Below are 56,660 nucleotides of genomic sequence, written 5' to 3'. Positions count from 1 at the left end.
CAGATAAGGGCGTTGACGTGTAGCCCCCCTTGCAGTTTATCAATGGCCTCTTGACCATCTTTGGCCTGCTCAACCCGATAGCCGGCTTTTTCGAGGGTATTGGCAAGGAAACGGCGCACGTTAACTGAATCGTCAACCACAAGGACGGTGTCTTGGCTGGGGGTAACAGGGGGAGCTGCAGGAGCGCGGGAAGGTTCCTGTGCTAACCAATCAAAGAGGGCAAAGGGGTCTAATAGAGGGACAATGCGACCATTCCCCAAAATTGTGCAGCCACTAAAGCCCTTGGGGAGGGCTAATTCTCCTTCGACCTGGCGAATGGTGACTTCCTGCTCGCTCCAATAGCGATCAACTCGCAGGGCGAGGGCACTGTCCCCTTGACTGACAATCATCAACGTTGGTTGGTTAATCGCCGGTGCTCCCTCCATTTCCACAGGACAATAGGGACGCTGAAAGTGAAAAATTTGGGTCAGGTCAACTAAAGGAACGAGATAGCTTTCCCAGTCAATTAGAGTGGAGCCAAGGGTTTCAATGGGGGGGTAGCGATCGGCCAACACCATTTCTTCAATGTCTTCGGTGGGCACGGCCAAGAGCATACCAGCCGCTTCCACTAGGAGTGCTCGTATCATTGAGAGGGTATAAGGGATGGCAATCGTAAATTCTGTCCCTTGACCGGGGGTACTGTGGATTTGAATGTTGCCGCGAATTTGCCGTAGATTGGTGCGCACAATATCCATTCCCACGCCACGCCCAGAGAGACTAGTCACCTGTGAAGCGGTTGAGAAGCCCGGCTCAAAAATCAGTTGCCAGAGGTCGCGATCGCTGGCTGTTTCCAACCAGTCCCGTGCTAAGCCCAATCGCCGTGCCGTTTGGCGAATTTTCTCTGGATTGAGACCTCGACCATCATCCGCCACAGTGATGACGGTTTGATTGCCGCGATAGGCCGCCTTCAGGGTAATGGTTCCCACTGCGGGTTTACCAAGGGCTTGACGTTCTTCGGTTGGTTCAATCCCATGATCAAAAGCATTGCGGACAAGGTGCAACAGGGGATCCGCCAGCACACTCAACACAGTACGGTCAATGAGAATATGACTGCCCTCGATGACTAAGTTGACCTTTTTGCCATGCTCGCGGCTTAACTCCCTAATCAGTCGAGGATAGCGGTTGGCCAAATCCGCAAAGGGGCGCATCCGCACTTGGGTAAAGCAAGCTTGCAGTTGCTTGGCAGTGCGGTTTAGATCGCGGCCGCTGCGTTCGGTATCCCCTAGGCTCAATTCCAAATCGCTGGTGATTTCCTGCACTTGGACAATGGTTTCCATCACTTCCTGGGAAAGCAGATGCACGTCGGTGTAGCGATCGAATTCAAGAACATCGAACCCATGCTGACTTTGGGGATTGAAGTGATGGGGGGCACTGACACGGTCATACTCTGTGCGTAGGCGAAAGTTGGCTCGCTCAAGGGCGCGCACTTTTTCCTTGAGAGCTGCCAGCAGGTTGTGGAGCCGTTCCCGTTGCAAATCCAAACCATTACACTCAATGAGTAACTCCCCCATCAGATCACTGAGTTGATCCAACTGATGCCCCGGCACCCGCACGGTCATTTCCTTGGGTTCTGGGGTTTGGGGCTGGGGAGCCAAGGGGGTTGGCTCAGCCTCTGGGGCGGAGGTCAATAAATCCTGAAAGGAGAAAGATTCAATGTCAGCACCGGCAAAGTCCTCGACCCCTAGTTCTTGATTCAGGTCTGCCGGCGGTAAATCAATAATGGTTTGCTCCTCGTCACCGGTTTCAGGGGTTTCCAAGCGCGTGGGCAGAGCCTCCAGTTGACCGGTGATCACGAGGGCTTGGCAGCGGCGCCATTGCCGGATAATGTGGGCAGCGGCTTGGCTCACATCACAGTTGGGTTGTTGCAGATAGGCACTGACGGAGGCACAGAATTCAGCAAATTGAGGCAGCTCGAGCATTTGCCCCAGGCCTTCCAGTTCTTGGGCAGCGATCGCCAGCTCCTCCTTGAGGCAAGGCTGTCCGGGGGTTTGCAGCACCGTCTCCAGTCGTTGCAAGCAGGCCTCCACCTCTGTTTCAAAGAGCATGACCCGCATCTGCTGGCCATCATCGCCGCTGAGCAGCGCCAAATCATCCTCCGCCGTGGGATCCCCTAGCCGTCCCTGCAACTCATTCAAAAGCGGCTCCACTTGGGTGCGCCACCAACCCTCATTGGGTTCAACCCCTTGGCGATTGAGGGTAATCATTACTTGCAGTTGATCCACTGCCCGAAGCAGCAGATGTTGCACCTCCCCATCTTCGCAGGGGCGCGCTTTCAAAACCTTGAAGAAATCCTCAAGGCGATGCGCCAGTTCACTGAGGGACATAAAGCCCATCATGGCTGCGCCCCCTTTGATAGAGTGAGCCGCCCGCAGCACGCTATCCATCACTGCCGGCTGGTGAGACAATTGCAGTATTCCTGCTTCGATGGTTTGCAGGTAGTCCTGAGCTTCCTCGAGAAACTGGAGGCGGATGGCTTCCTCGGCACTGGGTTCGGGCATGGTTATCCCTCAGGAGTCACCTTAAAGATGTTGACCGAGTTTTGTAGTTCCTGAGCCATGTCCACTGTGGCTTGCAGAGACTCAGAAATCTGCTTGGACGTAGCAGACATGCCCTCGGAGACCTTGGCAAAGTCTTTCATGAGTGTATTGACGGTGTTGGAGGTGCGGGCTTGGGAGACAGTGGCTTGGGAAATGGACTGCACCAGTTCGTCAATGTGCTGCGACACTTGCACAATTTCTTCGAGGTTCTGCTTGGTTACCTCCACAAGGCGCGTGCCTTCAACCACCTGAGCTGTACCGATTTCCATGGCACTCACTACCTCCTGGGTCTCCTGCTGAATGGTTTCCACGATTTGCTCAATTTCACGAGTCGCGGCTGCCGATCGCGCCGCTAGTTCACCCACCTCTTCGGCAACCACAGCAAAGCCTCGCCCCTCTTCACCGGCACGAGCCGCCTCAATACTGGCATTAATGGCCAAGAGGTTCGTTTGCAGGGCAATTTGGTTAATTAGGGAAATCACTTTTGAAATCTGCTGCGAGGATTCGCCCAATCGCTTCACTTTTTTAGCGGTTTCAGCCACAGTTTCCCGCAGATGGAGAATACTATCTACAGTGGCATCCATTGTTTTACCGCTGGCGAGGGCACGTTCGGCGGCTTTACGCGCCACTTCTGCGGCTTCGTTGGCACTATTGGCCACGGATTCAATAGAAACCGACATCGCCTCAACGGCCTCCAGCATCCGATTCACTTTCTTGGCTTGCCGCAGGGATTCTTCCGCCAGCCCCGTCATGGCTGTCTCATCTGCTAAGAGGGCAGAGTTGACTTTTTCCGTTGTTGCTTTTACCTGGATAACCACCTCCCGCAGACTTTCAATGAGGGAGTTGAAAATGTCGGCAACGGTACCAATTTCATCGGCGGTGATGTCGGCGCGCACCGTCAAATCCCCTTTCGAGGCAGCTTCCACTTCCGTGAGCAGGTTAATCAACTGCATTTGGATGCGTTCAGTGCGTTGCTGTTGCTCTTGGGCCAGGCGTTCCGCTTCTTTTTGAGCCGCAGTCGTTTGCTCAAAGAGCTTATTGCGCTCCAGCACCAGTCCTCCTTGGTTGGCCAACTGGAGAAAGGCATCAATTTCTGACTGTTGCCACTGGCGCGGCTCACTGCACTGATGGGCAATTAAAAGCGCGACCAGTTTTTTCTCTATTAGCACGGGAACGACGAGATTGGCTCGCACCTTTAGGGGGGCGAGTTGTTTGAGGTGGCACTCCGTTAGACCGGCATTCAAAATATCTGGGGTGGCTTGGACGCGCCCTTTGGTGTAGGCGTCAACCCAATTTTGCCGGAAGCAGGGGTCATCAATGACTTTCTCTAGAGCCTTTGGCCAACCCTCGGCGACCGATTCAGCCACCACGCGGCCCACAAAGTTTTCATCAAACTCGTAGAAAATGACGCGATCGCACCCCAAAAGATGGCGACCCTCGTTAACGAGATTATCAAGAATCTGCCGGCGATCGCTCTGCTGGGTTAGGCGGAAGAGACTATCGCGCAATTGATGGGCGCGCTGGGCAGAGAGGTGAGCTTCTGTCAGGGATTGTTCTAACTGCTCAGCCATCTGGTTAATCGTGCGGCTGAGAGTAGCTAACTCATCATCCCCTGCCACCGGCAGGCGGGTTTGTAGATCTCCTTCACCGATTCTCGTCACTGCCTTAGTAGCTCCCAAGAGGGGTTGAATTGCGCGATCGCTAAGATAGATTGCGATTGCTCCGGCAACAACAGCTGCGACAATAACCCCTGATAACAGTGCCCAAGTCAGGTTTTGCAGCGGCTTGAGGGCGTAGGCTTGATCTGTACCAAGAATGATTAAGGCAAACGGCTGTGAAACACTTTTGTAGCTGAGAATCTGGGACTCACCATCGAAGCGGCGTCCCTCTATCAATGCACTAGCTGGCTTATTTTCCCTTTGCTGAGCTAACTTGGGAAAAATCTCTTCTAGAGGCTTTCCATTTAATTCTGGAATTGATGCTGTAAAAATCGTTCCCTCAGGTGTCACGAGGTAAAAACTCTGTTGTCGGTTGCGAGCGTAGACTTTCAGAAATTGCTGAACACTACCTTTCGGTACCCTCAACCGCAGCACCGCTATAATTTGTTTGCTCTGGGGATTAATCAGTGGCACCGCCAAAAACATGCCTAAGGGGCGATCTGGTAGGGAGAGGGTTGGTTCAATCGTTAAAACTACCCCCCGCGTTTGGATCGCGAGCTTAAAGTACTCTTGATTTTGAAGAATATTGTTCGGAAGGCGATTTCCTGCTAAGGATTGGGCGATAATCGTTCCTTGGCCATTATTGGCAATAATTGCTGCACTGTCATAGGCGACATAGGCATCAAGAAACTGATCCAAGACCGCTTGCAATTGGGCGCGATCGCGCCGCTGGATCTCACTGCTGTAGCGATTATTCAAGACAGATGCCAAAACTCGCGCATCCCCTCGCCGATCGCGCAGATAGTTATCAAACTGAAGCGCTGCACTACTGACTTCCTGCTGCTGAAGTTGCAAGACTTGCTCCATCAATTGCCGACGCGCCACTTGATTCGCCGCCAAGCCCACGGCAATCATAGGCAGGGTTGCAAGGGCAACTGCACTGGTAATCAGTTTCGGACGTAGCCCCCACAATTTGCGGCGTGGAGGAGGTGGCGACAAGGGTTGTTCAGGGGATTTGCCATTGGTTGTTGCTTTTTTCTCCCCTAGGGGAGGCAGTTGGTAGTTCAATACCGAAGGGGGCAAAGGCGGCAGATCAATTGGCGGTTTAGCAGTAGTCATTGTTTACCTATCCCAGTGGTATGAAGAATCAGTCTAGCGAACACAATTGGCCCAGCAATGCTCGGCGATCGCCTCTCCATCGAGGATATAGAAGATTCCTTCCTCCAGACGACAACAGCCCTTTACATAGGGAACCAGCGCTGCACTCATTGTACCCACAGGCGATTGAATCAAACTCTCAGAAAGACGAGCAACACCGCCCACTTGGGAGAGCGCCAGTGCCAAGTGTCCCTTTGAGGTTTGCAGTACAACAATCGTGAGGAGTGAACTTTCCTGCAGCGGATCGAGATTCAGCAAAAGGGCTAAGTCAAACACCCAAACAACCCGGTTGCGAAAGTTCAGTAGTCCCATGACCACCGCAGGCATATTGGGAATCACCGTCAGCTGTTGCGGCGAAATCACTAACACCTGCCGAATCTCCCCCATTGGCAGCAGAGCCGTCAATTCTCGGTGAAGGATCAAGCGCAGGTAGGGGACATTTTGCCGCTGATCTTGTCTGCGCTCACTCTCTTGCCAAAGTCCTGCTTCTGCCATCATGAGATCACCACCGACTTCACGGCTCGTAGCAAATCTTCACGATTAAAGGGCTTGGTGACATAGGCATCTGCTCCTTGTTTCATTGCCCACAGGCGGTCTAATTCTTGGTTTTTAGAGCTACAGACCACGACCGGTAGTTTTTCCGTTTCCGGATTTTTCTTGAGCGCACGGCACAGTTCAAAGCCACTCATCTCCGGCATTACCACATCGGTAACCACCACATCGGGTTTGTGTTGGCTGACCTTTTCCAGCGCTTCCTTTGCCCCCAGTGCCTCAATGACCGTGTAGCCGGCTTCCTTGAGGAATGAACTGATGAGAGTCATTTCCGAGGGCACATCTTCCACAACTAAAACCTTCGTCATCTCTTCTCCTCGACTTCCGCCCTATTCAGGTTGGTGCGCGCAAATGCCAATATACTGCGTCTTAGCTCAAATAGCGAAAGACCATTTTGAGCAGCGCCTCTTGGGTAAACGGTTTCGTCATGTAGTCCGTCGCCCCCACAAGGCGTGCTCTAGCGCGATCAATGAGTCCTGTGTTACCCGTCACCATAATGATGGGTACTGACTTAAAGCGTTCATGGTTGCGAATAACTTTACAAAACTTATAACCGTCAATATTGGGCATCCCCACATCCAGCAGGATGAGATCTGGGTTGAGACGCATCACCTCCATGAGGGCTTTCACAGAATCATTGAGGGCAATCACTTCAAAGGCATCATCCGCCAAAAACCGCTTAATTTCATTGAGCATGGCCGGACTGTCATCAATACAGACAATCCGATAGGTGCGGTTGGGCACTTTGGAAGTGAAGAAGCCACTGCCTAAATCACCACTTTCCTCTGCCACTGCGGGCGCAGTTTCCTGCCACAAACTGGTATCAAAACTGGGCAGCAAATCAAAGGGGTGTTGCGGCTCCCGAACGACTACGGCTCCCTTCTCAATTAACGGCAAAAGGCTACGCACCAAGGTAATTTCATTTTGGTTGAGAAGCACTGCCAAATGGCGAAAGCTAAAACCCCGTAGCATAGACCCCAAGCGTTGCTGCTTTTCTGGGGTTAAATTGACTTGGGCACTCCTAAAGAAGTAGGGGCGCTGAAAAGGGGAGACAATTTTGTGGCCAAGGCTCAGCCACTGTTGAATTCGTAATTTGCACTCTTGAATCAACTCAGCGGCATCAAAGCGGCTAACAATTGGCACTTTCCCATAGGACACTAGTTGATACTGACCGCTCTTGAGATATAAAAACGACTCCAGAACTTCAAGGATAAGACCCTTCACAAGCTGTTCAAACTGCGCTGGGGTAATCCATTTTTGCCTTAGCAGCCAGTGCAAGCTCTCGTATTCATAGATGGGAGTGGGAGTATTGGCCGCTTCCCATCGCTGTTGTACTTGGACACGCAACTCGCGATTGAGGCTAGGAACCGTATAGCTCAGTTGCCGAAGATGGCGCTCAAAGCGATCGCCCGGCTCAATCGTGTGGGTAGCATAAATGAGGCCTCCTTGATCCAGGTAGAGGAACCACTGTTGCTCCTGCACACTCACCTTGAAACAACCGCTTCCCCCCGACGTGGTGAGTTGGCGGAGTAGGTGTTCAGCCTGAAGTGTTTCCCCCCCGCCGCTAAAAGCGCGTTCTGCTGTCATCATACCACTCTCCAAGTTGCTAACCCAACGAAGCCTCGTACAACTTCGGCAGCAGCCAGCAATTTGTGCCCGTAAAGTTAGTCAAGATATTTGGCGATCCTTAAGTGAGATGTGCTTAAGAACACCGATGTACTACTTACTTAAGCATATTTGAGCAGTATCAGCGAAAAGATGAAAGAAAACTTCAGAGAAGTTAATGACTTTTACAAGGATATAGTAAAGTCCATAAAAAAGCCCCCTCCACTGGGGAGAGGGACTCAAGATCGGGGTGAACTTACTAACGCTAGAACGTAAACGTCGTACGAATCACGCCTTGGAGAATCGGCTGACCGGAGATTACACTACCCCCATTAGTATTATTGGGGTTGATGATTGCCGTAAAGATCGGCGTGATGCTGATGTTGTCACTGATGGGGAATTTGTAGAAGGCCTCTACGTTGACTTGATTAGCATTATTGATGAAGCCCGAACTGGGAGCACTGTTAATGAACGGTGCTCCCGCAGCAACAGCTAGAACAGACCCCGGTACAAGCAGATCTTTGTAGCCAATGCCGGCCATGAAATTGTAGGCTCTCATACCGGCATCACCCCTATTGTTAGGAGCCTCCGAAAAAGGCAAGGGCGATACACCCGGAAAGTAACTACCTGGAATACTGGCAACACCAGCTCGGCCAAAGATACCAAAGCGATCCAGATTCAGCTCAAAGTTAATCCCCGCTGCTCGAGCTTCGATGCCATAGGTTTTAGAATAGGTACCCTGCAGCCGAACAGCATAACTGTTTTTGCCACCACCAAACTTATTGGCATACTCTAGCTCTAGCGAGGTTTGGAAGGGATCACCGCCAAATCCACCCCCCGGACTTGGTGGAGCAATCCCTGCAGCTGCCCGATCTGCTTCGCCTGCAAGATAAAGGGCACGGACAGTAAAGGGGCCTTCCTTGGGGTTCCATTCAATGGCAGCGCCCGCCCCGCCCAAGTCTTTCAGGGCGTAGGGAACAATGAAGGGGTTATTGAGGAAAAAGTATGTACCAAAGTCACTGGCCTCATCGTTTGCCCAGCTATTCTTGTCAATAATATCACTGGGGTAAAACAGAGGCCCTGCGGTGACTGTAATATCTCGAGTAGGCTTGAAGCTGTAGGCCAAACGCTCCAGCTCAACTGCCGGTCCATAATCAGACCAAGCGTAATTACTAGGACTAAAGTAGGGAAGTGGCAAACCAGAGGGATCATGTAGAGTCGAGTCTGTCTGCAATCCTAGCCCATAGGTGCTAATGGCATCACGACCGCCATTGCCTGTAGAGAGGCTTGTTTGCAATAGGTCAGTGCCAGTGAAGCTGGTGTTTAGATTCAGAATCGCAGCAGCAATGACAGTAGGGTTTGTGTTAGCAGGAGCAATTCCATCAGGACTCTCAGAAGGATTCGGACTGCTAGGACGGCCGCCATATTGCACGGACATCACCACTGTGCCTGTTAATTTTGTGGTTGTGGAGAACTGCTGGGCTTCCAGCTTGGCGGTGCGAGCTTCAAGCTTATCCACGCGACCGCGTAGGGTGGTGAGTTCAGCCTTAAACTCATCCATGAGCTTTTGCAAGGTTGCCAAGTCTTCCTTCGTGGCAAAGCGGTCACTAATGACATCCAAGCAGGCATTGAGGGCTGCTGCCATTTCATAACGGGTGGCGGCACGGTTGCCCCGAAAGGTGCCATCGGGATAACCCGCAATGCAGCCGTATTTCTCAACCAGGGAGGCCAAGGCTTGGTAGGCCCAGTCAGTGGGGCGAACATCAGAAAGCTGGGAGACAGAGGTCACTTGCCCCATGGATTCTTGGTTGGCCAAAAGCTGATTAACAGAGGTAATGATACTAGAAGCATCTGCAATGGTATTGGCAGCAGGCGGTGCTTCAGAAACTTGGAGATGTTGTGGTTCAGCAGCAATCAGGTTTTCAAAGTTGGTAGGTTCATTGGCGGTAGCAATATTAGCCCCTGCGACTACACCCAGTAGGCTCAAGCCACCCGCTAGCAGGTAAGTCTTTTTCATCACGTTACTCCTCACTTACGAGAGCCTAGGCTAAGTAGGGCGATCAACTCGTTCTACTCTTCACCTAGTATTCAGCTTAACAATACAGCTCAGTGTGTAGGAGTATAGCCATGTACCCCTTGGTTCGTCAAACACTTTGTTTCGATTTGTTGACGCTTAAAATGGCTAGACTGCCTCACTGACAGAGTAGGAACTGTGCCCAAGGAGCCTTTCTGAGAGAGGGCGTGGAAAGCAAGGAGGCATCGTCTAGTCGCTAGAATGGAGAGTACGGCCGCAATCCATAACTTTAGATGCAATGACCTCTCTGCTTGAAGAAAAACTGCGGGCAGCGTTTCCCCCAGAACAGGCACATTTGCTGGCGGAAGTCATCCATGAAGCCTACAACGACTTGGTGAAAGCCAGAGACTTCAGCGAGCTGAAGTCCATCGTTGGTGAACTGGCTCAAGCCCAAAAGCGCACCGAAGAACGGGTTGACCGACTAGCCCTTGCTGTCGAAGAACTCGCTCAAGCCCAGAAACGCACCGAAGAACGAGTTGACCAACTGGCTGCGGCGCAGGAGCGGACCGAACGCGCTGTGAGGCAACTGGCTCGCCAAGTGGGCGGACTCAGTGAAGCCCTTGGTGGCTCCCTCGAAGACCTCGCTTTGGAAGTGGTGCCCGAGATCCTTGAGTATCGCTGGGGCATGGAAATCGAATTCTGTGAGCGGGATACACTGCCTCTCCGCAACGGAGAGTATGAGTTTGACTTAGTGATTCGTGGCCAAGTCGAGAGACGACCAGTACTGGTACTCGGCGAAGTCAAAAGCAACATCACCGAATCAGAGGTGGAGCGATTTTTGAACCTTGTGGCTCAAGTAACAGCGACTGAGGAAATTCGCCCTCTGTTTTTTGGCTATCGCGTTGAACGAGCTGCCAAGGAGTTGATTCGTGAGCGGGGAGCCGTGATGGTCACCACAAGGGGCAAATACTTTCCTGAGTGAATAGGCTATCCATGAGGCTTCTGAGGTTGGAGGAGCTTTCCTGAGAAAATCTGTGAAAACCAAGGAGGCATTGTTTAGTCGTTAGAATGTAGAGTACAGCCGCAATTCACCACTCTAAACGTTCTAAACGTAATGACCTCTGTCCTCGAAGAAAAACTGCGGGCGGCGTTTCCTCCCGAACAAGCGCACCTATTGGCGGAAGTGATCCGCGAGGCCTATGATGATTTGGTCAAGGCCAAGGACTTCAACGAGCTAAAGTCAATTGTGGCGGATTTGGCTCAAGCTCAGAAGCGCACCGAAGAACGAGTAGATCAACTGACGGTGACCGTTGCAGAACTAGCTGAGGCTCAGAAGCGCACCGAAGAACGAGTCGCAGAACTTGCCCAAGCCCAAAAACGCACTGAAGAACGAGTCGAAGAACTGGCGGCAGCACAAAAGCGCACCGAAGAACGAGTAGATCAACTGGCCGCGGCGCAAGAGCGCACAGAACGAGCGGTGAGACAACTCGCACGCCAAGTGGGCGGCCTCAGTGAAGCCTTGGGTGGGTCGCTGGAAGACCTTGCGCTGGAAGTGGTACCCGAAATTCTAGAGTATCGCTGGGGCATGGAAATTGAATTTTGTGACCGAGACACCCTACCTCTGCGCAATGGAGAGTATGAATTTGATTTAGTCATCCGTGGCCAAATTCATGGAGAGCCACTTCTGGTGCTGGGGGAAGTCAAAAGCAATATCACCGAATCAGAGGTGGAGCGGTTTTTGAATCTGGTGGCTCAAGTGACAGCAACTGAGGAAATTCGCCCCTTGTTTTTTGGCTATCGCGTTGAGCGTGCAGCCAAGGAGTTGATTCGTGAGCGGGGAGCCGTGATGGTGACTACAAGGGGTAAGTACTTCCCTGAGTGAGCCGTCAACTGAGCGGTAGGAACGAGAAACTAGCAGTGCCTATCCCGCTTTTTGGGTTGGGGCAACGTCTGCGGCATGGTAGGAACTGCGCACAAGAGGACCTGAACGCACATGGGAAAATCCAAGTTCCTGTGCAATATTGCCCAAGGTGTTAAATTCTTCGGGAGTCCAATACTTGACCACCGGCAAGTGATTCAAGGAGGGGGGCAAATATTGTCCCAAAGTCAGGCGATCGCACCCTACCGCTCGTAAATCTTTTAAGGTTTCAATCACTTCTGCCTCGGTTTCCCCTAAGCCCAGCATGAGTCCCGATTTAGTGGGAATATCGGGGTTAAGTTCTTTAACGGTTGCCAAAACCCGCAGTGAACTCTCATAGGTGGCACCCCGTCGCACAGGCCCCTGGAGGCGGCGCACAGTTTCAAGGTTGTGGTTGTAGCAGGCCGGTTGTGCGGCCACAATTTGGGCAATGCAGTCCCGTTGGGACAGCCGACCCCGATCCATGCGAAAGTCAGGGGTAAGAACCTCAATTTCGGTGCCAGGGCAGCGGTGGCGAATCGCCTCCATGGTAGCGACAAATTGACCTGCGCCCTGATCGGGTAAGTCATCCCGTGCCACAGAGGTTAACACCACATAGCGCAATCCCAAGGCAGCCACAGCAGCAGCAATTTTTGCAGGTTCTTCCGGATCAACCGCAGCCGGCGCACGCCCCTTCTCCACTTGACAGAAGGCACAGGCACGGGTGCAGGTAGCACCCAAAAGTAAAAAGGTGGCGGTTTTTTGGGCATAGCATTCACCGCGATTCGGACAGCGCCCCTCTTCACAGATGGTGTGAATGCCGTAGTGGCGCACGAGGCGTTGAACCGTGGAGAGTTCACTGGCTTTGCCAAGGGGTTTGCGCAGCCACAGTGGCAAGGGGTGGGAGATAGTCATAGAGTCGGGTTAATCCTGAAAATAGGGGAGAAACAAACTAGATACAAAACTTGATTAACTATCGAGTCTATTTATTAAGTCACTGTAAAGGATCGCGGGGGGTGCAGCTAGGGGGCGATCGCTTCTATGGCAGGATCAGTAGCGACGTTACCACAGGTATGCCACAGAACCTATGAGTGATCAGCCACGCCCAACGGTCATTATTACAGGTGCCTCCTCTGGAGTTGGATTGTATGCCACCAAAGCCTTAGCCAATCGGGGCTGGCACGTTGTGATGGCCTGCCGCAATCTTGAGAAAGCAGAGCAAGCCGCCAAAGACATTCAGCTTCCGCCGGAGGCCTACACGATTTTGCATTTGGACTTGTCCTCGTTGGCCAGTGTGCGCGGCTTTGTCGAGTCGTTTCGGGCATTGAATCGCCCCTTGCGTGCCCTTGTCTGCAATGCCGCCGTCTATTATCCCCTGCTCAAGGAGCCTCTTTACAGTATGGATGGCTACGAACTCACTGTGGCTACCAATCACTTGGGGCATTTTCTTTTAGCCAACCTCCTCCTTGAGGATTTGAAAAACTCCCCCGAAAGCGATAAGCGCTTGGTGATTCTCGGCACGGTGACCGCCAACCGCAAAGAATTTGGCGGTAAAATCCCCATTCCTGCTCCGCCTGATTTGGGCAACCTTGAAGGCTTTGAGCAGGGCTTCAAGAAACCCATTGCCATGATTAACGGCAAGCCCTTTAAGTCTGGCAAAGCCTACAAAGACAGTAAACTGTGCAATATGCTGACGGCGCGGGAACTGCATCGCCGCTTCCATGATTCGACGGGGATTGTCTTTAGCTCTTTGTACCCTGGCTGCGTAGCGGATACTCCCTTGTTTCGCAACCATTTTCCCCTTTTTCAGAAGCTTTTTCCCCTCTTTCAGAAATACATTACCGGTGGCTATGTCAGCCAAGAATTGGCAGGTGAGCGCGTCGCAATGGTGGTGGCAGACCCCGAGTTTCGCCAGTCGGGGGTGCACTGGAGCTGGGGTAACCGCCAAAAAGAAGGCCGCAAAGCCTTTGTCCAAGAACTCTCGGCGGAGGGCAGTGATGAGCAAAAAGCCCGCCGTCTTTGGGAGTTGAGCGAAAAACTCGTGGGGTTGGCCTAAAAGTTAATACCTTCTTCCATTCCTCTGGCTGACCTTGCCGCTATGGTGGAAGTGATCCTTGCCATTGCAGGACGGATGTATGTCACAGCAAGATTTTGGCGTTATTGGCCTTGCCGTCATGGGGGAAAACCTTGCCCTCAACGTGGAGCGAAATGGATTCTCAGTGGCGGTTTACAATCGCACCCCCAGCCGCACCGAGGCTTTCATGGCTGAACGCGCCGCAGGCCGCCGCTTTAAGGCCACCTATAGTCTGGAGGAATTCGTTGCCTCCCTGTCGCGTCCCCGCCGCATTTTGGCGATGGTCAAAGCCGGCAAACCCGTAGATGATCTCATCCAGCAACTGAAGCCACTCCTTGAACCCGGCGACATCCTCATTGATGGCGGCAACTCTCTCTATACGGATACCGAACGCCGCGTTGCGGAAATGGAGGCGGCAGGACTGTGTTTCTTTGGGATGGGGGTCAGCGGTGGTGAAGCAGGTGCCCTCAATGGTCCCAGTCTTATGCCCGGCGGTAGTCGTGAGGCCTACCAAGCCCTTGAACCCATCCTGACCAAAATTGCCGCCCAAGTGGATGATGGGCCTTGTGTTACCTACATTGGACCGGGGGGGTCAGGTCACTTTGTCAAGATGGTGCACAACGGCATTGAGTATGGCGATATGCAGCTCATTGCCGAAGCCTATGACCTACTGAAAAACCTCCTTGGCCTCAATCATCAGCAACTCCATGAGGTCTTCAAAAGTTGGAATGAAACCCCCGAACTCAACTCATTTTTGATTGAAATTACCAGCCAGATTTTCACTTATATTGATTCGGAAACCCATCTACCCCTTGTGGAGGTGATTGTGGATGCCGCTGGTCAAAAGGGAACCGGTCGCTGGACGGTGGAAAGTGCCCTAGAAATGGGGGTGGCTATTCCAACCATTGCCGCTGCTGTAAATGCCCGCATTATGTCGTCAATCAAAGCCGAACGGATGGCGGCTGCCCAAGTCCTTTCCGGCCCTGCGGTGCACTTTGGCGGCAATACCGAAGAATTCATCGGCAAAATTCGTGATGCCCTCTACTGCTCAAAAATCTGCTCCTATGCCCAAGGGATGGCTCTGATTGCCAAAGGCTCGCAGGAACTGTTTGACAACCAACTCAACCTGAGCGAGATTGCCCGCATCTGGAAGGGGGGCTGTATTATTCGGGCTGGCTTCTTGGATAAGATCAAGCGGGCCTACAGCGAAAATCCCCAACTGGCCAATCTACTGCTGGCGCCCGAGTTTCGCCAAACAATCCTCGATAAGCAGGCGGCGTGGCGGGAGGTCTTGGTGGAGGCGACCCGTGCGGGGATTGCCGTGCCGGCCTTTGGCGCATCGCTGGAGTACTTCGATAGCTATCGGCGCGATCGCCTGCCGCAAAATCTCACCCAAGCGCAGCGGGACTTCTTTGGGGCGCACACCTACGAGCGAATTGATAAACCCGGAACCTTCCATACCGAGTGGGTACCGATTCAGGAGGCGGGGAAAGCCTCCGTTTGAGATGCAGGAAATACGGTCGGGTGGGCAACTCTCCCAGGGAGCAATTCTTTAGCTTATCTTAAGAATTAGGCAAGTCAACCGCCTGCCTGCAATCATCCTGCACTTTGGGGAGGCCAAGAAGCCTTGCATCCATTTCTACGACTTCTGAAGCACAGCCAACGCTACCAACGCCAAGTGGGGCATGCCTCCCTTTACTCCGTTCTGAATAAAATTTTTGATCTTGCTCCCCCGGTTTTGATTGGCATTGCCGTGGACTTAGTGGTGAAGCGGCAGGATTCCCTCTTTGCCCGCTGGGGGCTAAGAACCTTTGAGCAGCAACTGTTGGCCTTGGCGGGTCTTTCGTTTGTGATCTGGAGCTTGGAGTCGCTCTTTGAGTATGCCTATGCCCGCAGTTGGCGCAACTTAGCCCAGCAGATTCAACACGATTTGCGCCTTGAGGCCTATGCCCATGTCCAGGAAATGGACTTGGCCTTTTTTGAGGAGCGCAGCAGTGGGGTGTTGCTCTCGATTCTCAACGATGACATTAACCAACTGGAGCGATTTTTAGACGGCGGTGCCAATGAAGTTCTACAAGTAACAACCACAGTTCTTGTTATTGGCGGGATTTTCTTTTATTTAGCGCCAAGTGTGGCCCTCTGGGGCATGCTGCCCATGCCTGTGATTCTTTGGGGATCAGTGCTCTTTCAGCGGCGGCTTGCCCCTCGCTATGCCGATGTGCGGGAAAAGGCGGGACGCCTCAACGAACGCCTAGCCAACAATATCACGGGGATTCAAACCATCAAGAGCTTTACTGCTGAAGCCTATGAATTGGAGCGCCTGCGCCGAGAGAGTGAAGCCTATCAACAGAGCAATCGCCGCGCCATTCGGCTGAGTGCGGCCTATATTCCCCTGATTCGCTTTGTGATTCTCTTTGGGTTTACGGGAACGCTGGTGTTGGGAGGCTTTGCCGCTTTTCAAGGGCGCTTGGATGTGGGTGCCTACAGCACAATGGTCTATCTGATTCAACGGCTGCTCTGGCCCCTAACCCGTTTGGGAGAAACCCTAGATCAGTACCAGCGCGCTATGGCTTCAACCCAGCGGGTGCTGAATTTGCTGGAAACACCGATTGCCATTCCCACGGGCGATCGCCCCCTTAATCCGCGCAATGTTAAAGGAGAGGTGCGCTTTGAAGCCATCAGCTTTGCCTATGCCGGCCGCGCCTCCGTGCTAAAAAATGTCAGTTTACACGTCCCTGCGGGTCAGACGATCGCCATTGTCGGCGCCACGGGATCCGGTAAAAGTACCCTCGTGAAATTGCTACTGCGCTTTTACGAGATGCAGCAGGGGCGCATCCTCATTGATGGGGTGGATATTCGGGAGTATCGGCTGCGGGACTTGCGTGCTGCCATTGGCTGGGTGAGTCAAGAGGTCTTTCTCTTTCACGGCACCGTCTTTGAAAACATTGCCTATGGCAGTCCGGGGGCAACCCTTGCTGACGTCGTCCACGCGGCAAAGCTGGCTGAAGCCCACGAATTTATCCGGGAACTCCCCCAAGGCTATGACACAGTGGTGGGCGAGCGGGGACAAAAACTCTCTGGCGGTCAGCGGCAACGGCTGGCGATCGCCCGTGCCCTTCTCAAAGACCCGCCAATTCTTGTTTTGGATGAGGCCACATCGGCAGTGGACAACGAAACCGAAGCCGCCATCCAGCGATCCCTAGCCCACATCACGGCACATCGTACCACCATTGCCATTGCCCACCGCCTCTCCACAATCCGCCATGCCGACTGCATCTATGTCCTTGAGCACGGTGAAATTGTGGAACAGGGTACCCACGAGGCACTCCTTGCTCAGCAGGGAGTTTATTACGGCCTGTGGCAAGTGCAAACGGGGATTCTTGAGACCTAAGAATTAGAATTCAGGTTATAGCGTGCCCGCTCTGCCGCTGTCTTCTCTCGATCCAGTTTCAAGATCAGCACCGCCAAGGGGGGCAAACAGAGATCTAGGGAGTAACGGCGATTGTGGTAGGGCCATTCATCGGCCCATTTGCCGCCCAAGTTACCCATATTGCTGCCGCCGTACTCACGGGCATCGCTGTTAAACAGTTCGCGGTAAAACCCATGCTCAGGTACGCCAATGCGGTAGTGGCTATGGGGCTGCGGTGTAAAGTTACAGACGACAACGACAAAATCTTGATAGTCCCTGTCCCAACGGATAAAGGAAACAACGCTATGGCGGTTATCGCTACAGTCAATCCACTCAAAACCCTCCTGTTTGAAATCTTGGGTATAGAGGGCAGGTTGTGAACGGTAGAGGCGATTGAGATCCTTGAAGAAACGTTGAATTTGCTGATGAGGTTCGTATTGCAGCAGGTGCCACTCTAGATCACTCCAGACATTCCACTCGCTCCACTGGGCAAACTCCATCCCCATAAACATCGTTTTCTTGCCGGGGTGGGTGAACATGTAGGCAAACAAACAGCGCAGGTTCGCAAATTTTTGCCAGCGATCGCCGGGCATTTTGCCAATCATGCTCCCCTTGCCGTGCACCACCTCATCGTGGGACAGTGCCAACATGAAGTTCTCGCTGTGGTGGTACCACATACTAAAGGTGACGTTATTTTGGTGGAACTGGCGGAACCACGGATCCATGCTGAAGTAATCGAGAATATCGTGCATCCAGCCCATATTCCACTTCAGGTTGAAGCCCAAGCCCCCCATGTAGGTGGGCCAAGAGACCATCGGCCATGCCGTTGACTCCTCGGCGATCGAGAGAATCCCCGGAAAATAGCTAAAAATCACATGGTTGACTTGGCGCAGAAAGTTGGCCGCCTCTAAATTCTCCCGCCCACCGTATTCGTTGGGGATCCACTCCCCCTCCTTGCGGTTGTAGTCAAGGTAGAGCATCGAGGCCACGGCATCCACGCGAATACCGTCAATGTGGTACTTGTCAAACCAAAAGAGGGCATTGGCCACCAGAAAATTGCGCACTTCGTGGCGACCATAGTTAAAGACAAGGGTGCCCCATTCCTTGTGTTCCCCCTTGCGCGGATCCGCATGCTCGTAGAGATGGGTGCCATCAAAGAAGGCGAGGCCGTGGCCATCCTTGGGAAAGTGCCCCGGTACCCAATCGACAATGACGCCAATGCCGTTTTGGTGGCACTGATCCACGAAATACATAAAGTCTTGGGGACTGCCATAGCGAGAGGTGGGGGCATAGTAACCGGTCACTTGATAGCCCCAAGAGCCGTCGAAGGGATGCTCGGCAATGGGCAACAGTTCAATGTGGGTGTAGCCCAATTCCTTGACGTAGGGAATGAGTTTAGCCGCCAATTCGCGATAGGTGAGAAAGCGTGCCCAGGGCTTGAGTTCTGCCACCTGCACGGGTTCTTGGGGTTGACCGTCGGCACCAATGGGCGGGTCCTCCATTGAGGCGTGAAGCCAGGATCCCAAGTGCACCTCAAAGACGGAAATTGGTTGGGTGAGGGGGTCGGTGTGGCGCCGCCTTTCCAGCCAGTCATCATCGTTCCATTCGTAGCTATTTAAGTCAGTAACAATGGAAGCGGTCTTGGGGCGTGGTTCTTGGTAAAAGCCGTAGGGATCCGATTTTTCGTAAATATGCCCCTCCTGATTTTTAATTTCATACTTATAGTGCTCGCCCACCCCCAAGCCAGGGATAAACAGCTCCCAGATGCCGTTGCCCCGCCGTGCCATTTGGTGTTTGCGCCCATCCCACTGGTTAAAGTTGCCGATGACAGAAACATTGCGGGCATTGGGCGCCCAGACGGCAAAATAAACCCCCGCGACCCCCTCCACCGTCAGCAAGTGTGCCCCCAGTTTTTCATAGATGCGGTGGTGATTGCCCTCGGCAAAGAGATGAATATCAAAATCCGTTAGCTTTGAGGAGCGGAAGGCATAGGGGTCATAGATGACGCGCTCGTGGCCATTTTCGTAGATTTTCAGTTGGTAATTATGCAGTTCCGCCACGGGAATGCGGCACTCGAAAAAGTGCGGGTGGTGAACCGGCGTCATCGGATATTCTTGCCGCAGCTCTGGACAGAGGACACTCACCCGTTCGGCGTTGGGTAAATAGGCGCGTATCGCCCATACGGATTGGCCATTCTCACTGATCTGGTGACAGCCCAAAATTTCAAAGGGGTCGTGGTGCCGGTTGGAAACAATACGGTCAACCTGTTCGGGCGAAACGGTCATATTTTTATACTTTCGTAAAATATAGAGACAATACTATAGAAAGGTTAACAGTCAGAATGCTCCCCTTGACAAGGGTATAGAGGCTATTTCTCTGGTTTCTCTTGATCGGCTGAGGGGGTTAAGAGTCCTTTGAGTAGCTCTCGCAATAGGCTCGGCCCTTGGTAGATCCAACCGGTGTAAAGTTGCACCAGGGTCGCACCGGCCGCTAGTTTCTCAATCACATCCTCTGGGGTAAAAATACCCCCTACGCCGATAATCGGCAGTGTACCTTGGGTCTGTTTGTGGATAAAGCGAATCACGGCAGTGGCGCGATCGCGCAAAGGTCTGCCACTCAGCCCTCCTGCCTCATCCGCTGGCGATCGCCCCGTCTGAGGAATAATCTGGGTTTTCAGCCCCTCCCGTGCCACGGTGGTATTGGTAGCCACAATCCCGGCGAGTTCATAGGTTTGAATCAGCTCAAGAATTGCCGCAATTTGCTCCCAACTTAGGTCGGGGGCAATTTTCAGGAGCAGGGGCTTGCGGGGGCAATTGGCGGTTTGTAGCGTGTCCAAAATGGGTTCCAGTTGTTCCTTTGCTTGCAGATCCCGTAACCGCGGCGTGTTGGGAGAACTGACATTAATCACGAAATAATCTCCCAGGGGATGGAGCCGGCGAAAACTTGCTAGGTAATCCTCTTTTGCGGATTCCAAAGGGGTAATTTTTGACTTGCCCAAATTGATACCGATGGGAATCGTCGGCTGGGGCGATCGCGCCAACCGAGCAGCCATGGCCTCTGCGCCCGCATTATTAAACCCCATGCGATTGATCGCAGCGAGATCAGCCGGTAAGCGAAAGAGACGCGGACGCGAATTGCCGGGTTGAGGGTGCCAAGTGACGGTGCCTAACTCGGCAAAGCCAAAGCCAAAGGCTGACCACACACTGCTGGCCACCCCATTTTTATCAAACCCCGCTGCCAAGCCAATGGGATTGGGAAAGCGCAGTCCCCACACTTGTCGCTCTAAACGCGGGTCTGAGAGAGCATAGCGTTGCTTGAGTTGCTGCCGTAGCCAAGTGCTTAAGGCATGCTCTTGATTCAGCCACCCACAAAAGGAAATAAACTGCTGGTGCAGAAATTCTGGGTCGGCCTGCAATCCCCAGAAGAGAAGGGGCCGCAGTAGGTGGCGATAGAGATCAATGGCCATTCAGATGGGAGTGGATTGGCGGCACTGCCACCCTAATCCAAATAGCCCATGAGGGTAGGGGAATCATCAATGATGTTGGAGGCGATGGGACGCTCTCCGGCTGAGTAGTAGGTTTCAGCAATGTGTAGGCCACTGGTGGTAATGGGACGAATGCCCATCCAATTGACCGTTTCTACAATTTCAAAGTTATCGGCAGCCACCGGACGCACCCCCATGATGTTGAGGGTTTCTACCACCCGGAAATTAGTTGCCGCAATCGGGCGAATACCGGCGGCGTTAATGCGGTCATAGATTTGCAGGCCACTGCTGAGGACGGGACGCTCGCCGGCATCTTTGATCATGTGCACCACTTGCACGGGACTGGCCTCAATAGGACGTAAACCGGCGCTATTAAAGGTTTGCCACACCACAATATCACTGGCTGTGGGTGTGCCTGCGGGGGCAAGAGCTGTTTTTTCAGCAAGGGAGACCATTTGACCGCTATTTTCCTTATCAGGTGGGTTGTGGCGACGGCTGGGACGAGTGGCTTTGGCGGTAGGTTCTTCGGGGGGTGGCGTTTGGGGAGTTTCAGTCATGGCGATCGCTCCTACTGCAATAATTCAATCCTACAGGCGAATTTCTATGCCAGTGTCTTATATCTATAGTCTTTAATCATAGCAGTCAAAGAGGGGGGTTGGGGGTTGAGAAATGCCTTTGGCACCAGATCAGCATTCAGCAAATCTTGCTTTTCAAGCATGCAGCAGGGGAATCATGTCGGTGGGTGCTCCTTGGCCAATGACTTTGCCGCGATCAAGGACAATGGCACCATCCGCTTGCGCCAGCTCATCGAGGCGATGGGTAACCCAAAGGGCTGTCATCCCCTGGGTATTGACCAGTTGGCGCACGTAGCCCAAGAGTTCCCGTTGACTATCGGGGTCAAGGAGGGCGGTGGGTTCATCGAGCAAGAGCACTCGACAATGGCGCGCGATCGCCCCGGCAATGGCCACCCGCTGTTTTTGGCCGCCACTGAGGGCATAGATGGGACGGCGTTCTAGTCCCTGTAAATTCACCGCTTGCAAAGCGGCACTGACGCGTTCGCGCACCTGCCAATAGTTGAGCGCCTCGCCATTCAGACTAAAGGCAATATCTGCACCGACACTGGGCATCACCAGTTGGTGATCGGGATTCTGGAACACAAAGCCAAGGGGCTGCTCGACATAGACTTCGCCCCGTTGGGGCGGCAGGAGACCCCCCAAAATCTTCACCAGGGTTGATTTGCCACTGCCATTGCGGCCTAGGAGCATCCACAGTTGGCCCCGCGGGATTTCTAGGGACACCCGATCCAGCACTAAAACCTCTGGCGACCAGCCAAAGGAGACTTCCTTGAGATGAATGGCCGCGGGGATTGCCGCCATGGCTTTTTGGACAATGCTCATGTTTTTCGTTAGGGTGGGGATGACCCCCAATTGGGTTATCCTGCGCCAAGGAAGGGAGTGGCTATGCAAGAGGGATTATACATTGTCCTCATCAGTATTCATGGTTTGATTCGGGGCGATCGCCTAGAATTGGGGCGCGATGCCGATACAGGAGGACAGACCCGCTATGTCGTCGAACTGGCAAAAAGCCTTGCAGCCCATCCCCGGGTGGCCCAAGTGGATTTAGTGACTCGCCTGATTGCCGATGCCAAGGTCAGTCCAGACTATGCTCGACCCATTGAATGGCTGGGCGATCGCGCTCGCATTGTGCGACTGGCCTGCGGACCGCGCCGCTATTTACGCAAGGAGGTGCTCTGGCCCTACTTGGATGTATTTGCCGACGAACTGCTGCGCCATCTACGCCAGTTTGGCCGCATGCCCGATGTGATCCACAGTCACTATGCCGATGCGGGTTATGTGGGCTGCCGCGTGGCCGGCTGGTTGGGGGTTCCCCTTGTGCACACCGGGCATTCCCTCGGCCGGGTCAAACGCCGGCGGTTGCTCGCCCAGGGCTATAAACCGGAGAGTCTAGAGGAGCAGTTTCACTTTACGGCTCGCATTGAAGCCGAAGAGCAAACCCTTGCCAGCGCTGCACTGATTATTGCCAGTACCCATCAGGAGGTGGAAGAGCAGTATCGTCTCTACGATCAATACGACCCAAAGCGGATGGCGGTGATTCCGCCGGGGGTGGACACTAGTCGTTTCTATCCGGCTCCTGTTGCCAAGGATTTGCCATTTCTCAAGGAATTGCGCCGCTTTTTAGTCGAGCCGGAAAAACCCTTTATCTTCTGCCTTTCCCGACCGGTACCGCGCAAGAATGTGGCCGCCCTACTCAATGTCTATGGCAGCGATCGCTTTTTACAGGAGCAAGCGAATCTCGTCTTAGTTCTTGGCAATCGCACCGATATCAGCAAGATGGAGGCCAGCCCTCGCCAAGTCTTCACCGAACTCTTTTTGCTGGTGGATCGCTACGACCTCTACGGCAAAGTGGCCTATCCCAAGACCCACACCAGCGATGAAGTCCCCGATCTCTACCGTCTGGCGGCACAGCAACGGGGAGTGTTTATCAATCCTGCCCTCACCGAACCCTTTGGCCTCACGCTCATTGAAGCCGCTGCCTGTGGATTGCCAATTTTGGCCACAGCGGATGGCGGGCCGCAGGAGATTATTCGTCACTGTTGCAATGGTTTACTCTTTGATGCCCTCGATCCGGAGGCGATTCGCACTGCACTGCATCAAGCATTCCAAAGTGAGAGCCAGTGGCAGGCTTGGGCAGAAAATGGCCTCAAGGGGGTACAAGCCCACTACTCTTGGCACAGCCATGTGGAGAGGTATCTTCAGGCTCTAGATCAACTGTCGGAAAAATCGGTGTTGCCAGCCTTAAGTTTGCAGCGGCAGCCCAGCCAGTGTCAAGGCAATCAATTCCCGAGCCTATTGACGCGGAACCGCCTGCTCACCCTGGAACGCCTTTTGATTAGTGATATTGACAATACGCTGATTGGCGATCGCGAAGCCCTTGAGCAACTCTTGACGCTGCTGCAACGCCGTCCTGAAATCGGTTTTGGCGTGGCCACGGGGCGTCACCTAGAGCTGGCCTTAGCAGTCCTTCAAGAATGGGGCGTACCGATTCCTGATGTGTTGATTACCGCCGTCGGCAGTGAAATTCACTACGGCCCCCATCTCGTCCCTGATACCAGTTGGCAGCAGCACATTAGCTATCGCTGGGAACCGCAACGGGTCAAAGACACCTTGGCAGCGGTGCCGGGGTTAACGCTACAACCTCCAGAAAATCAGCGCCCCCATAAAATTAGTTACAACGTAGATACGACGGTTCTCCCCAGCATTACCCCTGTCCTGCGTCTTTTACGGCAGCAAAAGCTCCATTGCCGGCCGATTTTCTCCCACAATCAGTTTTTGGATATTTTGCCCCTGCGTGCCTCTAAGGGGGATGCCCTGCGCTATCTTGCCCTCAAGTGGGGCTATCCGCTACAAAAACTTTTAGTGGCGGGGGATTCCGGCAATGACGAGCAAATGCTAACGGGCAATACCCTTGCTGTGGTTGTGGGCAATCACAGTCCTGAATTGGAAAAGTTGCGCGATCGCCCCCACATTTACTTTGCCAAAGGCCACTATGCCCAAGGGATTCTCGAAGCAATTGAGCACTATGGCTTTTAACGAAAAGCCTAGCTGGAAATGCCCTTGGCGCGGTAAGCCGCAAGAATCTGATCCAGCGCCTCTACGGTTCGTTGCCGACTGGGATTGAGTTGGGGGTGGTCTTGCACGGCGGAATTGAATTCCGTGCCATCGTGCATCAGCACCACTTAGCGATGCCCCCCTGAATGACACGGTTGGCAATCATTGCGGCCGTTGTTGCAATATTCCAATTCTGGGTATCCAGAATTCATCCCTAAAGCCTTGACAGAGGCTAAGACCTGAGGGAAGCCCTCAGTAGAGACCTCGCCATCTTCGGTAAGTCGCCGTGGGGGCGAGTACAGTAAATAAGGGTCCTGATACGCTAAATCGCACCGAGTTATCCACAATTAAAGCTGAGCTAAAACCTGCGTGACAACTTCGGGGCTGACGGAAATGCTATCAATGCCCAAGTCAATTAACCACGGCAGCCAATGGGGATAGTGGGCGGGGGCTTCTCCACAGAGACTACAGCCCAAGTGATGAGCTTTGGCCTCCCGAATAAGTTGGGCGATCGCCCTCCGCACGGCTGGATGATCCTCATTTAACTCCGGCAGTGCCGTTTCCCGCTCAATTCCCAACAGCAGTTGCGTGAGATCATTCGTGCCAATTGTAATTCCCGCAATCCCAAGCTGAGCAAGGTCAGCCAATAAAAATAAAATGGCCGGCACCTCCGCCATCACCCACAGTTGCACGCCGGCGCTCGCTGTCAAGCCATGCTCTGCAAGTGCTTTTTGGCAATAGACCACTTCGCTGACACTGCGCACGAAGGGCAGCACAATCCGCAGGGGGCAGGTTTCTAAACGGTGGGCGATCGCCAGCGCCGAGAGTTCCAAGTGGAACAGTTCTGGACAATGGGGATAACGACTGACGCCCCGCAGCCCCCAATCCGTTTCGGGTTCAAAGCGATGTCCCCCCAGCAGTTGCCGATAATCCGCTGGCCGCAAATCCAACGTGCGGTAAAAGAGGGGACGGGGGGCGATCGCCCGCATAAATTCCCACAGGTGCTGTACCCAGCGATCGCGCAACTGCTCCGCTTCCCCCTGCTCCAACCAATGACAGGGATGGCGCTGATCTAAAAAAGCAAACAGCATCAGCTCGGAGCGCAACAGACCAATGCCATCACAGGGGAGCGATGGCAACAACCGCAGGGCATTCACTTGACTGACATTCACCATGATTTGTAAGGGCAGCCGTTTCACCGCCGGCGGTGACGCGGTTTGGGGAGAGGGAGTAGCCACCACCGGCAACGGCTCTGACGGCAGTTGATAGATAGCGCCCCGCTGGCCATCGAGAAACAGCGTCATGCCGGAACTGATCCGCTGCGTGGCATTAGCGACACCGACAACGGCAGGCCGTCCCAATTCCCGTGCCAAAATTGCCCCATGACTCGTTAGCCCACCTTGCTCACAAATCACGCCTACAGCAGCGTTCACGAGGGGCAGCCAGTGGGGCGGAATGGTTTTAGTCACTAAAATCCGTCCGGCAACGGCGGCGGGGGCACAAGGCTCGGTGACCACCAAGGCGGGGGCGATCGCTTGTCCCGGCGCAGCAGCTATACCCTCAGCAATTAGCGTCCGTTCCAGCGGCTTCAGGGGGAGGGTTCTCCCTTGCGGCTCCGGCAGGCACTGTCCCCACCACACTTGGGTCTGACTGCGATGCCAAACCCACAGATGAGAGGATGCCCCCCGACAGGCCTGCTGCAACTGTTGCTCTTGCACCGGCGTCAGATCAATCCCCCTCGGTGGTAAGGGAATTCCTTGATGGGGCAGAGCCACACCGCCGGCGATCGCCCGAAACGTTGGATCAGTGCCTATCCACCAGCCGGAGGCCACAATGGAACTCAAGGGGTAAAGCAGAATCGCCACCTTGATTTGACAAAAATCCCACCCCTGCTGCCAGTAGAGATACAGATTCTTGGCTCGCACAAGGGCGGCAAAAGTCTTTTCAATGGCTTGATGACACAGGGGCAAACTGGGGTATCTTAAAACCGTTCCACTGCCAATGCTCCAAGGCAAGTCCTGCGTTTCTTGCCAAAGATAGCTAGTGAGAACAAGATGAGACTCCCCCCCCTGTTGTTGCCAAAAGTGATGACACGCAGCAAAAACCGTTTCTAACTCCCCCAAATCCAAGGGTGGCAATTGATGGGTCATCTGCAGCGCCAGTGCCTTGAGATCTGATGCATTGGGGGGCATCTCTTGCCAGCGATCGCAGGCGGCTTGCCACAGGGGGATCACCCCAGAGCACAATTGATCCCAAACCTGGGGGCAAATCAACCACACCGGATGGGGAGGTGGCAGGATTTTTTGCGTCGCTTGCAGGGCAACTAATGTCGGGGAAAGGTCTTCTGGGGGATACTGTTGGAGGGGTTCCAGAAGGAGTAATGTCACAAATGCTCTTCCTTAATCGCGGGTCACCGAGCAGACAATCACACCTAGGAAGAACTCACTTCCGTTTGCTGACGGCGACGAATGTTGAGGACATCAGTGATTTTTCTAATCTGCGCCAAGATATGCTCCAACTGCTTTGCATTCACAATATCAATACACAAATCAATAATCGCCGTGCGCCCCGGATCGGTGTGGACATTGGCTCGCCGCACGTTGATTTGATTATCGGTTAAACGGGTCAAAATATCCTTGAGAATACCGACTCGATCAATCACCTCAATTTGCACATCCACGGGGTAAGTTTGGGGACGGCGTTGATTGAGGTTGGTATTCCAACTTACTGGAATCAGGCGATCGCTGGATACAGCCTCTAGGTTGCTACAGCCTTGACGGTGAATGGAAATGCCGCGACTTCCTAGGGTCACCACCCCAATAATCGGTTCATCGGGCACAGGACAGCAGCAGCCGGCAATGTGATAGACCAGCCCCTCTACCCCCAGAATGGGAGAATCACTGGGTTTTGTGGTGGCGGGGACACGGTTAACGGAGGCAGATTCCGCAGGCAATTCGGGGGGAGTTGTCTCTGAACGCGCTAGGGTAATTGCCCGCAGCCGATTCACCACCAGATTCAGCGTAATCTCACCATAGCCAAGCGCCGCCAGCAAATCATCCACACTCTGGTAGTTGCTGCGCTCTGCTACCTGCTGCATTTGGGGTGATTTGAGAAGCGCCTCCAAACCGGCTTTACCCAATTCCTTCTCTAGGAGTTCCCGCCCCCGCTGCAGGTTTTCATTGCGGCGCGATCGCTTGTACCACTGGCGAATGCGGTTCCGAGCCGTTGTGGTTTTAACAAAATTCAACCAATCTAAACTGGGGTGGGCAGTTTTCTGGGTAATAATCTCCACAATGTCGCCATTGCGCAAGGGCGTGTCCAAAGGTACCATCCGGCCATTAATCCGTGCGCCGGCACAGTGATTCCCCACATCCGTATGAATCCGGTAGGCAAAGTCGAGGGGAGTGGCCCCGTGGGGCAAGGCAAGCACATCCCCCTGGGGCGTAAAGACATAGACCTCCTTATCAAAGAGATCCTCCCGAATGCTGTCGAGGTATTCCTGGGCATCCTTGAGGTCATTTTGCCAATCCAACAGTTGCCGTAGCCAAGTGAATTTTTGATCCTGGGCACTCCAGTGCTGCGGCAGGGAATTCCCCGTTTCTTTGTACTTCCAGTGGGCAGCAATCCCATACTCCGCGACATGGTGCATTTCCAGCGTGCGAATTTGCACCTCTAGGGGGCGTCCTCCTAGGCCAATCACCACGGTATGCAGGGACTGATACTGGTTGGGTTTAGGCAGACTAATGTAGTCCTTAAAGCGCCCTGGCACCGAAAGAAAACAGTCATGGACAACCGCTAGGGCACGATAGCACTCATCCTTGGTGGCCACGAGGATGCGAATACCCGCCACATCATAGATTTCGTGGAATTCTTTTTGCTGCCGCATCATTTTTTGGTAGATGCTGTAGAGGTGTTTGGGGCGGCCACTAATTTCTAGGTAGCCAAAGCCCATCCCCGATAATCGTTCGTAAAGAATTTGAATCGCCTGCTGGAGTTGTGCTTCGCGATTGGCACGCTTTTCAGCCACCAGTTCCTGAATGCGACGGTAGGCCTCTGGCTCCAAATACTTAAAGGCCAAATCCTCCAGTTCCCACTTAATTCGCCAAATCCCCAAGCGGTTGGCCAAAGGGGCAAAGACATCGCGGGTTTCCTGGGCAATGGCACGGCGGCGGTCCTCAGGCAGATACTCAAGCGTGCGCATATTGTGCAGGCGATCGGCCAGCTTAACCACAATGACGCGAATATCTTGCGCCATTGCCAAAAACATCCGTCGGAAACTTTCCGCTTGCCGCTCCGTCTTACTGGAAAAGTTAAACTTCGAGAGCTTGGTGACCCCCTCCACCAGTCGCCGCACCTCAGCCCCAAAATTTGCTTCCAACTCCTCCGCCGTCACAGCCGTGTCCTCAATCACGTCGTGGAGAAGCCCCGCCGCCAAAAGTGCTGGCCCACCCCCCAAATCCCGTAAAATGCTGGCGACAGCTACAGGGTGGGCAATATAGGGTTCGCCGGAGGCGCGCTGTTGTCCTTTGTGTAAGTCATAGGCAAATTGAAACGCCCGACAGACTAAACCATCTCCATTGTCGGAATCTGGATTTTGCAGGCACGTCGCTAACCAATCGGGTAATTCAATATCAGTTGGCAAGCTAGGTGCAAAAGCGTTCATGGCGGCAGGCAATCGGCAGGGCAGCACAGTGGATTTGAGTACGTATATTCTAGTTTAATTTCCGACCGATAGCCCAATTTACCCAGAGGTTATCCGCTCAATACTGTGAAAACTTTTATAGATATTCCCTCTCTCTCCACAGATACCGATATTGCAGAAAAGGATTGACGCTCCCTTCTAACATGGGAAGTAGTGTGCTCATGAAGGGGGGAAGGTAATCATGGCGTCTTTGCTCACACCAATGACGCGCTACTATATTCTGCGTTTATTCAATCGGGAAAGGGATATTTTTGCCCTAGCAGGTCAAAGTTTAGAACAAGCAGTGGGCGATCGCGAGAACGACATTCTAAATCGCCTAGAATCCCTTGCCCCCTCAGAATTGGCAGCACTGGAGATGATTGTTCGCCTCCACCGCTCCCTCAGCAATAGGGGTGAAGAGGACACCTATCAATCGTTGTACTTAAAAAGCCTCGAAGAAAAACTATGGCGGATTTTGGGGATGAACTTCCCTGCCGAGAGTCCTCCAGGTGTTTCCGGGGAGCAAGTCCTCCCTGTCGAAGGGCGACCCTCTTTAACGGTAGCTCAAGCCCTCGAGCACTTGAACCGAGTTAGTGAATTAGCCCAAAAATACCTTGGCAATGTCATCGTTGCGAATTATTGGCGAGGCTCTCGCCCTTCCACCGGTTGGCTGGCTGATTTTGTAGTTACGGATAATGGTTACATCACCTACCACGGGTCTTTGGCGGCTAGGAAGACTGTTGTGAACCCAAACCAACAGCAGCAATTGGAAACATGGCTGGTGAGTTTTGTCGATCAATGTCGCCACATTCTCCCCCTCTTTAGACATGATCTGCAAAAGGCAAGACTCTCGGGTTCTTCCCTAGAACCTGAATCAGGGATCACTGCTGTTGTAGATAAGCCCTAGCCCCCAGGGTTTGCAGTTTTTCATTCTTGGCGGCTACAGTGGCAGCCAATTCTTGACGATAGGCAATCACTTGCTCCAATAGCCCTAGATCATGACTAGCCAGCAGCTGGACGGCCAAAAGGCCCGCATTTTGGGCATTGCCAATGGCAACCGTCGCTACGGGAATCCCGGCGGGCATCTGCACAATTGAGTAGAGGGAGTCCAGCCCCTGCAAATGGCGGCTCGGCACGGGTACACCAATCACGGGTAGGGGGGTTAGGGAAGCAATCATGCCCGGCAAGTGGGCAGCTCCCCCCGCACCGGCAATAATAACTTTCAGACCCCGCTGATGGGCATTTTGGGCAAACTCTACCATCGCAAGGGGAGTGCGGTGAGCCGAGAGGATAGCCACTTCGTGGGGGATGCCAAAGCGTTCACAGATGGCGATCGCCCCCTGCATGGTGGGCAAATCGGAATCACTGCCCATGACAATGGCAACCAGTGGTGTCTCTGACATTCCTCTTCCTTACCCCCTTAGGAAACGGTGCAAACTCATCCTACAGCCCTTTTCACCGGCGCAAGATATCATTTCTCTATGGTCACTTCTGCTGCGATCAAGGCATTTGCCCATCAGTTGGGGTTTCATCGGGTGGGAATTGTGGATTTGCGCACCTATAGCCCTGACCATCCTTCTGGGGTGGCTGCCCTGCGGCGCTGGTTAGCCCAAGGGTTCCAAGGAGAGATGGCGTGGATGGCCAACCCGCGGCGACAGGAGATTCAATCCGTCCTGCCCGGAGCACAATCGCTGATTTCCGTTGCCCTCAATTATTATCAGCCCGATCCGGAGCCGCCCCCCAGGGTGAAAATTGCCCGTTACGCTTGGGGGCGAGATTACCACCGAGTCCTAGGAAAACGCTTGCAAGCCCTAGGGCAGTGGCTTCAGTCCCAGGTACCGGAGATGCACTACCGTTGGTATGTGGATACAGGCCCTGTGCAGGACAAAGTTTGGGCAGAGCAAGCCGGAATTGGTTGGATTGGCAAGCACAGCAATGTGATTTCGCGGCAGTATGGCTCGTGGATTCTCTTGGGAGAATTAATCACCACGTTGGAGTTGCCGGGCGATCGCCCCCACACCAATCACTGCGGCACCTGTACCCGTTGCTTGGCCGCCTGTCCTACGGGAGCGATTGTGGAACCCTACGTGGTGGATGCCAACCGCTGCATTGCGTACCACACGATTGAAAGCCGCGCCCCTAAGCTACCCCCTGCGATTGCCGCTAACTTGCAGGGGTGGGTTGCAGGCTGTGACATCTGCCAAGAGGTGTGCCCTTGGAATCAACGCTTTGCTCAACCCACCGATGTGGCGGACTTTGCCCCGCGATCGCCCCTCTTGAAGACGTCCCTAGAGGAACTGGCCACCCTCAGCGATGAAGCATGGGATGAACTCACCCGTGGTTCCGCCCTACGGCGAATTAAACCAGAACAATGGCGTCGCAATGCCCAAGCGGTGCTGTCGAGCAGTCGGTATGATTGAACTGTGATTCAATGCGGAGGCTCACCTATGGTTCGACGACGCTCCATCCCCTGGATTCATCGTTGGTCGCGGTGGTTAATTGGCGGAGTTGCCCTCGCTGGCATGGGAGTGACCGCTTACCTAACGATTGCCAAGCTCACCAATCGGGAGGTGACCTGCCCCACCGATGGCTGCGATATTGTTCTCAATAGCCCTTGGGCAACGGTCTTTGGGGTTCCCCTCTCCCTCATTGGGTTTGTTGCCTACACGGGGATGCTGTCGTTGGCGGCCTTGCCCCTGTTGTTCAACCAGCCGCAGCAAAAAGAACTCCGCCGCAATGCTGAAAACACCACTTGGCTCTTGCTCTTTCTTGGGGCAACGGCCATGGCCAGCTTCAGCAGTTACTTGATGTATATCTTGGCAACTGAGATTAAAGCCACTTGTCCTTATTGCATTGCCTCAGCCGTCTTTAGCTTTACATTTTTGATCTTGACCATCATTGGTCGGGAATGGAGCGATCGCGGTCAGCTCTTTTTCAACGGCATCATCACTGCTGTGGTGACGTTGGTGGCGGTCTTTGGTATCTACAACACTCACATGGCCAATGCCGAGGGGCCGGGCATTCCCATCGTCAATACCTCAGGCCCAGCAGAAATTGCCCTGGCTCGCCATTTAACCCAAGTGGGAGCCGTCATGTATGGTGCCTACTGGTGTAGCCATTGCCACGATCAAAAGGAACTCTTTGGCAAGCAGGCAGTACGGGAACTCAATTATGTTGAGTGCGACCCCAATGGTGCCAATCCCCAAGTGGAGCGCTGCCGTGCCAAGGGAATTCAGGGCTATCCCACATGGGAAATCAATGATCAGCTCTACTCCGGCACCAGATCGCTGAGGGAACTTAGTCAATTGAGCCAATACACAGGTCCAATGAACTTTAAGAACCAGTAGAGGCAATAAATTGACATCCTCCCCGCCCTGTTGGCTTGCGCCCGCGGAGCGGTAGGCCGAAGATTCCCACGGCACTCAAGCCCAGCCTAAGTCGCTTTGGTAGGTTCCTAGGCCGAGGGCCTATCCGCTGCTTGTATCTCCCCAGGCGTCACTTCCGCCATGCCCTGCCGTAGGTCGGCGTGGTTGTGGCCGACAGCAAAATCATAGAACGGCTGCGCCGTTGGCGTTGCCCTTCCCCCTCGTTCAGGGCGGGGCTTGCCGCGCACCGGGTCAGTGATAGAATGAAGCCAGCTGGGCACTACGCAGGTTTTTTATGCTCTCCACTGATACAGTTGCCGAACCAGCCAAGGCTCCTTTTGCCACACCACCTGCCCTTGCCAACATTTTAGTTATTGAAGATGAAGACCTGATTCGCGAGACCCTTGTCCTTGCTTTGCAGGAGGAGGGCTACCACACCCTCGTGGCCAGTGATGGCTATGAAGCATTGAATCTCATTAATACCCATCTATTAACGGACGTTAGCTTTGAGACTCCAGAAATCCATTTGATTATCCTTGATGTCATGCTGCCGGGTGTCAATGGATTGGATCTATGCCGCCTAATTCGCCGTGAAGGGTGCACTGTCCCCATTCTCATGATCAGTGCCAAAGGTAGTGAAATTGATCGAGTGGTTGGCCTTGAAATTGGTGCCGATGATTACTTGGCCAAGCCCTTTGGCATGCGGGAGATGCTGGCCCGCTGTCGTGCTCTATTACGGCGAACACAAATTCAACAGGGTAGGGTGCCCTCCGTTTTGCGCTTCCGCGATCTCTGCCTCTATCCCCAAGAATGCCGCGTAACCCTGCGCGGGGAGGAGATCAATCTCTCGCCTAAAGAATACAAACTGCTTGAGCTGTTTATGCGTCATCCCCGCCGTGTTTGGCCACGGGAGCAGTTACTGGATCAGGTGTGGGGGCATGACTTTATCGGCGATAGTAAAACCGTTGATGTCCACATTCGCTGGCTGCGGGAGAAAATTGAAACCGATCCCAGTCATCCCCAATACATTCTCACGGTGCGGGGTTTTGGCTATCGCTTTGGCTGAGCTTGATCAGGAGAATCGCCATTAACAGTGCAGGGCTAACCACCAATAGCAGAATGACACCCAGATGAGGCGGCAAGGGATAGAGGGGGGCTATCAGTTTAATCCCCAAGGCAATCAGCAGTGACACCCCAAAAACCGCAAATAACCACATCAGTTCTGCCAGCCAAGGTGCCATGTGACTATTCTGTCCCAAGGGCAGTTTCAAGGGCAGTGGCCATGATGGCAGTGGGCGCGGGTTGGCCAATCCAGTACTCTAGAGCTGCCGCCCCCTGATGAAGAAGCATGGCCAGACCATCCAAGGTTTGCAGTCCTCGCGCCATCGCCAGTTGCAAAAGGAGGGTGGGACGCGGCTTGTAGATGAGGTCATAGACAATAGCGGTGTCGGGTAATCGGGCTAAATCCTCACCTGTTAGGGGAGTAGCGTCCCGATGGGGACTCATGCCAATCGGGGTCGTATTCACCACAAGGCTGACTTTTTCTAAACACGTGGCGCGCTCTGACCATGCTAGGGGATAGAGGGTTCTCCAGGGCCAACTCGTCACAAAGGCCTCCAGGCGTTCCCCTTGCCGACCACTGATATAGATCTGCCGACAGCCCAAATTGTAACAGGCAGTAACCACTGCGCGTGCGGCACCCCCATAGCCCAAAACTAAAACGGCAATCTCTGACCACGGGTAGGTCTGCTGTTGCAACGGCGCTAAAAAGCCATGCACATCGGTGTTGGTCCCCACCCAACCTTTTTCACTGCGATAGACAGTGTTGACGGCCCCCACTTGCTGGGCAAGGTCGCTAACATCGGCCAAATAGGGAAGGATGGCTTCCTTATGGGGAATGGTGACATTAAAACCCACAACGTTCAGGGCATCCAGGCCGGCGATCGCCCCCGCCAACTGCTGCGGCTTGACCCAAAAGGGCACATAGATATAGTTCAAGCCCAAATACTCTAGGGCTGCATTGTGCATTTCTGGGGAGAGTGTGTGCTCAATGGGATCCCCAATCACTCCCAGAAGCTGGGTTTGACCAGAAATTTTTGGCATTGGCGTTTAGACCGCTTCGTGATCTTTTTCTCCTGTGCGGATGCGAATGACCTGTTCTACAGGAGTCACAAAAATCTTGCCATCGCCAATTTCGCCGGTGCGGGCAGCTTCAACAATTTTGGCCACCACCATGTCCACCTGACTATCTTCGACAACAATCTCGACTTTTAGCTTTTGTAAAAATTCCACCGTGTACTCAGACCCCCGATATCGTTCCGTTTGCCCCTTTTGCCGCCCAAAGCCCCGCACTTCCGAGACGGTCATCCCGACAATCCCGGCATTGACAAGGGCAATCTTCACTTCATCCAATTTGAAGGGGCGAATGATGGCCTCTACTTTTTTCAATGTCAAACTCCTTCTCTATGGCAACGGGCTAATCTTTATTTAGCATTGGCAAAAGAGTATAGCCTGTAGCAATAACTACATTATATTATCCCCAATCATCGAGCGATCGCCCAAGGGGACGCTCTCGCACTGGCTCCAGAAAATAAGCTCTAATAGGAAAGGTGATTGAGAGGGAGTCAAACATGGGGTGGCAGCGACCCGATGGCCGTCAACCACTGGAATTGCGATCGCACCGCTTTCAGCGGTATTTCACCCGATTTGCCTTGGGATCGGTGCTCGCCCAAGCGGGGCAAACTCAAGTGCTGTGTACCGTCAGTCTTAAAGAGGGGGTGCCCAAGTTTTTGGAAGGCACAGGCCAAGGGTGGCTCACCGCAGAGTACCGCATGCTACCCAGCGCCACACAGCCAAGACAGGAACGGGAATTTCTCAAACTGTCTGGGCGCACCCAAGAAATCCAGCGCCTGATTGGTCGCAGCTTACGCTCGGCCTTGGATTTGTCCCTCCTGGGGGAACGCACGCTAATTGTGGATGCCGATGTCCTCCAAGCCGATGCCGGCACGCGATCGCTGGCCATTACAGGGGGCTACATTGCCCTTGTAGATGCCCTCAGTACTCTACTTCAGCAAGGGGTACTCAGCGCCTCTCCCCTGTGTCATCAAGTGGCGGCAGTTTCCGTGGGTTTGATTGATGGCGAACCCTATCTGGATTTAAGCTACGCTGAGGATGTCGCCGCCAGTGTGGACTTCAATGTCGTGATGACGGCCAGTGGTCAATTCATTGAGGTTCAAGGCACAGCAGAGATGGGTTCCTTTGATCGGCCAACCCTTGATTGTCTTCTGGATGTCGCCACCCAAGGTATTCAAGAGTTAATTGAGATCCAACAGCAAGTCTTAGCTGCAAGCCATGAGTGAGCAGGCCATTTACCTCGGACACATCGTCAAGTCCAACTCCCACTGGGATTATGTGGCGCAACTGGTGGATCAGTGGGATGTAGCCCATCCCCCTGCCCCCGAAGACTATGGCTTTGGTCGTTTTGTCAAACTGGAGGATGAGCAGCGCCACTGGGCAGTGGGAGTGATTTACAACTCTCAACTGTTGAATCCCCAGTTCCATCAGATTAGCCCTCGCCTCACCACCAATGCCGACACAGTTCTCAGTCCCGATTTAGTCAGCGAAACCCGCACTCTCCTCTGGATTGCCCTCATTGGTCATTTAGTGACTGTGGAGGGTCAGCCCTACGGCCAGCAGGGGATGCCCACCCTTGTGGTACCGGTGAATACACCGGTGTGGCAGTTGACAACCGCCGAGGTGCTGGCCTTTCATCGCAATGCCCAAGGTCAAGCCCAGTTTCGCTACTATGCCCATTTGTTGCGCTCAACGGGGAACTATGCAGCACCGCTATTGGCGCGAATTCTGGAAACAATTACGCCCCTCTTCAGTGGTGCCGAGCAGCGATCGCTGGAAATTATCAACAAAGAGTTGGCTTGGCGGCATACCTTGGGCAGCCTACGCTAAGGGCAGATGCAGAAATTGTAGTTTTGCAAACAAACTTCATGAAAAATCCTATGCAATGGTGACAAATCTAGGATGTTTCTGCTAAGGTCATTAAGGGTGTGAGGAGCGAACCAGTTAAGGGCACCGAGACGAAACACGGCCAGTCGTCGGTGCTCTTTCTGACTTTTAGACTATGCTGGCGCGGGTTTGGAGTGCTGCGGTTTTAGGCATTGACGCGATTCCCGTTGGCGTCGAGGTGGATGTTTCCGGCGGCTTGCCGGGTATTGTGGTGGTCGGTCTGCCCGATGCGGGTGTTCAGGAGGCCCGCGAGCGGGTTAAGGCGGCGATTCGCAACGCCGGTTTTAGCTTCCCGATGCGGCGCATTGTCGTCAATCTCACCCCCGCCGATTTACGTAAGGAAGGACCTAGTTTTGATCTCCCCATTAGTGTCGGTATTCTGGCGGCCTCAGGACAGGTTGCCACGGATTTACTGGGGGATCATCTCTTTCTCGGTGAAGTATCCCTCGATGGCACCTTACAGGCGGTGGCCGGGGTACTGGCAATTGCCGCTGCGGCGCAAGCCCAAGGAATGACCGGTTTAGTGGTGCCCGCAGCCAATGTTACGGAGGCAGCGTTGGTGCGGGGGCTAAAGGTCTATGGTTGCCATACCCTCGCTGAAGTGGCAGCCTTTTTGAATGACCCTAGCTCGCGATCGCCCGCGGTTAGTTGTCCGCAACCTCTAGAATCCAATCCTGTTTCCTCTCCTGTTGACCTCAAAGATGTGAAAGGCCAGTATCAAGCGCGGCGTGCCCTAGAAATTGCCGCGGCGGGGGGGCACAATCTCATTTTTGTCGGGCCACCGGGGAGTGGCAAAACAATGTTGGCGCGGCGCTTACCCACAATCTTGCCCCCCTTAACCTTTGAAGAAGCCCTTGAAGTCACGAAAATTTATTCCGTTGCTGGCTTGCTGAAAGAACGCGGTCAATTGATCCAAACCCCGCCCTTTCGCAGTCCTCACCATTCTGCCTCTGGACCTGCCCTTGTCGGCGGTGGCAGCTACCCGCGACCGGGGGAGATTTCCCTTGCCCATCGGGGCGTGCTCTTTCTTGACGAATTGACGGAATTCAAGCGGGACGTTTTGGAGTTTTTGCGCCAGCCCCTTGAGGATGGCCAAGTCACCATTGCCCGCGCCCGCCAATCCGTGGTTTTTCCGGCGCAATTTACCTTGGTGGCCAGCACAAATCCCTGTCCCTGCGGCTATTATGGCGATCCGGTGCAACCCTGTACCTGCTCCCCGCGCCAGCGAGAACAGTATTGGGCAAAGCTCTCTGGCCCCCTATTAGATCGCATTGATCTGCAAGTGAGTGTCAGCCGTCTCAAGCCAGAGGAAATGACTCGCCAAACGCTGGGGGAAGATTCCGCCACAGTACGCCAGCGGGTCTTGGCGGCGCGATCGCGAGCACGGCGGCGGTTTGCCGCAGAACCCAACCTCCATTGCAATGCCCAAATGCAAAGCCGCCATTTGCGTCAGTGGTGTCAATTGGACGAAGCTTCAACACAGCTTCTAGAAAGGGCGATCGCCAAACTCGGCCTGTCGGGGCGAGCCACAGATCGTATCCTAAAGGTAGCCCGTACCATTGCCGATCTGGCTGACTGTGAAACGATTGCCGCTGCCCATGTGGCCGAAGCCATTCAATACCGCACGATTGATCGTTTGCAATAGACGGGGGTGGTTCGCGCTCCTCCTGGGTTTCCTAGCCCTGCTGCTGATTGGCTGCACCACAGCAACCCAAGCAGAGAAGCCCATTGAACTTGTCTTTTGGCATGGGGTCAACCCTCCGGCCAATCGCGTGGTGCTCCAGCGTCTGGTGGATCGCTTCAATGCTCGTCATCCCCAGATTCACGTCCAAGCCCTCTATGTGGGCCAGCCCGACCAACAGTTGCCCAAAATTCTCGCAGCGGTGGTGGGCAATGCTGCACCGGATTTGCTCTGGTATAACCCCACGATGACCGGCCAGTTTGTCGATCTGGGTGCCCTACGTGCCCTCGATGATTGGTGGCAAGGCTCCCCCTACCGTGACCAAGTGAACCCGGCGCTTATTCCCACGATGCGCTACGGCAACCATTACTGGTCAATTCCCTTTGCCACCAACAACATTGGAATTTTTTATCGCCCTAGCTTACTGGCTGCGGCCGGCATTGACAAGCTGCCCACCACATGGGCGGAGCTAGAGCAAGTCAGCCAAACCCTAAAGGCGCAGGGCATTACCCCCCTGCTCCTTGCCCTGGGCCAAGGCGAATTTGCGGTCTTTACGTGGTTGCCCTTCTTTTGGAGCGCCGGTGGTAGCTTTGGAGATACCCCTGAGACTGCCCACATTGACACACCGCCCGCGATCGCCGCTCTTGACTTTTGGCAACGCCTGCGACAGAAGGGCTTAGCAATTCTCTCGGCTCCCGAACGGGGCTATGAACTGGATCAATTTATCCGTGGTGAGGTGGCCATGCAGATTACAGGGCCTTGGACCTTGGCGCAACTCCAACAGTCGGGAGTAGATTTTGGCGTCCTCCCCATGCCCGCCCTCCAGACCCCTGCAACTGCCCTAGGGGGTGAGAATCTCTTTGTCTTTCGCTCAACGCCCGAACGGGAACAGGCGGCTCTAGCGTTTTTGGACTATGTCCTCAGTGAAGAATTCCAAACAGAATGGGCGGTGGGTACCGGGTATTTGCCTGTGAATGAACGGGTGTGCACCAATGAACGCTATCAGAGCTTTGTGGCACAGCAGCCCACCCTGCGGGTCTTTCTAGAGCAGATGGCTACTGCTAGGGCGCGCCCCAACTTTCGTGGCTATGCTCGTTTTTCTCAAACCCTTGGGCGAGCGATCGAAAGCGTTCTTCTGGGAAAATTAACGCCCAAAGCCGCTGTGGAAGCCGCCGAACAGCGCTGGCAACTCATGCGTCCGCGCTAGAACAAACTGCTTGCTGCTTTAACCATATTGGCCGGATTAAAGGCATCCATGGCAGCAGTGGCCTCATAGCCACAGTGCACCATGCAGTCACGGCACTTGGGATTGCCGCTTTTGTGACCATACTTCTCCCAATCGGTATTTTCAATCAGTTCCTTCCAAGTCTTGTAGTGCCCCTCATTGAGGAGATAGCAGGGTTTTTGCCAGCCCAACACACTGTAGCTGGGCATACCCCAAGGGGTGCACTCGTAATCCTTTTCACCGACAAGGAAATCAAGGAAGAGGGGATTGTGGTTAAAGTTCCACTTCTTCTGGCCTGCGCGGTAGGGGGCGAGGATTTCGCGGAACAGAGCGCGGGTTTGCTCCCGTTTAAGAAAGTGCTCCTGATCCGGTGCCCACTCGTAGGCATAGCCCGGCGAGATCATCATGCCGTCCACTCCTAGGGAACTGACAAAGTCAAAGAATTCCTGCATTTCTTTGGGATCTGCCCCCTCAAAAATTGTTGTGTTGGTGGTAACACGGAAGCCCTTGGCTTTAGCTGCTTTAATGGCTTTCACAGCCGTGTCAAAGACCCCCTTGCGGTTCACACATTTGTCGTGCCACTCCCGCAGCCCATCCAGGTGAACACTGAAGCTAAAGTAGGGGGAGGGCTTGAATTTATGCAGATTTTCCTCTAAAAGGACTCCGTTCGTACACAGATAAACAAACTTGCGCCGCGCCACCAAGCCCTGCACAATCTCATCAATTTGCGGGTGGAGTAGGGGTTCTCCACCGGGAATAGCCACAATCGGCGCACCGCATTCTTCAACAGCGCGGAAGCACTCCTCCGGCGTGAGATACTTGCGCAGGACTTCAAGGGGGTGCTGGATTTTACCGCAGCCCGAACAGGCTAGATTACAGCGAAAGAGAGGCTCAAGCATCAAGGTGAGGGGAAAGCGCTTTTTGCCCTGTAGGCGTTGTGAGATGATATAGACGGCAACTTCCACTGCCTGCTTGATGTGGACTCCCATGGGCAACTCTCCTCAGTGTGGCTAATTTTCTAGCCAAAACGCTTAATAGATGCTTATAGTTGTAGCAGCTTCGTAGGCGATCGCCAAAGTGTCCTATCAGGTTTGCAAAGTGGCACACTATCCCTGTGGCCAACACAGCAGTGACGACCACCGTAAAAAATATTGCAAAATGCCCGATGCAGTCTTGACAGATGTACGTCCAATCAGAGACGATTGAAAGTACTGTAGAAACATCCCTTTTGCTTAACCTCCATAGCCCAAGAGACCAAAGGTTAGGCATAGATTTTCATTAGGGCTGGCATGGGGTGACATCTTTCCCTTCTGCAAGTCGTGCAGAGCTTTTTAGGTATCACCACAGTTGCGTTCTGCGTTCCAATGCCAAGCCGCCTCTACAGGAACCTTTTTCCCAACCATCTTAAAGCCAAACTTGCACGAGTCCCTTACAGGGGCAAGAAGGGCTAGGCACTGTGCTAGATACCTTTAGCCAATTCATGCTGACGTTTATTTTGTTAAGAGATTCTAAGGATAATGAATGCCTAAGCAGATTATTATTGCCGAGGAACATCGGATAGCGGCGGTCTTTGCCGAAGATCAAATTCAGGAATTGATTGTGGCCACGGGTACCCATCAGGTGGGGGATATCTACCTTGGCGTGGTAGAAAATGTCCTGCCGGGTATTGATGCTGCCTTTGTCAACATAGGGGATACCTCCCGCAATGGCTTTATCCATGTCAGTGACCTTGGCCCACTGCGCCTCAAGCGAACTGCTGGGGCAATTACCGAATTACTAGCACCACAGCAAAAAGTGCTGGTTCAGGTGATGAAGGAACCCACAGGCAACAAAGGGCCGCGGCTAACGGGGAATATTTCTCTCCCAGGACGCTATCTGGTGCTGATGCCCTATGGTCGGGGGGTGAATCTATCGCGACGGATTACCAATGAAGCGGAACGACATCGGCTACGTGCCTTGGGCATTTTGGTCAAGCCCGCTGGCATGGGGCTATTGGTGCGCACAGAGGCCGAGGGTGTCTCCGAAGAGGCAATTCTTGAGGATCTGGAGTTCCTGCAACGGCAGTGGGAAACAATTCAACAGCAGGCAGCCTCCAGCCGTCCTCCCCAGCTGCTAGGGCGCGATGATGACTTTATCCAAAAAGTGCTGCGGGATGTCTATAGCAGTGATGTCAATCGCATTGTCGTGGATACCCCGGAGGGGGTTAAGCGGGTAAAACAGCACCTGAAAAACTGGAATGCCAATAGGCCGGTGGGGGTTCTCATTGACTATCACCAAGAACCCATTCCCATTTTGGACTACTTCCGGGTCAATGCTGCCATCCGCGAAGCCCTTAAACCCCGTGTTGATTTGCCCTCCGGCGGCTATATCATCATTCAACCTACGGAGGCGCTGACGGTCATTGATGTCAACTCCGGTTCATTCACCAGTTCGGCAACCTCGCGGGAAACAGTGCTGTGGACAAACTGCGAAGCGGCTACAGAAATAGCGCGCCAACTGCGGCTCCGCAATATTGCTGGCGTGATCATTGTGGATTTTATTGACATGGATTCTCGCCGCGACCAGTTGCAACTGCTGGAGCACTTTAGTAAAGCCCTGCGTGCCGATAAAGCCCGACCCCAGATTGCTCAACTCTCAGAACTGGGCTTGGTGGAACTGACCCGCAAACGCCAAGGGCAAAATATCTATGAACTCTTTGGCCGCCCCTGTAGTGCTTGCGGTGGCTTGGGGCACTTGGTACATTTGCCCGGTGAACCGGAAGACAGCCCCGGTGAAATTGTCGAGCGATCGCCCATGCCACGTCCACCGGAGCCACGCCGCAGCCTAGAACCCCGCAGTGAACCTAACGGGTTTGCCAGTAGCAGCTTAGAGAGTCAGCTCATTAACCACCCTGACTACCAAGCAGTGGGGGGGATTCGTCCCCGTTCCTCCCGCAGTAGTCCTCCACCAACCCCCCGCAGTCCTCGCCGTACCGCCGAAAATGGCAATGGCCGTAAGGTAATTACGGCACCGACGGAGACGGCACCCTCTCCTGTGGTCAAAGTGGAGAGTCGTTCCCCACGCCCTGCCCGTCCTAGCCGCTCGGAACCCGCGGAAGTAATTACGGTAACGATGACGGATCAAGAGCAGGCGGTCTATGCAGAAATGGGAATTTCACCCCTTGTGCTGCATTCTGGAGAAGTGAAGAATCCTCGGGGAACGATTGTTATGGTGGCACGCCCCGGCCAAGACCCCCTGCCCCTTCCCCAGAAAACGGCGCGACCCATCAGCGAGGGAATGCCTGAGGATGTTCCGGAAACTGCCGATGAGCTGCCCTCCCCTGGGGCTAGCACGATTAATGTCGAGCCGATTCCTGCCACAACGTTACTCAATAGCAGTGAGCAAGAAGTGACTCCTAACACCGAATCGGTCGCGGAGGCAGCACCGCCAGAGGCCTCTATGCCCGCAGGGCGGCGGCGGCGGCGACGGGTGACCAGTAGCGAGCAACTTTCCCTTGATGCCAACGCTTAGGCGCAGTAATGTTGAAGCACCTCCACCCTGCCCTCATCCAAGAGTGGCTTGAGGCGGCTGCAACAGAGATTCCTAAGGGGGAACCGCTTCAGCGGCTACCGAGGGTGGGGGCTGAGGCCTTTGCTTTGGCAGTGGTTACGCCGGAGCACCAGTTTACGCTGGGGTGTTCCAGTTTACGCTTTCCCTTAATGAGCGCGATTAAGCCCTTTTTACTCCTGTATGCCTTGACGCTATGGCAAGAGCAGGTGTGGACGTGGGTAGGGCAGCGCCCCTCGGATTACCCCTATAACTCTGTGGTGCAGTTAACCCTTGATCAGGGATGGCCGCGGAATCCAATGATCAACAGTGGGGCGATCGCCCTCGCGAGCCAGTTGACCCATGTGGGCGGTGTCGCCGTTTTTCAAACTTGGCTCAATGAGTGTGCGGGTACCCAGCTACAAGTAGATCAGGAGGTGTTAGCGGCGGTCTATCGCCATCCCAACTGGCAAAATCGCTCCCTTGCCCACTTCTTGGTGGAGTCTGGACGCATTGCTGATGCGGGGGTCGCCCTTGAGAACTACAATCAGGTGTGCTGTTTCCAAGGAACAATTGAGGAAGTCGCTCGCTTGGGTCTCCTCTTAGCGTTGCCCCATGAAAAGGTGAGCGATCGCCACCGCCAGCAGGTGAATGTGCTCATGCTTACCTGTGGCCTCTACGAGGACTCCCCCCGCTATGCCCTAGAGATTGGCTTACCCATGAAATCGGGGGTGAGCGGCGTAATTTTGGCCATTGTGCCACGCCAAGGGGCGATCGCCTGCTACAGTCCCCCCCTCGATAGCAGTGGCAACTCGATTTTGGGGCTATACCTGCTCCAGCGCATCAGCCGCCACCTCAGCCTTAGTCCCTTGGGCTAACTGCACCACCAAGCGCCGATCTGGCTCTTCACCATAGCTAAAGGTTTCCAGGCGATCGCTCTCTACCCTAATAAGACTGTGCACGACACGCCGCTCTGCTGCTGAAAGGGAGCGGATTTCAACGGGTTTACCGGTGTCGAGGACTTGGGCAGCCACCTGCTGGGCAATCTGCTGCAACTGACGATAACGGGCACGGCGGTAGCCTGCCAATTCCAAAGTAAAGGCCGTTTGTTCCTCCCGCGATCGCCCTAAATTCAACGTAGCGTTGAGCAGATATTGCAGCGCATCAAGGGCTTGGGCGTTGTTGGCCAAGAGTGCCTCAATTTGTGCAGCACTTAGCCACTGGCGATCAATTTCCAGCCAATGCCCCGGTACCACACCCGCTAATGGGGACTCCACCACAGCAACAGTTGTCTTAAAGCCTGCCAAAGCAAGCGCCTGTTCCAGCCACGCACACCCCGCAGCAATTGGATCAGCCGTCATGCCTCCCCTCAACTGGATGGATTCCGCTTAGCTTTGGTGGCCTTGGTACTTTTGGCACCCTTGCCCTCAAAGGGAAGAGCAGCCCGATTTTTGAGGGCTTCCGCTCGTTCCTGCTCTTCCACGAGTTTCTGCAGATTTTCTGGCAGTGGCTCCTGTTGCAGGATAAAGGTTTGCACCGTCTGGAAGATGTTGGCGATCAACATATAGAGCAGTACCCCTGCCGGCAGCGGGAAAAAGAGAAACATTCCCGAAAAGATAATTGGCGTCAATTGATTCACGGTTTGCTGCTGGGGGTTATTGCTGCTCCCTTGGCCAGAGAGCAACTGGTTGACGTAGAGACTGACGCCAAAGCCAAGAATCATGATCAGAATATCCCAGTGGATCGCACCCCAATTAAACTGGCGTGTACCGTCGGGCAGGGTTGTAAACAGTTCCCCTTGATCAATGACCCCCACATGGCCAAGGGCAGAAATGAAGAGGAAACCTTTATCTGCCGCAATTCCCGGAATTGTGCCCTGAACGGTTACATCGCCGGGTTGCAGAGCCTGCAGACGGCCTTCACTGTCAACGGTTGCCCGCTCTTGACCGCGAATAATTTGCCACTTAGGTTGCAAATGACTATTGGGATAGGCAGCCACCAGTTCACTAAAAGGCTTACCTTCCTTAGTTTGAAATTGAAGATCGACTGTTTGACCCACGGGAATTTTGGTACCGATGGGAACCACTGCCTGAATGGGAAAGTGTACTCCTTCGTCAACGTAAATATTTTGCGGTTTAGTGGCAAAGGGTTGGGCTATGACCGCTTGATCGGGGGGAACAATTTGTAGGTTGAGCTGGTAATTCACATCGGCAAAGGGAGAGCCGCGCAGTGTGGCAAAAAGGGCAAAAAGAATCGGCAACTGCAACAGCAGGGGAAAGCAACCCGCCAAGGGATTGCCAAATTCCCTATACACCTCTGCCATTGCCTTTTGCTGTTCCGCAGGATTGTCCTTGTATTTTTGTTGGATTTCCTGCATCCGCTTTTGCATGATCGGCTGCACAACTTTCATGCGCCGCATGTTGCGAATGGATCCTGCACTGAGGGGATAAAGGGCAAAGCGCACCACCAGTGTCAGCGCCACAATGGCAAGGCCATAGCTCGGCACAATCCCATAGAAAAAATCAAGGATTGGCAGCATGACATTGTTGGAGAGGAAACCGATACCAAAATCCATGGAATCCTGCAATTAAGGGTGAACAGTTAACAGAACTATCTTAGGTCTTAAGAACCAATCGCGCCACTGACACTTTTGGCAGCGGGACTCAATTTAGTGGCAATGTAGTTGTAGATTTCACGAAAGCGAGGGACAGCACGCATTTCTAAACGGCTACCATCTTTGAGGGTGATAACCATGTCGCCGTAGGCTCCCCAACCACGGGGAACGGTGACGACTTTAGTGATTTCACTGTAGATGACATCGGAGCGATCGCGCCCCATCCAGCCACCAATCACGGTAATTCGCCGATTTGTAATACGGTAACGCAGCCAGAGGGCACGGACAATGGCACCGACCGTGAGGGGCAAACAAATCACCGTCAGCCCCAACAGTAAGTTGATCAGCAAGTCACCCCAATGGGGACCGCCTTCGTAGAAAACGTCTTCCGAAATTCCCGGCATCGTCAGTACCCCTGCTTTGGCCATCAATTGCGTCAATTCAGCGCGACAGTCCTCGTCACTGACTTGCAGTGCCGCCTGACGCACTACCACAATCATATCCCACCCTGCGGCTATCTGCGGTAGCAGTGGGTGGATCACCCGTCGCCACTGCCGCTTCAAACGGTTGCGATCAACGGCTCGCTTGCTGACCTTTTTGCCGACCACGATCCCCAGCCGTGGCGCTGCCCTATGGGATTGGGGTGCCAGCCAAAGAACGGCCAGTTTGCCGTGGTGGGCGGTTTTGTGTTCATAGACACGGTCAAAATCATGGCGATCGCGCAGGCGATGTTGACGAGGCAGCACTAGACGGTGAGCCGTGCCCGTCCCTTACGGCGCCGTGCCTTGATTACGTTCTGACCCGATTTGGTACGCATGCGCGCACGGAATCCGGAGGTGCGTTTGCGTTTGCGGACAGTGCCGCCCAGTGTACGTTGCGTCATAGCTGTTGCAGTTATGATGGTTCATTAGAACAAACACTGCCCCAAAGGGCACGCCCTAGTCAGTGGTTAGAGCGATCTACAATCGTATCACTTCCCGTGAGGCAGCGGTAGCTCTAGAAGGCTATTGCTGTTTTGGTCGTGTTGCCTATCCTTGCTCACATCCTACGGACGAGGTTTGCGTGATTAGCTCTGCCGAAGATCTCTGGCATCAAATTTTAGAGCGGTTGCAACTGTTGCTCAGTCGCCCGACGTTTGAAACTTGGATCAAGACGGCAACGGTGCAGTCCTTTGATGGCCAAACGCTGACCATTTGCACCCCCAATCCCTTTGCTCGCAACTGGTTGCAAAAGTACTATCTGAAAACCATTGCCGATGTGGCACGGGAGGTTGTCGGTAAGGCGGTAGAGATTGAACTGGCGATCGCCCAAGGGGCAGAGCACGACCCCAGTATTCGCCCCACCAGTCGTGCTGAAGCAGAGGCGACCACCCCTACAGCTCGCCCTCGCGGCAGTGAACTAAATCCTAAGTACGTCTTTTCCCGCTATGTGGTTGGCCCCAATAACCGCATGGCCCATGCGGCCTGCTTGGCCGTGGCGGAATCACCGGGGCGGGAGTTTAACCCCCTGTTTCTCTGTGGCGGGGTTGGCTTGGGCAAAACCCATCTCATGCAGGCAATTGGTCACTATCGCTTGGAAATTGACCCCAATGCCAAGATTTTCTATGTTTCTACCGAGCAGTTTACGAATGACTTGATTGCCGCCATCCGCAAAGACAGTATGCAGAGCTTTCGCGAGCACTATCGTGCCGCAGACATCATGCTGGTGGATGACATTCAATTCATTGAGGGCAAAGAATATACCCAAGAGGAGTTTTTTCACACCTTCAACACGCTGCACGAGGCCGGCAAGCAGGTGGTCTTGGCCAGCGATCGCCCCCCCAGTCAAATTCCCCGTCTCCAGGAGCGCCTCTGTTCCCGCTTTTCCATGGGGCTAATTGCCGATATTCAACCCCCCGACTTGGAAACCCGTATGGCCATCCTCCAGAAAAAAGCGGAGTACGAGAATATTCGCTTGCCGCGGGAGGTGATTGAGTATATTGCCGCCAGCTACACCTCCAATATTCGGGAATTGGAGGGGGCACTGATTCGAGCCGTTGCCTACATTTCTATTTCGGGGTTACCGATGACGGTGGAAAATATAGCCCCCGTCTTGAGTCCAACCACTCGTAAAATTGAAACCTCACCAGAAGTCATCCTGAAGGTGGTCTCTGAAGCGCTGAACGTGTCCATCAGTGATCTCAAGGGCAACTCCCGCCGCCGCGAAATTAGCATGGCACGTCAAGTGGGCATGTATTTGATGCGCCAATACACCGGCTTGAGTCTGCCGAAAATTGGTGAAGAGTTTGGCGGTAAGGATCACACCACCGTCATGTATAGCTGTGACAAGGTGGCCGAACTGCAACGTACCGATCCAGAAATGGGCAGCCTGCTGCGGCAACTCAGCGATCGCATCAATTTGGCCAGCCGTCCTACAGAGTCATAGTACCCAGAGCCTGCCTATGCCAAGATAAAAAAACAGTCTTCAAAAGGGCATGAATGCACATCCTCATTCCCGCCGCCGGCATGGGTAAACGCATGGGGGCAAGCCACAATAAGCTGCGCTTGCAACTCCTTGGTAAACCCCTTTTGGCATGGACCCTAGAAGCGGTTGCTGCTGCCGATGCCATCGAATGGATTGGCGTCATTGGCCAGCCAGAGGACTTTCCCATTTGGGAAGCACTCCTGGGGGACTTGAACCTACGACAGCCTGTCCATTTGATTCAAGGAGGTGAGACCCGCCAAGCCTCAGTGTTTAACGGGTTGCAGGCGCTCCCTGAAACGGCTGAGCAGGTGCTGATCCACGATGGTGCCCGCTGTCTGGCTACCCCTGATCTGATTAACCGCTGTGCCCACGCCTTAAAGACCTATGCCGGCCTGATTGCAGCGGTACCCGTCAAAGATACAATTAAAATCGTCAACCGTGAAGGCGTTGTTGTCCAAACTCCAGAGCGGGCTTCCCTTTGGGCCGCCCAAACCCCCCAAGGCTTTCGCGTCGAACCCCTGCGTATTGCCCATGAAATGGCTGTGGCCAAAGGCTGGGAGGTCACAGATGATGCTGCCCTCTTTGAACGCCTCGGCTATGCCGTGCACATTGTCCCCGGCGAAGAAACCAATCTCAAGATCACCACCCCCAGCGATCTCCCCCTTGCAGAACGAATCTTGCAGCATCGCCGGGAGCAAGGCCAAGGAGTGATAGTGTCCTAAGCTAAGGTTTCAGGGCAGTAGCCCAAGCCTTGAATAAACTGTTTGCGAAACACTTCAATATCATCGTAGTTGGGGTAGCCGTGGGAGACAATCGCCACTTGATAACGACGCATTACATCCACCATTGACTGCCCGGTTTCCAGTGCCCACAGTGCCATTTTCAGCGAAATCTTTGGTGTGTAGGGGAAACCCAATTCGTTCAAGAAGGCGCGGAAATTCCCTGCTTGTGTGTCGCAGAGGGGCGAATGCATTTTAATGCGAACCACCCATCCATCTACTTGATGAATGACCGTAACAAACTGAACGGGTAAATTGGCGTATTCATGCAAGAATTGCACAACCCGCAGGGTAAGGCTGGCATTGCTGAGGTGATAGATAAAATCCATAGTGTTGACCTCTTACCCTTAATACTTCTATTGTCGGTGGCACAAAGAGCGATCGCCTAGGGGAATTGTCCGCGATTTGCTGGGGGAACTCCCCTATCCCTAGGACTGAGATAATCGCCGCTGGGGAGTGCCACTCAGCAGATCATGGGCCGCTTGCAAAATTCTTGGGATCTTGTGCCGATGGGGACTGTTCTGCAAACAGGGGGCTAAATCCAAGTGTTTGACCTGTGCTGCATTGGCACCCGGAAACCAGTGGCCGCCGTTGCCAAGCAAGTTATAGCGCATGCGGGCATACTCGAGCAAATCATAGGCCTGCACCAGATTCCACAGCCAGAGAATGATCGGGATATTCACTTCACCGGGGGTGTGGCGGTAGTCCGGCAGTCCCTCCTGCCAAGTGTAATACCAGTCTTCCCCCAGACGCTCAATGGCAGCTTGCTCTAGCCGTGCCAAGATCGGCGGCAGAATCTCATCGGCCTGATCTAGAAGGTCTAGCACCTTCAGGTGTTCGTCAAAATCACTGGGGCGAGCAGCACCAATACTGAGGGTATGCACTTGGGGATGGGAGAGGCAAAACAAATCGTTAAAGACGATTGGGCTGAGGGGGGCACACAGTTCCACAAGGCGTCGGGGTGGTTTGTAGAGCATCCCCCCTTTATCCGCAGGGCTAATGATAAAAACGCCCATATCGCGGGCTTGGGCATCAAGGATGGCGGGCCAATTCTGCTGGTTGATGTAGTACCAGTGCAGGTTGACATAGTCAAAAACATCGCTGGCGATCGCCTGCCGAATCACCTCCAGGCTACCGTGGGTAGAAAAACCTATGAAGCGAATCTTCCCTGCCGCTTGAAAGTCCCGTGCCACCTCTAGGCATCCCCCCGGTCGCAACACCTGTTCTAGATGCTCCGGGAGATTAATGCCATGGATCCCCAGCAAATCAATGTAGTCTAGCCGCAGATTGCGCAGCGAGGTTTCCAAAGTTTCCCGAAATTCCTTGGCCGTGGGTTTAGGCGCCACTTTGGTTTGCACGATCAGTTTTTCGCGCGGCAACCGAGGTAGAATTTTGCCCAACTGCACTTCTGAAGTGCCATAACCCCGCGCGGTTTCAATGTGATTAATTCCTAGCTCAACGGCTCGGCGAATCGTCGCCTCTAGATTGCGTTGATTGTCCTCAGGAATCGTACTCGGACTAATATCCTGCCATGAAAACTGATAGCGCATGCCGCCACAGGAAAAGACGGGCATTGGGAGTTGGGTGCGACCAAAGCGACGGTAGCGCATAGTAAACTCAACAAACCTTTCTTCATCATTTTCGCGGAATTCCCGATTCTGCGCTAATGGGGGTGTTAGCGGCTGACGCAGCGGAACTCCACACCGCGCCCACAACATTCGCTGGTTTGGGCTAGGCTAGAAAAAATGCCAGCAATTATTTTGTATGTCCCAAGGGAAAAGTCATTCTCTCTTGCCTCTACTTCTTTCCCTGCTGACTACCCTAGGTCTTTTGGGCATTGGTGCAGTGCTGGTGCTTCGCCTCATGAATGAGGGCGCCCCATTGGGCAATGGAGGTTCCAATCTGGGAAGTGGCGGTCAATCCACATTTACCCAAGTGAAAAATGTCCCCAGTGGACTGTTTAATTATGGCGGCAGCACCACTTGGGCACCGATTCGCCGCGATGTGGATCCGCTGCTGCAAGCGGCTTGGCCAAACTTTCAACTGCGCTATGTGGATCCGCCCACGGGAACCCCAGGATCGGGCAGTGGCATTCGCATGTTGTTGAATAATCAACTGTCTTTCTCGCAGTCTTCCCGTCCCCTGAAGGAGGAAGAGATAGCCAAGGCAGCCGCTCAGGGTATGAAATTAACTGCGATTCCCGTAGCTATTGATGGGCTGGCGATCGCCGTCAATCCGAGGCTGGGCATCCCTGGACTGACAGTGCAACAGGTTGCGGACATCTACACAGGCAAAATAACCAACTGGCAGCAGGTGGGCGGACCGAATCTAACCATCACGCCCTTTTCCCGCCGACCTGAAGATGGGGGCACCGTTGAATACTTTATTCAAGAAGTCCTAGGCAAACAGCCCTTTGGTCGTAACGTCGTCATGGTTCGGGATACTACCGATGGCCTACGGCGTGTTGCTGCCACATTAGGGGGCATTTACTATGCCTCTGCCCCAGAGGTAGTCGGTCAGTGCAGCATCCACCCGCTTCCCCTCGGTCGTCAGCCCAATCAATACGTCCCTCCCTATCAGGAACCCTACGTTCCTCCGGCACGCTGTCCTCAACAGCGCAACCAACTCAATCACCGCGCGTTTCAAGAGGGCACTTACCCCATCACCCGCCGCCTATTTGTGATTGCTAAGGAAGACAATAGCCTTGATGCCCAAGCGGGTCGTGCCTACGCTGAACTTTTGCTCACCGATCAAGGACAAGCGGCCATTGAAAAGGCAGGGTTTGTGCGCCTGCGCTAGGGGGCGATCGGTTTTGGATAAAATCAGTATTCTGGCACCGCCACCTCAGATAATAGATCTTGCCATCTGCTTCTTACTCATCCATGACCTACAAGCGACTCAGCGACAGCGAACGCCAGCGTATCTTTCAACAGTACACCGCCGGACAAACAATTAAGGCTCTGGCAGCGGAGTTTGGTGTGAGTGAAAATACCATTCGCCGTGTCATCAAACAAATGGAGGAGAAAGCTGCTGTTCCTGAGACTGAAGAAGTGCCCTTACTCGCAATGGCAACAACGGATGAGATAGCAGAGGAGGATGACCTCGACGTAGAACCAGCAGAGACCGTTGCCCTCGATGAGGATGACTATAGCGATGAAGAGGATGAGGATCTCGAAGAGGAGGACGAAGAGGAACTGGATGAAGACATTCCTTTACCTGAGCTTGCCGAGGTGGAAGTGGTGCAGTCGGTGGAGATTATGCCCCTTTCGGAGGCTGTGCTGCCCCGTCCTTGTTATGTCGTCGTGGATCGGCGGGCTGAATTACTGACTCGTCCTTTGAAGGCCTTTCGCGGCTTAGGCGCCCTCTCTAGTGAGGAGGCTCAACAAAGCACCTTACCCATTTTCGATAGCCGTCCTGTGGCTCTCCGCTATTCTCAGCAAAATCAACGCCTTTATAAAGCCAGCGATGTGCAGTGGCGCAAGACAGTCGTCAAGGTACCCGACGGAGAAATGCTGCGGAAAGTGCGCAGCTATCTTCAGTCCAAAGGCATTACGCGCTTGCTTTACCATGGGCGGGTATATGCTCTTGATTAAGGTAAGCTAGGGGGGATACCGCTCTTTTCACAGGGATGGAACATACTCGAAAGGGTTCAACCACCTTAGAAAAGGGTTGTCATTATAAGCGGGGCTGTCTCCCTTGATGTGTTGGTAGATTGGGTACAACCGATATGAAAGCAATGATCTTGGCGGCTGGAAAAGGCACGCGGGTACGCCCGATTACATACACCATTCCTAAGCCAATGATCCCAATTTTGCAAAAGCCCGTGATGGAATTTCTCGTCGAACTCCTCCGCCAGCACGGGTTTACCGAAATTATGGTCAACGTCAGCCACCTAGCCCATGAGATTGAAAGGTACTTTCAGGACGGACAGCGCTTTGGGGTAGAGATTGCCTACTCCTTTGAAGGCTATATTAAAGACGGTGAACTGGTGGGGAAAGCCCTAGGTTCTGCAGGGGGAATTAGGCGAATTCAAGATTTTCACCCCTTTTTTGACGATACGTTTGTTGTTTTGTGCGGCGATGCCCTGATTGATTTGGATTTGACAGCAGCCGTGGCTTGGCACCGCCAAAAGGGGGCGATCGCCACCGTAATTATGAAAACAGTGCCCAAAGAAGATGTCTCGAGCTACGGCGTTGTTGTTACCGATGAGTCTGATCGCATCATTGCCTTCCAAGAAAAACCCAGTGTCGAAGAAGCCCTGAGCAACAATATCAACACGGGAATTTATATTTTTGAGCCAGAGGTCATTGATTATATTCCCTCCAACCAAGAGTATGACATTGGGAGCCAGCTATTTCCCAAGCTCGTAGAAATGGGTGCCCCCTTCTATGGGCTAGCCATGGACTTTGAGTGGATTGACATTGGTAAAGTACCCGACTACTGGCAAGCGGTGCGGGGCGTTCTCGACGGTACAGTTAAGAATGTTTCGATTCCCGGCCATGAGCGGTTTCCGGGAATTTATACTGGGCTGAATGTGGCGGCTAATTGGGATAAGGTGACGATCCAAGGCCCGGTGTACATTGGCGGCATGACGAAGATTGAAGACGGCGCAACAATTATTGGCCCCACAATGATTGGCCCCAATTGCCACATTTGCAGTGGTGCAGTCGTTGATAACTGCGTGATTTTTGAGTATTCTCGCCTCGGATCCGATGTTCGCTTGGTGGATAAACTGGTCTTTGGGCGCTACTGCGTCGATAAAACGGGCACCACCATTGATCTGAAAGCGGCTGCCCTAGATTGGCTGATTACCGACTCACGGCAAACGGATATCCAGCCGAGTCCCCTTGAATTGAAGGAGATTGTATCCCAAACTCCACGCTAACCCCATGACATTTGCGAATCAATTGCAGAGCGGCTTCACACTTTTTCTGAGCCTCTTGGTAGAGGCGCTGCCATTTCTGCTGCTGGGGATTTTGCTTTCCAGTGGGCTACTGCTGTTTGTAGATGAGCAGGCCCTGATTCGTCGCTTACCGCGATCGCCCCTGCTGGGCGCTTTGGTGGGCAGTTGTATCGGCTTTCTTTTTCCGGTATGCGAGTGTGGCAATGTACCGGTGGCGCGGCGATTGCTAATACAAGGGCTGCCGACCTCCGTGGTCATTGGTTTTTTGTTGGCGGCACCCACGATCAACCCAATTGTAATTTGGGCAACTTGGACGGCCTTTCGCGATCAGCCGGAGATTGTCGTGTTTCGTGTCCTCTTTTCACTGGCGATCGCCACCACTATTGGCTGGGTCTTTAGTTTTCAAAAGGATCTCACCCCCTTTTTGCAGCCCACCGTCACCGCTCTGATGCGTCGCCCCCAACCCCAAACAACGGCTGTTCCTGCCCTGCTGCAGTCGGGCACCTACTTGTTGGGTACCCCCGGTCAACCCCTTGCCATGGAAACGTTAACCCTTGCCCCCCCTCCCCCAAGGATTCCCTGGCAGCAGCGCCTACCCCAAGTTCTAGACAATGTAGTGCAAGAATTTCGTGAACTGGGGGGCATTCTCGTCCTCGGCAGTCTAGGGGCAACGCTCATTCAGGTAGCTGTTCCCCGTGAACTCATTCTCAGCCTTGGCCAAGGGCCGGTGATCTCAGTGGTGGCGATGATGCTCCTCGGCACAGTGATTTCCATTTGCTCCACCGTGGATGCCTTCTTTGCCCTGGCCTTTGCTGCCACGTTTACACCGGGGTCAATTCTTGCTTTTCTGGTTCTCGGCCCCATGGTGGATCTCAAGGGGCTGGGGTTATTGCTGACGATTTTCCGTCCCCGTGCTTTGATTTACATCTTTCTGTTGGTGGCACAATTGACGTTTTCCCTTTGTTTGTTTTTGAATTTGCAGTGGAGTTAGCCGTGGTGATTAAACCGGAGTGGTTACGGGTCAAAGCCCCCCAATGGCAGCGGGTCGGGTCAGTCAAGGAACTCCTGCGGGACTTAAATCTTAATACCGTTTGCGAAGAGGCCTCTTGCCCCAATATTGGGGAGTGTTTCCATGAAGGAACAGCGACGTTCTTAATGATGGGTTCAGCGTGCACCCGCGCTTGCCCCTACTGCGATATTGATTTTGCCAAAAAGCCTCTGCCCTTGGATGCCACTGAACCTCAGCGCCTTGCGGAAGCGGTGGTGCGCCTGCGTCTTAATCATGTCGTGATTACCGCCGTGAATCGGGATGATCTGCCGGATGGTGGGGCATCTCACTTTGTGGCCACGATTGAGGCCGTGCGGGCGCGATCGCCCCAGACCACTATTGAAGTACTCATTCCCGATCTGTGTGGCAATTGGCAAGCCCTAGACCAAATTTTGGCTGCCAGTCCAGACGTGCTCAACCACAACACCGAAACGGTGCCCCGTCTCTATCGGCGGGTGCGTCCTCAAGGCAACTATCAGCGCAGTCTAGAGCTGCTGCAACGGGTGCGCGATCGCGCTCCGTGGATCTACTCCAAGTCCGGCATTATGGTGGGCTTGGGAGAAACCCCTGAGGAGGTAGCGGCGGTAATGGCAGATCTGCGGCAAGTGGGCTGTGATATTCTCACGATTGGCCAGTACCTCCAACCCAGTCCCAAACACTTACCTGTGCAGGCGTTTATTCCCCCAGTGCAATTTGAGGCATGGCGCCAACTGGGAGAATCCATGGGCTTTTTGCAGGTGGTCTCCTCTCCCCTTACCCGCAGTTCCTACCACGCCGAGCAGGTGCGCACCCTGATGCAGCAATATCCGCGCCAGCGTCCTGCAACGAACAATCTTGAGGAAAGTTATTGCAATTAAATTTCAATTAGGCTAGGCTAAGTGGTAGGAAAAATCTGCATTAAAAAACCCCCTTGAGTGGGGGTATGGTATGAATAAATATCATCTTGTGTTAGGACTCGTTAACCAAAATTGCGAAAGACTACCCCTTCAGGCTATCGTCGGCCAGAAAGTGGGCAATATGGTAGGCGCGCTCCTCCGTCTTCAAGAGGATTTGATCGTACAGATACGCCGTGGCGCGATCGCCCAAACTTTCTGCCTGGGTAGCCTGTTGCCGCAGAATTCCGATAATGGCCTGCTCCGCTTGCAAATCATTGCTGAGCATTTGCCGACAGCTAAAAGCCCCCTCGGGTTCAGGGGTAAAACCACAGAGAGCTGCCAACTGCTGGAAACCGGCCACGGGCACACCTCCCAAGCCATTGAGCCGTTCTCCCAAGTCGTGGATGTGACCTTGCACCTGTTCGTAGCAGTTTTGGAAAAACTGATGCAGCATGTAAAACTCTGCACCCTCAACAACAAAATGATGCTTTTGGTACTGCAAATAAAGGGCTTGAAAACTCGCCAGGAGGCGATTCATCCCTTCGCACACCGGTGTTGTCGTGGATTTGTCCAGCAACACTACCGTGTCAGCCATCTCGCCAAAGGCTTGGCGTGGCGAAGTCCTGGTCGTCATAGCACGATACTCCTTTGGGGCACTAGTGAGCTACTGCCATTTGCTCTAACAGACCCATCCTAAGCTACTTTGCTGTATTTTTTCAACAACGGAGTGCTTATTGAATGTCTATAAACCCCCAGCTTATTGCAGTTCCATGGCAACTGCGTTGGCCAATCTACCAACGGCTCACCGATTTGGGTGTGCCCTGTGAGTATGCCCCCTATCAACCCCTGACAGCGGAGGCCAACTCTCCCCTAGCGGCACTGCAGGTGTGGTCAGTGGTACGCCAAGTTTCTGCCCCTCGTCACACGTTGATAGGTTGGTTAGAGCAGTGCTGGAATTACAATTGGATTAATTCTTTTCAAGACCCAAGTGCTCTTGAATATTAGGGGAATGTACAACCCGAAGGCGGCGCTGCATTGAATGTGGCAGTCGTAATGTTGGTGACTGTCCCTGCACCGGTTGTCCTAATCGTAACCCCATTGTTGTTGAGACCAAGATTAGGACGGTCAACAATTCGGAAAGTGACAGAAGCATGTTCAGGCCGTAAACGGAAACCAGCTCCACTTACTTGCCTATTTCTAAAGACATTGGCGCACAGTGTTGAACCATCATCAGCCCGTAGTTCTAAGCTGCGCGTAGCAGGGTTCCCTTGAGTGAGGGTGTTGTTGACCTCTAGTTCAATCGAGGAATTGCCGCTATCGCCAATAGCCATGAGCAATCCGCCGTCGGGGAGCTAAAATGCTGTCCGTCCATGTTTGTCTGAGAGGTTGCAAAGAGAACCATCACGTTCTCGCAGCGATCGCCCA

General features: G+C 53.7%; 51 protein-coding genes and 1 pseudogene (1 of these 52 running past the window's edge). 24 read left to right on the top strand and 28 right to left on the bottom strand.

Annotated features, from left to right (window positions below; all coding sequences use genetic code 11):
* From Q0711_RS06165 to Q0711_RS06140, 6 genes are all read right to left on the bottom strand, one after another.
* Nucleotides 1-2,537 carry the 5' portion of a hybrid sensor histidine kinase/response regulator gene (locus tag Q0711_RS06165; RefSeq protein WP_298615484.1) on the bottom strand. It extends 217 nt beyond the left edge of the window, so 2,537 of the gene's 2,754 nt are visible here — the first part of the coding sequence; the start codon lies at nucleotides 2,535-2,537; its stop codon lies beyond the left edge, outside the window.
* Between the two features lie 2 nt (nucleotides 2,538-2,539).
* Nucleotides 2,540-5,353: a methyl-accepting chemotaxis protein gene (locus Q0711_RS06160; RefSeq protein WP_299041956.1), complete on the bottom strand. Its 2,814-nt coding sequence runs from the start codon at nucleotides 5,351-5,353 to the stop codon at nucleotides 2,540-2,542.
* A 33-nt stretch (nucleotides 5,354-5,386) separates the two neighbouring features.
* Complete coding sequence (locus tag Q0711_RS06155) at nucleotides 5,387-5,890, bottom strand: chemotaxis protein CheW (RefSeq protein WP_298613977.1); 504 nt, start codon at nucleotides 5,888-5,890, stop codon at nucleotides 5,387-5,389.
* Nucleotides 5,887-6,252, bottom strand: a complete 366-nt coding sequence (locus Q0711_RS06150) for a response regulator (protein WP_298613979.1) — start codon at nucleotides 6,250-6,252, stop codon at nucleotides 5,887-5,889. The genes Q0711_RS06155 and Q0711_RS06150 overlap by 4 nt, the downstream gene beginning before the upstream one ends.
* Before the next feature lie 61 nt (nucleotides 6,253-6,313).
* Nucleotides 6,314-7,534, bottom strand: coding sequence for a response regulator (locus Q0711_RS06145; RefSeq protein ID WP_299041954.1), 1,221 nt, complete (start codon nucleotides 7,532-7,534; stop codon nucleotides 6,314-6,316).
* Nucleotides 7,535-7,814: 280 nt separating this feature from the next.
* On the bottom strand, nucleotides 7,815-9,566 hold the full coding sequence (locus Q0711_RS06140; protein WP_299041952.1) for an iron uptake porin: 1,752 nt from the start codon (nucleotides 9,564-9,566) through the stop codon (nucleotides 7,815-7,817).
* A gap of 295 nt (nucleotides 9,567-9,861) precedes the next feature.
* Here Q0711_RS06140 and Q0711_RS06135 point away from each other — a divergent pair, with 295 nt between their 5' ends.
* On the top strand, nucleotides 9,862-10,545 hold the full coding sequence (locus Q0711_RS06135) for a hypothetical protein (RefSeq protein WP_298613984.1): 684 nt from the start codon (nucleotides 9,862-9,864) through the stop codon (nucleotides 10,543-10,545).
* A 132-nt stretch (nucleotides 10,546-10,677) separates the two neighbouring features.
* The gene (locus tag Q0711_RS06130; protein WP_298613986.1) at nucleotides 10,678-11,445 is read left to right on the top strand and encodes a hypothetical protein; all 768 of its coding nucleotides are present in this window, start codon (nucleotides 10,678-10,680) and stop codon (nucleotides 11,443-11,445) included.
* A gap of 39 nt (nucleotides 11,446-11,484) precedes the next feature.
* Here the strand turns inward: Q0711_RS06130 and lipA (Q0711_RS06125) are convergent, their stop codons facing one another.
* Nucleotides 11,485-12,375 carry a lipoyl synthase gene (gene lipA, locus Q0711_RS06125; protein ID WP_298613988.1) on the bottom strand — a complete coding sequence of 297 codons (891 nt, stop codon included), beginning with the start codon at nucleotides 12,373-12,375 and terminating at the stop codon, nucleotides 11,485-11,487.
* Between the two features lie 172 nt (nucleotides 12,376-12,547).
* Between lipA (Q0711_RS06125) and Q0711_RS06120 the strand changes: the two genes are divergently transcribed.
* The 3 genes from Q0711_RS06120 to Q0711_RS06110 all read left to right on the top strand — a co-directional run bounded on the left by Q0711_RS06120 (nucleotide 12,548) and on the right by Q0711_RS06110 (nucleotide 16,925).
* Nucleotides 12,548-13,516, top strand: coding sequence for a protochlorophyllide reductase (locus Q0711_RS06120; protein ID WP_298613991.1), 969 nt, complete (start codon nucleotides 12,548-12,550; stop codon nucleotides 13,514-13,516).
* Nucleotides 13,517-13,595: 79 nt separating this feature from the next.
* Nucleotides 13,596-15,038, top strand: a complete 1,443-nt coding sequence (gene gndA / locus Q0711_RS06115; protein ID WP_298613992.1) for an NADP-dependent phosphogluconate dehydrogenase — start codon at nucleotides 13,596-13,598, stop codon at nucleotides 15,036-15,038.
* Nucleotides 15,039-15,161: 123 nt separating this feature from the next.
* On the top strand, nucleotides 15,162-16,925 hold the full coding sequence (locus Q0711_RS06110) for an ABC transporter ATP-binding protein (RefSeq protein WP_298613993.1): 1,764 nt from the start codon (nucleotides 15,162-15,164) through the stop codon (nucleotides 16,923-16,925).
* Here the strand turns inward: Q0711_RS06110 and glgB are convergent.
* The 4 genes from glgB to Q0711_RS06090 all read right to left on the bottom strand — a co-directional run bounded on the left by glgB (nucleotide 16,922) and on the right by Q0711_RS06090 (nucleotide 21,824).
* Nucleotides 16,922-19,228, bottom strand: a complete 2,307-nt coding sequence (glgB, locus tag Q0711_RS06105; protein WP_298613994.1) for a 1,4-alpha-glucan branching enzyme — start codon at nucleotides 19,226-19,228, stop codon at nucleotides 16,922-16,924. The two genes, Q0711_RS06110 and glgB, sit on opposite strands and share 4 nt — an antisense overlap.
* 83 nt (nucleotides 19,229-19,311) lie before the next feature.
* The gene (locus tag Q0711_RS06100; protein WP_298613995.1) at nucleotides 19,312-20,409 is read right to left on the bottom strand and encodes a quinone-dependent dihydroorotate dehydrogenase; all 1,098 of its coding nucleotides are present in this window, start codon (nucleotides 20,407-20,409) and stop codon (nucleotides 19,312-19,314) included.
* Between the two features lie 32 nt (nucleotides 20,410-20,441).
* The gene (locus tag Q0711_RS06095) at nucleotides 20,442-20,984 is read right to left on the bottom strand and encodes a hypothetical protein (protein ID WP_298613996.1); all 543 of its coding nucleotides are present in this window, start codon (nucleotides 20,982-20,984) and stop codon (nucleotides 20,442-20,444) included.
* Between the two features lie 153 nt (nucleotides 20,985-21,137).
* On the bottom strand, nucleotides 21,138-21,824 hold the full coding sequence (locus tag Q0711_RS06090) for an ABC transporter ATP-binding protein (RefSeq protein WP_298614001.1): 687 nt from the start codon (nucleotides 21,822-21,824) through the stop codon (nucleotides 21,138-21,140).
* A gap of 63 nt (nucleotides 21,825-21,887) precedes the next feature.
* On the opposite strand from Q0711_RS06090, the gene Q0711_RS06085 reads away from it, so the two are divergent.
* On the top strand, nucleotides 21,888-24,038 hold the full coding sequence (locus Q0711_RS06085; RefSeq protein WP_298613997.1) for an HAD-IIB family hydrolase: 2,151 nt from the start codon (nucleotides 21,888-21,890) through the stop codon (nucleotides 24,036-24,038).
* An 8-nt stretch (nucleotides 24,039-24,046) separates the two neighbouring features.
* On the opposite strand, the gene Q0711_RS06080 is transcribed toward Q0711_RS06085, so the two are convergent.
* The 3 genes from Q0711_RS06080 to Q0711_RS06070 all read right to left on the bottom strand — a co-directional run bounded on the left by Q0711_RS06080 (nucleotide 24,047) and on the right by Q0711_RS06070 (nucleotide 28,719).
* Complete coding sequence (locus tag Q0711_RS06080; protein ID WP_298613998.1) at nucleotides 24,047-24,184, bottom strand: hypothetical protein; 138 nt, start codon at nucleotides 24,182-24,184, stop codon at nucleotides 24,047-24,049.
* 219 nt (nucleotides 24,185-24,403) lie between these two features.
* Entirely contained in the window at nucleotides 24,404-26,443 is a 2,040-nt protein-coding gene (locus Q0711_RS06075; protein WP_298617001.1) for a putative PEP-binding protein, read from the bottom strand.
* 44 nt (nucleotides 26,444-26,487) lie between these two features.
* Entirely contained in the window at nucleotides 26,488-28,719 is a 2,232-nt protein-coding gene (locus Q0711_RS06070; protein ID WP_298614000.1) for a bifunctional (p)ppGpp synthetase/guanosine-3',5'-bis(diphosphate) 3'-pyrophosphohydrolase, read from the bottom strand.
* Between the two features lie 220 nt (nucleotides 28,720-28,939).
* On the opposite strand from Q0711_RS06070, the gene Q0711_RS06065 reads away from it, so the two are divergent.
* Complete coding sequence (locus Q0711_RS06065; RefSeq protein ID WP_299041945.1) at nucleotides 28,940-29,644, top strand: hypothetical protein; 705 nt, start codon at nucleotides 28,940-28,942, stop codon at nucleotides 29,642-29,644.
* On the opposite strand, the gene purE is transcribed toward Q0711_RS06065, so the two are convergent.
* Nucleotides 29,619-30,140, bottom strand: a complete 522-nt coding sequence (gene purE, locus Q0711_RS06060; RefSeq protein WP_298614469.1) for a 5-(carboxyamino)imidazole ribonucleotide mutase — start codon at nucleotides 30,138-30,140, stop codon at nucleotides 29,619-29,621. The genes Q0711_RS06065 and purE overlap by 26 nt on opposite strands.
* A 78-nt stretch (nucleotides 30,141-30,218) precedes the next feature.
* Here purE and queG point away from each other — a divergent pair, with 78 nt between their 5' ends.
* Together queG and Q0711_RS06050 are read left to right on the top strand one after the other, a co-directional pair.
* Nucleotides 30,219-31,157: a tRNA epoxyqueuosine(34) reductase QueG gene (queG, locus tag Q0711_RS06055; protein ID WP_298614471.1), complete on the top strand. Its 939-nt coding sequence runs from the start codon at nucleotides 30,219-30,221 to the stop codon at nucleotides 31,155-31,157.
* Between the two features lie 27 nt (nucleotides 31,158-31,184).
* Nucleotides 31,185-32,084, top strand: coding sequence for a vitamin K epoxide reductase family protein (locus Q0711_RS06050; protein ID WP_298614473.1), 900 nt, complete (start codon nucleotides 31,185-31,187; stop codon nucleotides 32,082-32,084).
* Between the two features lie 107 nt (nucleotides 32,085-32,191).
* Here Q0711_RS06050 and Q0711_RS06045 read toward each other — a convergent pair whose 3' ends face one another.
* Nucleotides 32,192-32,383, bottom strand: a complete 192-nt coding sequence (locus Q0711_RS06045) for a hypothetical protein (RefSeq protein ID WP_298614475.1) — start codon at nucleotides 32,381-32,383, stop codon at nucleotides 32,192-32,194.
* A 14-nt stretch (nucleotides 32,384-32,397) separates the two neighbouring features.
* Between Q0711_RS06045 and Q0711_RS06040 the strand changes: the two genes are divergently transcribed.
* On the top strand, nucleotides 32,398-33,168 hold the full coding sequence (locus Q0711_RS06040; RefSeq protein WP_298614477.1) for a response regulator transcription factor: 771 nt from the start codon (nucleotides 32,398-32,400) through the stop codon (nucleotides 33,166-33,168).
* Here the strand turns inward: Q0711_RS06040 and Q0711_RS06035 are convergent.
* Genes Q0711_RS06035 through Q0711_RS06025 form a run of 3 tightly spaced genes read right to left on the bottom strand, consistent with a single transcriptional unit; the run spans nucleotide 33,134 to nucleotide 34,550 of the window.
* Entirely contained in the window at nucleotides 33,134-33,343 is a 210-nt protein-coding gene (locus Q0711_RS06035) for a hypothetical protein (protein ID WP_298614479.1), read from the bottom strand. The two genes, Q0711_RS06040 and Q0711_RS06035, sit on opposite strands and share 35 nt — an antisense overlap.
* Nucleotides 33,344-33,347: 4 nt before the next feature.
* A complete protein-coding gene (locus Q0711_RS06030) occupies nucleotides 33,348-34,205 on the bottom strand; it encodes a shikimate dehydrogenase (RefSeq protein WP_298614481.1) in 858 nt (285 codons plus the stop codon).
* A gap of 6 nt (nucleotides 34,206-34,211) precedes the next feature.
* The gene (locus Q0711_RS06025) at nucleotides 34,212-34,550 is read right to left on the bottom strand and encodes a P-II family nitrogen regulator (RefSeq protein ID WP_298614483.1); all 339 of its coding nucleotides are present in this window, start codon (nucleotides 34,548-34,550) and stop codon (nucleotides 34,212-34,214) included.
* A 182-nt stretch (nucleotides 34,551-34,732) separates the two neighbouring features.
* Here Q0711_RS06025 and rph point away from each other — a divergent pair, with 182 nt between their 5' ends.
* The 4 genes from rph to Q0711_RS06005 all read left to right on the top strand — a co-directional run bounded on the left by rph (nucleotide 34,733) and on the right by Q0711_RS06005 (nucleotide 39,010).
* A complete protein-coding gene (gene rph / locus Q0711_RS06020) occupies nucleotides 34,733-35,461 on the top strand; it encodes a ribonuclease PH (RefSeq protein ID WP_298614485.1) in 729 nt (242 codons plus the stop codon).
* The gene (locus Q0711_RS06015) at nucleotides 35,454-36,065 is read left to right on the top strand and encodes a hypothetical protein (RefSeq protein ID WP_298614487.1); all 612 of its coding nucleotides are present in this window, start codon (nucleotides 35,454-35,456) and stop codon (nucleotides 36,063-36,065) included. Before rph ends, Q0711_RS06015 begins: the two co-directional genes overlap by 8 nt.
* Nucleotides 36,066-36,237: 172 nt before the next feature.
* Nucleotides 36,238-37,767, top strand: a complete 1,530-nt coding sequence (locus Q0711_RS06010; RefSeq protein WP_298614489.1) for a YifB family Mg chelatase-like AAA ATPase — start codon at nucleotides 36,238-36,240, stop codon at nucleotides 37,765-37,767.
* A complete protein-coding gene (locus Q0711_RS06005) occupies nucleotides 37,751-39,010 on the top strand; it encodes an ABC transporter substrate-binding protein (protein WP_298614491.1) in 1,260 nt (419 codons plus the stop codon). Before Q0711_RS06010 ends, Q0711_RS06005 begins: the two co-directional genes overlap by 17 nt.
* Here Q0711_RS06005 and hpnH read toward each other — a convergent pair.
* Nucleotides 39,007-40,017 carry an adenosyl-hopene transferase HpnH gene (gene hpnH / locus Q0711_RS06000; RefSeq protein WP_298614493.1) on the bottom strand — a complete coding sequence of 337 codons (1,011 nt, stop codon included), beginning with the start codon at nucleotides 40,015-40,017 and terminating at the stop codon, nucleotides 39,007-39,009. The two genes, Q0711_RS06005 and hpnH, sit on opposite strands and share 4 nt — an antisense overlap.
* Nucleotides 40,018-40,549: 532 nt before the next feature.
* Here hpnH and Q0711_RS05995 point away from each other — a divergent pair.
* On the top strand, nucleotides 40,550-42,538 hold the full coding sequence (locus Q0711_RS05995; protein ID WP_298618080.1) for an Rne/Rng family ribonuclease: 1,989 nt from the start codon (nucleotides 40,550-40,552) through the stop codon (nucleotides 42,536-42,538).
* A gap of 8 nt (nucleotides 42,539-42,546) precedes the next feature.
* Entirely contained in the window at nucleotides 42,547-43,431 is an 885-nt protein-coding gene (locus Q0711_RS05990; RefSeq protein ID WP_298614496.1) for a glutaminase, read from the top strand.
* Here Q0711_RS05990 and Q0711_RS05985 read toward each other — a convergent pair.
* The 5 genes and pseudogenes from Q0711_RS05985 to rpmH form a co-directional block, all read right to left on the bottom strand.
* The gene (locus Q0711_RS05985) at nucleotides 43,378-43,914 is read right to left on the bottom strand and encodes a R3H domain-containing nucleic acid-binding protein (protein WP_298614497.1); all 537 of its coding nucleotides are present in this window, start codon (nucleotides 43,912-43,914) and stop codon (nucleotides 43,378-43,380) included. The two genes, Q0711_RS05990 and Q0711_RS05985, sit on opposite strands and share 54 nt — an antisense overlap.
* 8 nt (nucleotides 43,915-43,922) lie before the next feature.
* Complete coding sequence (yidC, locus tag Q0711_RS05980) at nucleotides 43,923-45,128, bottom strand: membrane protein insertase YidC (RefSeq protein ID WP_298614498.1); 1,206 nt, start codon at nucleotides 45,126-45,128, stop codon at nucleotides 43,923-43,925.
* 47 nt (nucleotides 45,129-45,175) lie between these two features.
* The gene (locus tag Q0711_RS05975) at nucleotides 45,176-45,571 is read right to left on the bottom strand and encodes a PH domain-containing protein (protein ID WP_298614508.1); all 396 of its coding nucleotides are present in this window, start codon (nucleotides 45,569-45,571) and stop codon (nucleotides 45,176-45,178) included.
* Nucleotides 45,572-45,595: 24 nt separating this feature from the next.
* A pseudogene (gene rnpA / locus Q0711_RS05970) lies at nucleotides 45,596-45,913 on the bottom strand (ribonuclease P protein component); the annotation flags it as partial.
* On the bottom strand, nucleotides 45,913-46,050 hold the full coding sequence (gene rpmH / locus Q0711_RS05965; protein ID WP_011056450.1) for a 50S ribosomal protein L34: 138 nt from the start codon (nucleotides 46,048-46,050) through the stop codon (nucleotides 45,913-45,915). The gene rpmH and the pseudogene rnpA, both read right to left, overlap by 1 nt.
* Before the next feature lie 179 nt (nucleotides 46,051-46,229).
* Between rpmH and dnaA the strand changes: the two genes are divergently transcribed.
* Both dnaA and ispD read left to right on the top strand, forming a co-directional pair.
* Nucleotides 46,230-47,591, top strand: coding sequence for a chromosomal replication initiator protein DnaA (gene dnaA, locus Q0711_RS05960; RefSeq protein ID WP_298614500.1), 1,362 nt, complete (start codon nucleotides 46,230-46,232; stop codon nucleotides 47,589-47,591).
* A gap of 53 nt (nucleotides 47,592-47,644) precedes the next feature.
* The gene (gene ispD, locus Q0711_RS05955; RefSeq protein ID WP_298614502.1) at nucleotides 47,645-48,352 is read left to right on the top strand and encodes a 2-C-methyl-D-erythritol 4-phosphate cytidylyltransferase; all 708 of its coding nucleotides are present in this window, start codon (nucleotides 47,645-47,647) and stop codon (nucleotides 48,350-48,352) included.
* On the opposite strand, the gene Q0711_RS05950 is transcribed toward ispD, so the two are convergent.
* A complete protein-coding gene (locus Q0711_RS05950; protein ID WP_298614504.1) occupies nucleotides 48,349-48,738 on the bottom strand; it encodes a hypothetical protein in 390 nt (129 codons plus the stop codon). The two genes, ispD and Q0711_RS05950, sit on opposite strands and share 4 nt — an antisense overlap.
* A gap of 99 nt (nucleotides 48,739-48,837) precedes the next feature.
* On the bottom strand, nucleotides 48,838-50,019 hold the full coding sequence (locus tag Q0711_RS05945) for an aldo/keto reductase (RefSeq protein WP_298614506.1): 1,182 nt from the start codon (nucleotides 50,017-50,019) through the stop codon (nucleotides 48,838-48,840).
* Nucleotides 50,020-50,173: 154 nt separating this feature from the next.
* Between Q0711_RS05945 and Q0711_RS05940 the strand changes: the two genes are divergently transcribed.
* The 5 genes from Q0711_RS05940 (at nucleotide 50,174) to lipA (Q0711_RS05920) (ending at nucleotide 55,217) form a co-directional block, all read left to right on the top strand.
* The gene (locus Q0711_RS05940) at nucleotides 50,174-51,208 is read left to right on the top strand and encodes a PstS family phosphate ABC transporter substrate-binding protein (RefSeq protein ID WP_299041940.1); all 1,035 of its coding nucleotides are present in this window, start codon (nucleotides 50,174-50,176) and stop codon (nucleotides 51,206-51,208) included.
* A gap of 83 nt (nucleotides 51,209-51,291) precedes the next feature.
* Nucleotides 51,292-52,002: a helix-turn-helix domain-containing protein gene (locus Q0711_RS05935; RefSeq protein ID WP_298616059.1), complete on the top strand. Its 711-nt coding sequence runs from the start codon at nucleotides 51,292-51,294 to the stop codon at nucleotides 52,000-52,002.
* Nucleotides 52,003-52,136: 134 nt separating this feature from the next.
* Entirely contained in the window at nucleotides 52,137-53,294 is a 1,158-nt protein-coding gene (locus Q0711_RS05930; RefSeq protein ID WP_298616061.1) for an NDP-sugar synthase, read from the top strand.
* A gap of 4 nt (nucleotides 53,295-53,298) precedes the next feature.
* Entirely contained in the window at nucleotides 53,299-54,303 is a 1,005-nt protein-coding gene (locus tag Q0711_RS05925) for a permease (RefSeq protein WP_298616062.1), read from the top strand.
* Between the two features lie 2 nt (nucleotides 54,304-54,305).
* On the top strand, nucleotides 54,306-55,217 hold the full coding sequence (gene lipA / locus Q0711_RS05920; protein ID WP_298616063.1) for a lipoyl synthase: 912 nt from the start codon (nucleotides 54,306-54,308) through the stop codon (nucleotides 55,215-55,217).
* Nucleotides 55,218-55,338: 121 nt separating this feature from the next.
* Here the strand turns inward: lipA (Q0711_RS05920) and Q0711_RS05915 are convergent, their stop codons facing one another.
* Complete coding sequence (locus Q0711_RS05915) at nucleotides 55,339-55,869, bottom strand: Dps family protein (RefSeq protein ID WP_298616064.1); 531 nt, start codon at nucleotides 55,867-55,869, stop codon at nucleotides 55,339-55,341.
* A 104-nt stretch (nucleotides 55,870-55,973) separates the two neighbouring features.
* Between Q0711_RS05915 and Q0711_RS05910 the strand changes: the two genes are divergently transcribed.
* Entirely contained in the window at nucleotides 55,974-56,240 is a 267-nt protein-coding gene (locus Q0711_RS05910) for an Asr1405/Asl0597 family protein (RefSeq protein ID WP_298616065.1), read from the top strand.
* Nucleotides 56,241-56,660: the final 420 nt, after the last annotated feature.

Source organism: uncultured Thermosynechococcus sp., from assembly GCF_937958135.1.
Lineage (GTDB): Bacteria > Cyanobacteriota > Cyanobacteriia > Thermosynechococcales > Thermosynechococcaceae > Thermosynechococcus.
This window is presented reverse-complemented; position numbering and strand designations above follow the sequence as displayed.

What these genes read in the sequence shown, in the direction of transcription:
- yidC (WP_298614498.1), bottom strand. Translation starts at nt 45,128, where the DNA reads ATGGATTTTGGTATCGGTTTCCTCTCCAACAATGTCATGCTGCCAATC.
- ispD (WP_298614502.1), top strand. Translation starts at nt 47,645, where the DNA reads ATGCACATCCTCATTCCCGCCGCCGGCATGGGTAAACGCATGGGGGCA.
- Q0711_RS05940 (WP_299041940.1), top strand. Translation starts at nt 50,174, where the DNA reads ATGTCCCAAGGGAAAAGTCATTCTCTCTTGCCTCTACTTCTTTCCCTG.
- Q0711_RS06090 (WP_298614001.1), bottom strand. Translation starts at nt 21,824, where the DNA reads ATGAGCATTGTCCAAAAAGCCATGGCGGCAATCCCCGCGGCCATTCAT.
- Q0711_RS06095 (WP_298613996.1), bottom strand. Translation starts at nt 20,984, where the DNA reads ATGACTGAAACTCCCCAAACGCCACCCCCCGAAGAACCTACCGCCAAA.
- Q0711_RS06065 (WP_299041945.1), top strand. Translation starts at nt 28,940, where the DNA reads ATGGCGTCTTTGCTCACACCAATGACGCGCTACTATATTCTGCGTTTA.
- Q0711_RS06030 (WP_298614481.1), bottom strand. Translation starts at nt 34,205, where the DNA reads ATGCCAAAAATTTCTGGTCAAACCCAGCTTCTGGGAGTGATTGGGGAT.
- glgB (WP_298613994.1), bottom strand. Translation starts at nt 19,228, where the DNA reads ATGACCGTTTCGCCCGAACAGGTTGACCGTATTGTTTCCAACCGGCAC.
- Q0711_RS06050 (WP_298614473.1), top strand. Translation starts at nt 31,185, where the DNA reads ATGGTTCGACGACGCTCCATCCCCTGGATTCATCGTTGGTCGCGGTGG.
- Q0711_RS06140 (WP_299041952.1), bottom strand. Translation starts at nt 9,566, where the DNA reads ATGAAAAAGACTTACCTGCTAGCGGGTGGCTTGAGCCTACTGGGTGTA.
- Q0711_RS05935 (WP_298616059.1), top strand. Translation starts at nt 51,292, where the DNA reads ATGACCTACAAGCGACTCAGCGACAGCGAACGCCAGCGTATCTTTCAA.
- Q0711_RS05990 (WP_298614496.1), top strand. Translation starts at nt 42,547, where the DNA reads ATGTTGAAGCACCTCCACCCTGCCCTCATCCAAGAGTGGCTTGAGGCG.
- Q0711_RS06070 (WP_298614000.1), bottom strand. Translation starts at nt 28,719, where the DNA reads ATGAACGCTTTTGCACCTAGCTTGCCAACTGATATTGAATTACCCGAT.
- Q0711_RS06150 (WP_298613979.1), bottom strand. Translation starts at nt 6,252, where the DNA reads ATGACGAAGGTTTTAGTTGTGGAAGATGTGCCCTCGGAAATGACTCTC.
- Q0711_RS05915 (WP_298616064.1), bottom strand. Translation starts at nt 55,869, where the DNA reads ATGACGACCAGGACTTCGCCACGCCAAGCCTTTGGCGAGATGGCTGAC.
- Q0711_RS05925 (WP_298616062.1), top strand. Translation starts at nt 53,299, where the DNA reads ATGACATTTGCGAATCAATTGCAGAGCGGCTTCACACTTTTTCTGAGC.
- Q0711_RS05975 (WP_298614508.1), bottom strand. Translation starts at nt 45,571, where the DNA reads ATGCCGGGAATTTCGGAAGACGTTTTCTACGAAGGCGGTCCCCATTGG.
- queG (WP_298614471.1), top strand. Translation starts at nt 30,219, where the DNA reads ATGGTCACTTCTGCTGCGATCAAGGCATTTGCCCATCAGTTGGGGTTT.
- Q0711_RS06155 (WP_298613977.1), bottom strand. Translation starts at nt 5,890, where the DNA reads ATGATGGCAGAAGCAGGACTTTGGCAAGAGAGTGAGCGCAGACAAGAT.
- rpmH (WP_011056450.1), bottom strand. Translation starts at nt 46,050, where the DNA reads ATGACGCAACGTACACTGGGCGGCACTGTCCGCAAACGCAAACGCACC.
- Q0711_RS06100 (WP_298613995.1), bottom strand. Translation starts at nt 20,409, where the DNA reads ATGGCCATTGATCTCTATCGCCACCTACTGCGGCCCCTTCTCTTCTGG.
- Q0711_RS05985 (WP_298614497.1), bottom strand. Translation starts at nt 43,914, where the DNA reads ATGACGGCTGATCCAATTGCTGCGGGGTGTGCGTGGCTGGAACAGGCG.
- Q0711_RS05930 (WP_298616061.1), top strand. Translation starts at nt 52,137, where the DNA reads ATGAAAGCAATGATCTTGGCGGCTGGAAAAGGCACGCGGGTACGCCCG.
- Q0711_RS06015 (WP_298614487.1), top strand. Translation starts at nt 35,454, where the DNA reads ATGAGTGAGCAGGCCATTTACCTCGGACACATCGTCAAGTCCAACTCC.
- Q0711_RS05910 (WP_298616065.1), top strand. Translation starts at nt 55,974, where the DNA reads ATGTCTATAAACCCCCAGCTTATTGCAGTTCCATGGCAACTGCGTTGG.
- Q0711_RS06040 (WP_298614477.1), top strand. Translation starts at nt 32,398, where the DNA reads ATGCTCTCCACTGATACAGTTGCCGAACCAGCCAAGGCTCCTTTTGCC.
- Q0711_RS06135 (WP_298613984.1), top strand. Translation starts at nt 9,862, where the DNA reads ATGACCTCTCTGCTTGAAGAAAAACTGCGGGCAGCGTTTCCCCCAGAA.
- Q0711_RS06130 (WP_298613986.1), top strand. Translation starts at nt 10,678, where the DNA reads ATGACCTCTGTCCTCGAAGAAAAACTGCGGGCGGCGTTTCCTCCCGAA.
- lipA (WP_298613988.1), bottom strand. Translation starts at nt 12,375, where the DNA reads ATGACTATCTCCCACCCCTTGCCACTGTGGCTGCGCAAACCCCTTGGC.
- purE (WP_298614469.1), bottom strand. Translation starts at nt 30,140, where the DNA reads ATGTCAGAGACACCACTGGTTGCCATTGTCATGGGCAGTGATTCCGAT.
- Q0711_RS06035 (WP_298614479.1), bottom strand. Translation starts at nt 33,343, where the DNA reads ATGGCACCTTGGCTGGCAGAACTGATGTGGTTATTTGCGGTTTTTGGG.
- Q0711_RS05995 (WP_298618080.1), top strand. Translation starts at nt 40,550, where the DNA reads ATGCCTAAGCAGATTATTATTGCCGAGGAACATCGGATAGCGGCGGTC.
- Q0711_RS05950 (WP_298614504.1), bottom strand. Translation starts at nt 48,738, where the DNA reads ATGGATTTTATCTATCACCTCAGCAATGCCAGCCTTACCCTGCGGGTT.
- Q0711_RS06120 (WP_298613991.1), top strand. Translation starts at nt 12,548, where the DNA reads ATGAGTGATCAGCCACGCCCAACGGTCATTATTACAGGTGCCTCCTCT.
- Q0711_RS05945 (WP_298614506.1), bottom strand. Translation starts at nt 50,019, where the DNA reads ATGCGCTACCGTCGCTTTGGTCGCACCCAACTCCCAATGCCCGTCTTT.
- gndA (WP_298613992.1), top strand. Translation starts at nt 13,596, where the DNA reads ATGTCACAGCAAGATTTTGGCGTTATTGGCCTTGCCGTCATGGGGGAA.
- rph (WP_298614485.1), top strand. Translation starts at nt 34,733, where the DNA reads ATGGGGTGGCAGCGACCCGATGGCCGTCAACCACTGGAATTGCGATCG.
- Q0711_RS06085 (WP_298613997.1), top strand. Translation starts at nt 21,888, where the DNA reads ATGCAAGAGGGATTATACATTGTCCTCATCAGTATTCATGGTTTGATT.
- Q0711_RS06010 (WP_298614489.1), top strand. Translation starts at nt 36,238, where the DNA reads ATGCTGGCGCGGGTTTGGAGTGCTGCGGTTTTAGGCATTGACGCGATT.
- Q0711_RS06145 (WP_299041954.1), bottom strand. Translation starts at nt 7,534, where the DNA reads ATGATGACAGCAGAACGCGCTTTTAGCGGCGGGGGGGAAACACTTCAG.
- hpnH (WP_298614493.1), bottom strand. Translation starts at nt 40,017, where the DNA reads ATGGGAGTCCACATCAAGCAGGCAGTGGAAGTTGCCGTCTATATCATC.
- Q0711_RS06160 (WP_299041956.1), bottom strand. Translation starts at nt 5,353, where the DNA reads ATGACTACTGCTAAACCGCCAATTGATCTGCCGCCTTTGCCCCCTTCG.